Raw genomic sequence first — 53,894 nt, forward strand, 5'->3', positions numbered from 1 at the left:
CGCCCTGTCGAGGGTTGGCTCGGGTTCGCTCTAGCGGAGTACTGGGTTGAACAAGCACGTGAGTCTGTCGCTCTGTTCGCCTCTATGCCCGACATGGACGTGCCCAATGAGTTCGTTCCGCTTCACATGCGGTTCGACATGAAGCTTCTCAGCGAGCAAACCAAAGTGGTGCGCGAGGCCTACGAACGATTCAACGCCGACGCGGAGCGCTCGGGTGAACCGGTATACCCCTCCGCGTCCTAAGCCTCAGCTCATAGTGCGCGGTAAGGCCCTAGTCGAGATCAACGGCAAGGAGCGGCCAGCGATCATCGTACGCATCTTCAAAGATGAGGAGCGCGCTCTGGTCGTCTGTGGGACTGGCACTCCACGCACTGAGTACGTGGCAATCGAAGTGCGTGAGAACTCGGCAGCAGGAAAGGCCCTGAGGCTCGATAAACCAACTTGGTTCTACGCAACCGCACTCAGGAGCGTGAAACTCAGTCACCTTAAGGCGATTGAGGGAATCTGCTTGCCAGAACTCTTCTTGCAGGTGCGTTTACTCGTCGAAGGTGCACTTGCCGCGCTTCCAAGCGGCGAGTTGACGAAGGATCTCTCCTCCGACGCTGTGCCCACCACCAAGACACAAGACAACACGACCTCCTGATATACGAACACATTTAGGGCGCGGCGTGCTGCATCCGCTCTCGAAGGAGCGCTCGGACAAGTCCGAGGCCCATTGAAGCCGCTGAATCGGAAGTAAGCTGCGCCGGATGAACATCTCCGGCGCAACCGATTGGAAGGAAACCGTGGCCCCCGATGAGACGGAGCGCTTCGAGCGCTACGCCTCCGAGCTACGGGCCCTGCAGAAGAAGAACGCGCGAGGGGGCCCTCCCTCGCGCGCCCTGCACGCCAAGGGACACGTCGGAGCCCAGGGTGAGCTCCTCGTCCCCGCCGGCCTGCCCGAGCCGCTCCGCGTCGCCTTCTTCGCCGAGCCGCGCTCCTGGCCCGTCTACGTGCGCTTCTCCAACGGCTCGGGCCGCCACCAGCACGACCGCACTCCGGACGTGCGCGGCATGGCCCTGAAGCTCGTGGGCGTCCCGGGCCGCAAGCTCATCCCCGGCCTCGAGGACAAGCGCACCCAGGACTTCCTCTTCATCCACACCCCTTCCACGCCCTTCCGCGACCCCGACGAGTTCGTCTCCTTCGTGCGCGCCAACACCACGGGGCCCGCGCTGCTGTTGCCGCGCCTCCTCGGGACCTTCGGGCCCGGCCGCACCCTGCGGCTGCTCAAGCGTCTGGCCTCGATGCCCAAGCCCACGTCCCTGGCCACCGGGCCCTTCTACACGGCGCTGCCCCTGCGCTTGGGCGCCACGGCGGCGAAGCTCGCGCTCGTTCCCGTGGGTCCCTCGGGTGCGGTGACGGGGAGCGCGAGCTCGCTGCGTGAGGACCTTGTCGCGCGCCTGCGCTCCGGCCCCCTCTCGTGGAGCCTCCGCGCCCAGCTCTTCGTGGACGAGCGCACCACCCCCATCGAGGACGCCTCGGTGCTCTGGCCCGAGGACCGCGCGCCCTTCCACGAGCTCGCCCGGCTCGTGCTGCCCCAGCAGGACCTCACGTCGGCGAGCGGCGTGAAGCTGGAGGAGCAGGTGGAGCGGATGTCGTTCGACCCGTGGCACGCGGTGGAGGAGCTGCGCCCGCTCGGCGCGATGATGCGGGCGCGGGCGATTGCCTACCGCGAGAGTGTCCTCGAGCGGCAGGCCGCCCCCGAGCCCGAGGACGTGGTGAAGCTCGCCGCCGGGTAGCCGTCAGGCCGAGCCGGTGGCCTTGCGCCACGCGCCGAGCAGGTGCTCAACGACAGCCTGCAGGCCCACGCCCTTCGTCACCTGGGTGAAGACGAAGGGCCCCTCGCCGCGCATCTTCTTCGCGTCGCGCTCCATCACCGACAGGTCCGCGCCCACGTGCGGCGCCAGGTCCGTCTTGTTGATGATGAGCAGGTCCGACTGGGTGATGCCGGGGCCACCCTTGCGCGGCACCTTGTCCCCGCCCGCCACGTCGATGACGTACACGGTGTAGTCCGCCAGCTCGCGGCTGTACTGCGCCGCCAGGTTGTCGCCGCCGCTCTCCACGATGAGCAGCTCGGGCTTGAGCTCCTCCATCAGCTCCTCGAGCGCCAGCAGGTTGTGGCTGATGTCCTCGCGGATGGCCGCGTGCGGGCAGCCGCCCGTCTCCACCGCCTTGATGCGCTCGGGCGAGAGCGCCTTGTTGCGCACGAGGAACTCGGCATCCTCCTTGGTGAAGATGTCGTTGGTCACCACGCCCAGCCGGTAGTTGTCCCGGAGCGCCCGGCACAGCGCGAGCACCAGCGCCGTCTTCCCGCTGCCCACCGGACCGCCGATGCCGATGGTGAACGAGCGGTCGGAGAAGTCGCGCCGCTTGGGCTCCTCGCGCTCGTGGTAGTGCCCCGGGTGGTCCCAGTCCTCGTGCGTGTGGTCGTGGTCGTCGTCGTGGCCATGGCCACGGTGGTCGTCGTGCATGGTGTCACCTCAGGAGAGAAAGAGCCGCGAGTAGAGCCGGTCGTGGGTGGAGCCCAGCAGGTCCATCAGGGGCGAGGTCTGCGCCAGCGACTCCACGCCCAGCCCGGCGCAGGCCTCGAGCACCGCGTCCAGCAGCGGCGCGCACTGGTGCTGCAACTGGTGGGATTCGTGCGTGCCCACAATCCCCATCCGCACCGCCGCGGACAGCGCGCCCCGCAGGGTGAGGGACAGGTGGAGCTGCTGCGCGTCGGACAGCGCCACGTCCAGCGCGCGCAGCACCGCCCCGAAGAGCGGCGCGTGGTGGTAGCGCAGCCCCGCCGCCCGGGCGGACTGGCGCAGAGGCCCCACGGGCCCGGGGAAGATGCGCGCGCACGTGTCCAGGAAGGCCCGCCCCTGCGTGCGGCTCGCCCGGTTGGCCACGTGGTTGGTGAGGAATGCCTCGGCCCGCGCGTCCAGCGTCTCCAGCGAGCCGGGCTCGCGCCAGGCCTCGCTCAGCAGCGGCAGCGCCCCGTGCCCCGCCTGCCAGAGCAGCTCGCGCACGAAGCGCTCGAGGCCCTCGAGGCCGCGCACCTCGCCCTGCTGGACGGCCGCCTCCAGCCCCCCCGAGTGCGCGAAGCCCCCGGTGGGGAAGCCCGAGTCGGCCAGTTGCAGCACCCTCCACGGGTAGCCCATGGCCGTCCCTCAGAACAGCGAGTAGCGCTGCGCCAGCGGCAGGCGGACGGCGGGCTCGCACACGAGCAGCTCGCCATCCGCGCGCACCTCGTACGTCTCCGGGTCCACCGTCAGTCTGGGCAGCGCGTCGTTGAGCTTCATGTCGCGCTTGCCGAGCCCCCGGCACCGCCGCACCGCGGACAGTTGCTTCGTCAGTCCGAGCGACCGCACCATGCCATCCGCCAGCGCGCGTCCCGAGACGAAGGCGATGCTCGTGGCCCCCAGCGCCCGCCCGCGCGCGCCGAACTGCGGCCGCATGTAATAGGGCTGCGGCGTGGGAATGGACGCGCCCGGGTCTCCCATCTGCGCCCAGGCGATGAAGCCGCCCTTCACCACCAGCTCCGGACGCAGCCCGAAGAAGGCCGGCCGCCACAGCACCAGGTCCGCCAGCTTCCCCACCTCCACCGAGCCCACCTCGTGCGAGAGGCCGTGGGCGATGGCCGGGTTGATGGTGTACTTGGCCACGTAGCGGCGGATGCGCTGGTTGTCGTTGTCGCCGCGCTCCTCGCGCAGCCGCCCGCGCTGCTCGCGCAGCTTGTGTGCCGTCTGCCACGTGCGGGTGATGACCTCGCCCACCCGGCCCATCGCCTGGCTGTCCGACGAAATCATGCTGATGGCGCCCAGGTCGTGCAGCACGTCCTCGGCGGCGATGGTGCTCCCGCGGATGCGGCTCTCGGCGAAGGCCACGTCCTCGGGAATCTCGCGGTCCAGGTGGTGACACACCATGAGCATGTCCAGGTGCTCATCCAGCGTGTTCACCGTGTACGGCCGCGTGGGGTTCGTCGAGCTGGGCAGCACGTTGGGCTCGCCGCACACGCGGATGATGTCCGGAGCGTGCCCGCCTCCCGCGCCCTCCGAGTGGTACGTGTGGATGGTGCGGCCCTTGAACGCGGCAATCGAGTCATCCACGAAGCCCGACTCGTTGAGCGTGTCCGTGTGGATGGTGATTTGAACGTCCTCGCCCTCGGCCACGGAGAGACACGTGTCGATGGCGGCCGGCGTGGTGCCCCAGTCCTCGTGCAGCTTCAGGCCGATGGCTCCGGCCGCTATCTGCTCCAGCAGGCCCTCGGGGCGCGAGCTGTTGCCCTTGCCGGTGAGGCCGATGTTGAGCGGCAGCGAGTCCGTGGCCTCCAACATGCGCCGCAGGTTCCACGCGCCGGGCGTGCAGGTGGTGGCGTTGGTGCCCGTGGCCGGCCCCGTGCCGCCGCCCACCCAGGTGGTGATGCCGCTGGCGATGGCCTCGTCCGCCTGCTGCGGGCAGATGAAGTGGATGTGCGAGTCGATGCCGCCCGCCGTGACGATGAGCCCCTCGCCCGCGATGGCCTCGGTGGTGACGCCCACCACCATGCCCGGCGTCACTCCCGCCATCACGTCCGGGTTGCCCGCCTTGCCGATGCCCGCGATGCGCCCGCCCTTGATGCCGATGTCCGCCTTGTAGATGCCCGTCCAGTCGACGATGAGCGCGTTGGTGATGACGCAGTCGAGCGCCTCGGCGTCGGTCGCTCCCGACTTCTGGCCCATGCCGTCGCGCAGCACCTTGCCGCCGCCGAACTTGCACTCGTCGCCGTAGACGGTGAAGTCCTTCTCCACCTGCGCCAACAGCCCCGTGTCCCCGAGCCGCACCCGGTCCCCCGTGGTGGGGCCGAACATGTCCGCGTAGTGACGGCGATCCATCTTCCGGCTCATGCGCCCTCCTCGTGACCGAAGCCCTGGCGGGACACCTCGGCCAGGGCTCGCTCCTGGTTCTCGGGCGTCACCGGCCCCGAGCCCAGCGCGTTCCCGCCCCGCACCACGCGCTCGCCCGCGATGGACACCAGCGACACCGTCTTCTTCTCCCCGGGCTCGAAGCGCACCGCCGTGCCCGCGGGGATGTCGAGCCGCCGCCCGTACGCCTTCGCCCGGTCGAACACGAGCGCGCGGTTCGTCTCGAAGAAGGGGTAGTGGCTGCCCACCTGCACGGGACGGTCTCCCCGGTTGGTCACCTCCACGGTGACGGCGTCGCGGCCCTCGTTGAGCACCAGCTCGCCCGGCTGCACGAGCACCTCACCCGGCCGCACCTCGTCGTGAGGCGCCCGCGTGAAGCGCTCCAGCGGCGGCACGGGAAGGAAGCTGCCGTAGAGCGCCAGCGACAGGTCCCCGTGCTCGGCCTCGATGGGGTGGTGCACCGTCACCAGCTTCGAGCCGTCCGGGAAGGTGCCCTCCACCTGCACCTCGGCCACCATCTCCGGCACGCCCTCCATCACCTGCGAGCGCCCGAGCAGCTTGCGCCCCAGGTCCATCAGCTCGGCCACGCCGCGGCCGTCACGGATGAGTTCCAGGAGCTGGGTGGCGATGAGGGCCACCGCCTCGGGGTAGTTGAGCCGGACTCCTCGCGCCAGGCGCTTCTGGGCGAGGAAGCCCGCGCCGTGCAGCATCAGCTTGTCGATTTCCCGCGGCGACAGGTGCATGCGTCCCTCCGGGTGCGAGGGGAGCACCCTAGCGCCACGCGTCATCCCCCGCCAGGAATGTCAGACGTCACGCGCGGCGCACCCAGGGGTCATCCCCGAGCAGCGAGGGCACGAAGGACAGCCACTCGCGAGCGGTGCGCAGCAGGGCCTCGGCGGAGGAAGCCGCGGCCCGGAGCACCAGGCCATCGGCCCCGAGGGGACTGGCGGAGCAGACGAGTCCGGCGCGCGGGGTGACGGGCAGGGCGCCGATGCGTGCCGCGAGCGCCTCGCGGGCGGAGTCCAGGGCGGGCCCCACGAGGAGCACGGTGCCGAGCGCATCGAAGCGGCCCAGGCGCTCGGGGAGCGAGCCGTGGGCGGGGTCGAGCAACCAGCGCTCGTCGATGAGGGCCCGGCCCTCGCGGTGGACACGGAGCGTGGAGGCGTAATGCGTGAAGGCCCAACGTTCGCCATTGGCACTACGGCCGGCGGTGACGAGGTCCATGAGGACGAGCGAGGCGCCCGGGGCGAGCTGGACGTCCTGGCGCTGCACGTACCGGGCGCCGGTGAAGCACATGGTCGGGTCCGGCGCGAGCACGAGCAGCGCGCCCTCGGCCACGCGGGCGGACAGCTCACTGCGACAGCCACGAGGCGAGCGGTAGACGCGGGTGGAGCCCTGGCTCGACAGGAGTGCGGAGGCGCCCGGGGCCACCTCGAGGTCCACGGTGAGGTGGTCGCCGTCCACCAGTCCCCCTCCGAGCGAGCTGGTGTAGACCCAGGCGGCGTGCCCGTGGTTGCGAGGCGTGAGCAGCCGCAGCGGGCTGTGCGCGAGCGCCGTGCGCACCACGGTGCGAGTGCCCACGCGCTCGAAGGCGAGCCGTGCGTCTCCCGCTCGGCCGCTCCGGCGCGTTCCGGGTGAAGGAGTGGGCTCGCTCTGAATCATGGGAGCGCAAGATGCCATGCAAAGCTTTCCAATAGGAAACGCTCAGGGGCGCGCGCGGCTGGCCCCATGACGGCTCCGGCTCGTTACATTACCGGGGTGCCCACCCCCGCGAACGCATCCATCCTCGCCATCGACCTCGGGACCTCGGCCGTCAAGCTGGCGGTCATCACCACCCGGGGGAAGATTCTCGGCAAAGATGTCGAGCCGATCCCGCTCGATCTACTGCCCGACGGCGGCGCCGAGCAGGACCCCGAGTCCTGGTGGGCCGCCATCATCCGCGGCACCCGCCGCATGCTCGAGCAGGGCACCGTCTCCGCCGACGACATCATCGGCGTCAACGTCAGCTCGCAGTGGTCCGGCACCGTCGCCGTCGACGAGCGCGGCAAGCCCCTGCGCCCCGCCATCATCTGGATGGACTCGCGCGGCGCGCCCCATGTCCGGCGCGTGGCCCATGGCTTCATGCCCATCGAGGGCTACGGCGCCGCCCGCCTGCTCACCTGGGTGCGGCTGACCGGCGGCGCGCCCAGCCTCTCGGGGAAGGACCCGCTCGGCCACATCCTCTACCTCCAGAGCGAGCACCCCGACGTCTACCGCGCCACCCACAAGTTCCTCGAGCCCAAGGACTGGCTCAACCTGCGTCTGAGCGGCCGCCTCGCGTCCTCCTATGACTCCATCACCCTGCACTGGGTGACGGACAACCGGAACCTCCAGCGCATCAACTACGACGAGCGCCTCCTCCAGATGACGGGCCTGCCTCGCGAGAAGCTGCCCGACCTGGTGCCCGCCGCCACCGTGCTCGGCCCCCTGCAGCCCGAGGCCGCCCGGGCGCTCGGCCTGAGCGAGAAGGTGCAAGTGGTCACCGGCGCGCCGGACATCCTCGCGGCCGCCGTGGGCTCGGGCGCGGTGCGCGACCACGAGACGCACCTGTGCATCGGCACGTCCTCCTGGATCAGCTGCCACGTGCCCTACAAGAAGACGGACGTGCTCCACCAGATGGGTACCCTGCCCTCGGCGCTGCCCGGCCGCTACCTGCTCACCAACGAGCAGGAGTCCGCCGGCATCTGTCTGTCCTTCCTCAAGGACAACATCCTCTTCGGCCACGAGGAGCTCGCCCGCGACGGCAATCCCCACGATGACCACGGCCAGGCGTCCGCGGACCTCTACAAGGTGCTCGAGAAGGAGGCCGAGCGCGTCCCCGCCGGGAGCGACCGGCTCATCTTCATGCCCTGGCTCAACGGCGAGCGCAGCCCCGTGGACGACCAGCGGCTGCGCGGCGGCTTCTTCAACCAATCCCTCAAGACGACGCGCGGGCACATGGTGCGCGCCGTGCTCGAGGGCGTGGCCTACAACTCGCGCTGGCTCTTCACCTACGTGGAGAAGTTCGTCAACCGCAAGCTGGAGCCCATCCGCATCATCGGCGGAGGGGCGCGCTCGAAGCTGTGGTGTCAGATCATCGCGGACGTGCTGGACCGGCGCATCCAACAGGTGGACGAGCCCGTGCTCGCCAACGCGCGCGGCGCGGCGTTCCAGGCGGCGGTGGCGCTCGGGCACCTCACCGTGGACGAGATTCCCTCGCTCGTCCCCATCGCGAACACCTTCGAGCCCAACCCGAAGAACCGCGTGCTCTACGACGAGCTCTTCCGCGAGTTCGTCAACCTCTACAAGAACAACAAGGCCATCTTCGCGCGGCTCAACCGGGCCCGGAGCGCCTGAGAAACGGAAAGCACACCATGGACCTGCCCGAGCTCGGAGCGAGCCTCCTCAACCGCGTCCCGTCCCGGCTGCTGTCGACGGCGGAGCGCTACCTCAAGAAAGTCCCCCTGCTGCGCGACCGGCTCGAGAAGGAGACGGGCTCGATGCTGGCCGAGCTGGAGGGAGACCTGAAGCCCTACCGCGGCAAGCTGCCCACCTACGACAAGCTCCCGGCCAAGGGGCTCTCGCCCGAGGAGGTGCTGCGCGAGATGGGCCAGATGGAGGAGAAGGAGCAGTCGCGCTGGAAGGAGGGCTTCGTGTCGGGCGCCGTGTACCACGGGGACCCCGGGCACATCGACTTCCTCAACCGCGTGTACGCGCTCAACTCGCAGAGCAACCCGCTGCACGCGGACCTCTGGCCGAGCGCCACCAAGTTCGAGGCCGAGGTGGTGGCCATGACGGCGGACATGCTCGGGGCTGCCGAGGCCAACGTGGGCCGCGCGCCGGAGGAGCACATCTGCGGCTCCATGTCCTCGGGCGGTACCGAGAGCATCATGCTCGCGATGAAGACGTACCGGGATTGGGCGCGCGAGACGAAGGGCATCACCCATCCCGAGATGGTGGCGCCCTCCACCGCGCACCCCGCCTTCGACAAGGCCGCGCACTACTTCGGCATCAAGATGGTGCACGTGCCGGTGGGCGAGGACTTCCGCGCCGACGTGAAGGCCACACGCAAGGCCATCAACCGCAACACCATCGTGCTCATCGGCTCGGCGCCGTCGTTCCCGCACGGGACCATCGACCCCATCGAGGAGCTGTCGGAGCTGGCGCGCAAGCGGGGCATCGGCTTCCACACCGATGGGTGCCTCGGCGGCTTCGTGCTGCCCTGGGCGCGCAAGCTCGGCTACCCCGTGCCGGCCTTCGACTTCCGGCTGCCCGGTGTCACCTCCATGTCCGCGGACACGCACAAGTTCGGCTACGCGGCCAAGGGCTCCTCCGTGGTGCTCTACCGCGGCACCGCGCTGCGCTCGCACCAGTACTTCACCGCCACCGAGTGGCCCGGTGGCATCTACTTCTCGCCCACCTTCGCGGGCAGCCGGGCCGGCGCGCTCATCGCGGAGGCGTGGGCCTCGCTCGTGGCCACGGGTGAGGAGGGCTACCTGGACGCCACCCGGCGCATCCTTGAGACGGCGGACATCATCAAGCGAGGCATCCGCGCCACCCCCGGCCTGCACGTGCTCGGCGAGCCGCTCTTCGTCATCGCCTTCGGCTCGACGGACGTGGACATCTACAAGGTCATGGAGCAGATGAGCGCGAAGGGCTGGAGCCTCAATGGCCTGCACAAGCCCGCGGCGGTGCACCTGTGCGTCACCCAGCGGCACACGCAGCCTGGAGTGGCCGAGCGCTTCCTCGAGGACCTGAAGGCCTCCGTCGAGCACGTGCGCGCCAACCCGGGCGAGAAGGGCACCATGGCGCCCGTCTACGGCATGGCCGGCACGGTCCCCTTCCGCGGGCTGATCAGCGATCTGCTCAAGAAGTACATGGACCTGCTCTACAAGGTCTGAGGGGGCTCTCGTGCGACGGCCAGTGGGTGTTCGAATCGCGCGGTGAGTGGATTACCTGAGCGGCGCGGCGGCTCGGTGTCAGCTTGTCACGAAAGTGTCACAAGCTGGCGCGGCCGGTGCCCTACAGTCCGCGCATGCCGCACATCCTGATCGTCGACGACGAGCCGGATCTCGCGGGGCTGCTGGCGTACAACCTCGGAAGGGCCGGCTTCACCACGACGCAGGTCCACACCGGCCAGGAAGCCCTGGCGCGAGTGCGTGAGGCGCCGCCGGACCTCGTCCTGTTGGACCTGATGCTGCCCGACATGGACGGCGCCGAGTTGTACCGCCTGCTCCGGGCGGACCCCGCCACGAGCCATCTGCGCGTCCTGGTCCTCTCGGCCCGTCCGGACGCCTCCTCCCGGGTGAGCGGGGTGGAGGTCCTCCTCAAGCCCTTCAAGGTGCAGCAGGTGGTGGAGCGGGTGAAGGCGCTGCTGCAGTCCCCCTGAGTGTCCCGGCCCATGTTTCCTGCTGGAACTTATTCACAGGTGTTGTACTCACGCACCGGTAACGGACGGGTCACACCCGGTCCAGGAGAAGAAGCGCGATGCTCGAGAAGCTGATGCCCAAGTCGGACGAGTTCTTCGACGACTTCGATGCCCAGTGCGCCGTCACCGTGGAGGGCGCGCGCATGCTGCACGCCCTGCTCAGTGACTACCGGGACGTGGCCGCCCGGGTGCAGGCCCTCAAGGACGTGGAGCACAAGGGCGACGAGGTGACGCATACCGCCTTCAACCGGCTGCACAAGCAGTTCATCACCCCGTTCGACCGGACGCAGATCCACTCGCTGCTCTCGCGCATCGACGACGTGCTGGACCTGACCAACGCGGCGGCGGCCCGGCTGCACTACTACGAAATCGAGTCGAGCCTCCCGGATGCCACCGAGCTGGCTCGGCTGCTGGTGCTGAGCGCGGAGAAGGTGCGCGAGGTGGTGGCGAACCTGCGGACCATCAAGAAGCCGGAGCAGATTCTCGCGGGCTGCAAGGACATCAAGCGCCTGGAGACGCAGGCGGACGAGGCGCTGCGCTCGGGGCTGGGCAAGCTCTTCAAGAGTGGCGCGGATCCGCTCACGGTCATCAAGTGGAAGGAGATCTACGACTTCATCGAGACGGCCACGGACAAGTGCAACGACGTGGCCAACGTGATTGAAGGCGTGGTCCTGGAGCACTCCTGATGCTGCTCGCCGCTGTCATCCTCATCGTCGCGGTCGCGCTCGTCTTCGACTTCATCAACGGCTTCCACGACGCGGCCAACTCCATCGCCACCGTGGTGGGCACGCGAGTGCTGTCGCCCAACCTGGCGGTGGCGTGGGCGGCCTTCTTCAACTTCATCGCGGCGTTCGGCGGTGGGGTGAAGGTGGCCAACACCATGGGCAAGGGCATCATCAACTTCGAGATGCTGCGCGCCCAGGGCCCCGAGGCCGTGCTGCTGGTCATCTTCTCGGCGCTCATGGGCGCCATCGCCTGGAACCTGCTGACGTGGTGGTGGGGCCTGCCCTCCTCGTCCTCGCACGCGCTGGCGGGGGGCATGATTGGAGCGACGCTGCCGATGCTCGGGGTCGCCGGACTGGAGAGCGCGGGCATCCTGAAGATCGCCGCCTTCATCGTGATCTCCCCTGTCATTGGCATGGTGCTCGGCACGCTGGTGATGCTGGCGAGCACGTGGGCGGTGCACAAGCAGACGCCGCTGAAGGTGGACACGTGGTTCCGGCGCCTGCAGCTGGTGTCGTCGGGCATCTTCTCCTACAGCCACGGCACCAACGACGCGCAGAAGGTGATGGGCATCATCGCGGTGGTGCTCTTCGGCACCATCTGGAGGGACCGCGAGTTCCACATCGACTGGTGGATGATCATCTCGTGCCACGCGGCGATCGGCCTGGGGACGTTCTTCGGGGGCTGGCGCATCGTGAAGACGATGGGACACAGCCTCACGAAGCTGGCGCCGATTGGTGGCTTCAGCGCGGAGACGGGCGGAGGCGTGACCATCATCGCGCTGGCGAAGCTGGGGATTCCCGTGTCCACCACGCACACCATCACGGGCGCCATCGTGGGCGTGGGCTCGACGAGGGGCTGGCGCGCGGTGAAGTGGGGCGTGGCCGGCCGCATCATCTGGGCCTGGGTGTTCACCATCCCCGCCGCCGCGCTGATGTCCGTGCTCGTCTACGGCCTGTCCCGGCTGGTGATGATGGCCGTGCGGTGAGCAGTGCCGTCGCGAGGGCGTGCGTTTCCACCCCTCGCGTAGTGTAGAAACGGGCGGCCCCTCCCGCGCCGGGAGCCGGGCCGGAGAGGAAAAGGACCATGAACCGACTCGCGCTCGTGCTGGGACTCGTGCTGCTCGCCGGCTGCACCACCGTGAAGAGCAGCCGCGTCCGCCCCGACTACGAGACCGTCGACAAGACCCAGGTCAAGCGGCTCGCGGTCGTCACCCAGCCCCTCCCCGACGGCAAGAAGGAGGTCGGCGAGCTGTGGAGCCTCGTCGCCCGCCGCTACGTCAACCAGAACCGCGACTTCATCGCCAAGGCCAACGTCGCCCTCGACGGCAACCCCGAGGATCCCGCCTTCAAGGGGCTGTGCGTCGAGAACCTCGAGGGCATCCTCTGGCTCTCCCCCGACGTGAAGCGCACTGGCAACGGCGTGGAGGCCTCCGTGAAGGCCCAGTTGCTGCGCTGCCGCGATGGCCAGGAGGTCTGGGCCGCCCAGGCCGCCGGGAGCTGGCCCTCCGAGGATGAGCGCTACAAGGAGCTCACCGCCCAGTACACCAGCGAGCTCGGCCCCGAGGTCTCCCCCTACGTCGCCCCCACCTTCCGCCTGCTGAGCGCCACGCTCGACACCCTGCCCCGCCCCCAGCTCAACGACGAGGAAGTCACCGAGAAGATCGAGCTGGGAGAGTAGGCGCGCATGATGGACGAGAGCACCGCCCTCCTCCGGCTCCTCATCGCCTTCGGGCTCGGGTTCGCGCTCGGCTTCGAGCGCGAGCTGCGCGGCCAGGACGCGGGCCTGCGCACCCATATCCTCGTCTGCCTCGGCTCCTGCCTCTTCACCCTGTGCAGCCTGCTCGTCGAGCAGCCGCTCGCGGCCGGCGTGGGCGTGCCCCAGGAGGTCCGCGCCGATGTCACCCGCATCGCCAGCCAGGTCGTGGTGGGCATCGGCTTCCTCGGCGGAGGCGCCATCCTGCGCCACGGCGCCTCCATCAAGGGCCTCACCACCGCCGCCAACCTCTGGCTCACCGCCTCCGTGGGGCTCGCCGTTGGCATCGGCTTTCCCAGGCTCGCCACCGCCGCGGCGGGGCTCGCCCTGGTGGCGCTCGTCGGCCTGCGCTTCGTCGAGCGCGCCATCCGCCGCTTCCGCAAGAGGCACGGGCTCGCCGCAGAGGAGAACCTGGCGACCCGGCCGGCCACGGAGGAGGGTGGGAAGATCGTGAAGCCGGAGGGGTAGACTCCGCGCGACCGCTGGGGCCGACCCAGGCCCGAGCCACACGCCCCCGAGGCCCATCGTGACCCTTCCCGTCTCGCGAGACGACATCCGCGCCGCCCACGAACGCATCCGCCCACACATCCGCCGCACGCCCGTCTGCTTCCTGCCGGACGGGGCCTTCGGGCATGACGGCCCGGTGAGCCTGAAGCTCGAGTTCCTCCAGCACGCGGGCTCGTTCAAACCGCGCGGCGCCTTCAACACGTTGCTCACGCAGCCGGTGCCCAAGGTGGGCGTGGCCGCCGCGTCGGGCGGCAATCACGGTGCGGCCGTGGCCTACGCGGCGAAGCAGCTGGGCATCCCCGCCCGCATCTTCGTGCCGGAGATCTCCAGCCCCGCGAAGGTCGAGGCCATCCGCCGCTTCGGCGCCGAGGTCGTCATCGGCGGCCAGCGCTATGCCGACGCGCTCGCCGCCTGCAACACGTACGTCGCCGGGACAGGCGCGCTCTCCATCCATGCGTATGACTCGCTTCCCACCATCCAGGGCCAGGGCACCGTCGCCCTCGAATGGGAGGAGGACGCGCAGGGGCTCGACACGGTGCTGGTGGCCGTTGGTGGCGGGGGGCTCATCTCCGGCATCGCGAGCGCGTGGGCGGGGCGGGGCATCAAGGTCATTGGCGTCGAGCCGGAGGGCTCTCGCGCGCTGCATGCCTCGCTCGAGGCGGGCCGTCCGGTGGATGTGACGGTCGAGTCGGTCGCGGCGGATTCGCTCGGGGCGCGCAACACGGGCGAGCTCGTCTTCTCCATCGCCCGGGCCGCGGTCGACCACGTGGCGCTGGTGAAGGACGCGGCGATCCGCGAAGCCCAGCGGACGCTCTGGCGAGACTGGCGCATCGCCTCCGAGCCCGGGGGCGCGACGGCCCTCGCCGCGCTGCTCTCCCAGGCCTACCGGCCCCAGAAGGGCGAGCGCGTCGGCGTACTCCTGTGCGGCGCCAATGTGGAGCTGAGCAAGCTCGCGGAGATCGTCTAGCCGAGGCCCCGGCCCTCTCTCCGAGGAAAGAGGGCCGGCGGGGGCTCACACCAAGTCGACCAGACGCTTGTCCATCTCCGCGCGGATGAAGCGCTCGATCTCCTCCGCCGTCGTCAGCTCCATCGCCTGCGTGAGCAACTGCTGCGCCTCCGCCCGGCTCGTCTGGCGGATGATGGTCTTCACCGTCGGAATCTGCCCCGCCGTCATCGACAGCTCGTCGAAGCCCAGCGCCAGCAGCACCAGCGCGTAGATGGCGTCTCCCGCCATCTCCCCGCACATGGCCACGGGAATCCCCGCGTCCTTCGCCGCCGTCACGATGTTCTTCAGCGAGCGCAACACCGACAGGTGCAGCGGCTTGTACAGGTACGCCACGTCCCGGTTCTGCCGGTCGATGGCCAGCGAGTACTGGATGAGGTCGTTCGTCCCCACCGAGAAGAAGTCCGCCTCCTGGGCCAGCCGGTCCGCGATGAGCGCCGCGCTCGGCGTCTCCACCATGATGCCCACCGGGAAGCGCTTGCCGAGCGGCATTCCCGCGCGCCCCAGCTCCGTGCGGCACGCCTCCAGCTCGCTCCGGGCCTCGCGCAGCTCGCTCATCCCGCAGATGAGCGGGAACATCAGCCGCATGTGCCCGTGCATGCTCGCGCGCAGCAGCGCCCTCAGCTGCACCCGGAAGAGCTCCCGGTTGGCCAGGCAGTAGCGGATGGCGCGCAACCCCATGGCCGGGTTGGGCTCCTTCTCGTGCTTGCCCTTGCCCGGCACCTTGTCACCGCCCAGGTCCAGCGTGCGGATGGTGACGGGCCGGTTGCCCATCGCCTCCAGCACCTGCCGGTACGCCCGGTACTGCTCCTCCTCGGTGGGCGGGCTCTGGCGGTCGAGGAACATGAACTCGGTGCGGTACAGGCCGATGCCCTCCGCCCCGTGTGCCAGCAGCGACTGAATCTCCTCCGGGAACTCGATGTTGCCCACCAGGCGCAGGCGGTACCCGTCCGAGCTCTGCGCCGGCAGGTCCTTGGCCTCCAGGGCCCGGGCCTCCAGCTCCTGGTGCCGGCGCATCGTCTCGTGGAAGAGCGCCAACTGGTCCTCCGTGGGGTTGACCAGGACGATGCCCCGCGTCCCGTCCATGGCCACCAGGTCCCCTGGCGAAATCTGCTCGCTGGCCCTCCCCGCGCCCACCACCGCCGGCGTCGAGCGGGCGCGCGCGACAATGGCCGTGTGGCTCGTCTGGCCGCCCAGGTCGGTGACGAAGCCCGCCACCCGCCCGCTGCGCGCCATCAGCGCCGCGTCCGCCGGCGACAGGTCGTGCGACACCACCACCGCGTGCTCCGGCAGCGTGACTTCCTCGTCCACCACCTGCCCCAGCAGGTTGCGCACCACCCGGTCCGCCACGTACTCCACGTCCGAGCGCCGCTCGCGGAAGTACTCGTCCGGGATGTTGTCGAACAGGTGCTTGAGCTTGCGCGCCACCCGCCGCACCGCCCACTCGGCGTTGATGCGGTCCTCGACGATGAGCCGGTTCACCTCGTCCACGAACATGGGGTCGTGGAGCATGAGCCGGTGGGCCTCGAGGATGAGGGCGTGCTCGGGGCCCTCGGTGCGCGAAATCTGCTCCTTCAATTCGGAGAGCTGGCGGTCGGACAGGTCCAACGCCGTCTTCATCCGCATGCGCTCGGGGTCGACCTCGGCCTCGGCCAGCCGCAGCTTGGGGGTACGCACCCGCTTGCGGTCCAGGATGAAGGCGTGGCCCACCGCCACGCCGGGAGAGGCGCCGATACCCTTGAGACTCAACGTGGGGGTGGCCTGGCTGCTCACGGTCCCTTCTTCGTCTGCGGCCGCTGGCCGCGCGCTTGGCTTCACTTCGACTCGCCAAACCGATTGGCGATGAGCTTCTGGATGTCCTGCAGACACGCCTGGGCGTCCTCGCCCTTGCACGTCACCGTCACCTGCATGCCCTGCGCCGCCGCCAGCATGAGCACGCCCATGATGGACTTGGCATTGGCTTTCTGGCCCTCGCACACGAGCGTCACCTCGCTCTTGTAGCGGTTGGCGACCTGGACCAGCTGCGCCGCCGCCCGGGCATGCAGCCCGAGCGCGTTGATGATCTCGAATGTCCCTTCGGCCACGCTCGACATTGCCAGTCCCTGTTCTCCCCTCTTCTACAAGAAGGCCCCCGCCGCACAGGCCAGTCCCGCGGCGAGATAGAGCACCACGTAGTTCGGAACCCGACGGGCGACCAGGAGGTAGGACACCACCCCCATGCCCAGACAACCCACGGACAGCAGGGGCGCGAAGCGGCCGCCCGCGGTGGCCCCGAAGGAAGCGGCCAGCCAGGCCGCCAGTCCGCCCGCGCACGCCGCCGCCACCGCCCGCAGCTTCGCTCCCCGGGTGGGGAGGTTGGCCCGCGCCACCGCCTCCACCAACCTGTCCCCCAACGACAGCCCCATCAAGTACAGCCGGGCCCGGAGCGTCAGGTGCACGAGGTTGTAGAGGAAGAGGAAGAGCACCGCGGCCCAGGCGGCCAGGAGGGGCACCAGGGCCGCGCACACCGCGCCGGTGGCCGGCTTGAGGGACAGCCAGAAGAAGCCATCGCCGAGCGCCGCCAGCGGGCCCATCAGGGCCGCCTTGAAGGCCACCACCCGGTCCGGCGGCTCCTCGCCCCGGGCAATGCGCTGCTCGTGGTAGAGGACGCCGCCCACGATGGCCGCGGCCACGTAGGGGTGGGTGTTGAAGAAGACGAGGTGCCGGCGCACCGCCGCCTCCAGCGCCTGGCGCTCCGGGTAGAGCTTCTCCAGCGCGGGGTAGAGGGCGTAGGCCAGCCCGAGGTTCTGCATGCCCTGGGGATTCCACGAGGCCTGCAGGAAGAGCGAGCGCAGGAAGACGCGCAGCAGCACTCCGCGGGTGAGGGGCGGGCCGTAGACGCTCACAGCCGCTCCCTCAGGGCGAGGAGCACCACGGCCACGATGACGGTCGCGGCGCCCAGGCACGCGTAGACGGGAGCGCGCCGGGCATGGCTGCCCCGCGCGGCGAGGGAGGCCGCCACCGAGGCCATGGCCGGGAAGGCCCACGCCAGGCCGCGCAGCAGCGGCAGGGGCATGCGCTCCAGCAGCGGCCCGAGGAAGAAGCCCACCAGCGCGCACGCGGCGGTGATGGAGCCGAAGAGGGCGAAGTGCGGCCACATGCCCCAGAGGTTCTGCTGCATGGCCCGGGTGAGCTGCCCCTTCTCGGCCGAGGCCAGCGCCTTCTTCGCCAGCCGCGCCGGGTAGCGCTCCAGGGCCCGGTCCACGAGCTGGCCCACGTACCCCAGGCCCACGAAGAGCAGCACCGCGAGCGACCAGAGGGCCGGCGTGGAGCCCGCGCCCGTGGCCGCCGCCATGGTGGCCGCCGCGGCCGAGGTGCCCGTGGCCGACAGCGTGTCGTTGTCCGGCAGCGAGGCACCGAGGTTGGCGGTGCCCAGGTGGAAGAGCTCCAGCAGCATGCCCACGAAGAGCCCCGAGGGCACGTCGTTGAGCAGCAGGCCCATGGCCGTGGCCGCCACCAGCGGCCGGGAGAACATGGCCTGGAGGAAGGCCTTGCGCTCCACCGCGACGAGGCCGCCCCAGACGCCGGCGAGAGCCACCTGGGTCCAGCCCACGTTCACAGGCTCAGCTCCCCTTTCCCCAGCGCTCTTGCAGCTCCGCCAGCTCCACCGGCTTCTCCGCCGGTACCGCGCGCGCTTCCACCCGCACCCCCTCGCCCGCCAGGCGCTGCAGCGACTGCATCTCCGCCTCGGCGAGGAAGACGGAGGGCGACACCTGCCGCCGGCCCGTCCCGAAGTGCACGTTGCCCAGGTTGAGGTGCTCCACCTTCAGCCCGTGCGCCTTGGCGAAAGGCACCCCCTCCACGTCCCGCAGCAGCACCAGCGTCTTCACGGCGTCCTTGGAGACGCCGGCGAAGTCCACCTGCGCGAGGGGGAAGATTTGAACCTCGATGGCGCTCTGCACCGCCAGGGCCATGGCGGCGCGCACCAGCGGGCTCGAGGCGGCCTCATCGTCGGCGACGACGACGCGGGAAACCTTGAGATGCGGCAGCCAGGCCTCGACGACCTGTCCATGGATGAGGCGGTTGTCGACGCGGACCAGGGTGATCACGGCAGTCTCGAATCGCCCACACTCAGGGGGCCGTCAAGTTCGCGGCACGGCCTGCTGACGCTGCTGGGCCTCGCGCAACAGGGCCGATGCACAGGTGATGTTGCGCTGACCATAGGACGCCAGCTGGCTGGCCATCTCCGCCAGCGGCATCTCCTCGGAGCGCAGCGAGTTGGCCTTCAGGAGCATGGGCAGGTTCACGCCCGCGAGCACCTCCAGCTTGCCCGACTGACAGCGCTCCGAACAGAGCATCAGCGACTCCTTGCAGGGAGTGCCACCAAAGAGGTCGGCCATGACGATGACCCCCTCGCCCTGATCCACGGCCGCCACGGCCTGCTTCATCTTCGCCCGGAGATCCTCGACGGAGGTTCCAGGCTCGATGTTGCAGGTGGCCACCGAGGGCAGCTTGCCCACGATCTGCTCAGCGGTCGCTACCAGCTCGTCCGCCAGACGTCCGTGCGATGCCACTACGAGGCCGACCATGTTCACCTCTCACCAGCCCCCCAGGGCTGCCTCCTACGCCTGAATGGTGCGATGCGCAACCCCCACCAAAAGTTTCCGCTGGCACCCAAGCTCGCTCCCTACCCTCGCCCACCTTGCCTTCCTGAAGGAAGGTAAGTCAGGTCCTGCCTCCCCGCCCGCAATTTCACCGACCAATGGACGAAAGGCTGTCGGCTGCCCGACGAGGAAGCATCTTGCCACTCATCCAGAGGGAGTCGCGAGGGGGCGGGTGTGAGGAGGGAGGCGCACAACCCTCACCCTTCGAGCGGGAGCGTGGGCGCTACTCCTTCTCGATGTCGCGGTCCCACAGCTGCACGCGCGGGTGGTCTCCGGCGAGCCGCTCGCGCAGCTCCTCGGCGATGGCCACCGAGCGGTGCTTGCCGCCGGTGCACCCCAGCGCCACCGTGAGGTACGCCTTCCCCTCCTTCTGGTAGCGCGGGAAGAGGAAGCGGCAGAGGTCCTCCACCTTCGCCACGAACTGCTGCGTCTCCTCGCGGTCCAGCACGTACGCCGACACCCGCGGGTCCTTCCCCGTCAGCCCCTTCAAGTCCGGGACGAAGTACGGGTTGGGCAGGAAGCGCACGTCGAACACCAGGTCCGCCTGCGGCGGCACCCCGTGCCGGAAGCCGAAGGACATCACCGACAGCGACGGGCCACTCGCCGGCTCCGGGCTGAAGCGCGCCTGCACCATGCGCTTGAGGTCGTGCACGTTGAGCACCGACGAGTCGATGACCTGGTCGGCCATCTCCCGCAGGTCCTTGAGGGCCACGCGCTCGGCCTGGAGGCCCTCGGCCACGCTGCCCGTGGGCGCCAGCGGGTGGCGGCGGCGTGTCTCGCTGAAGCGGCGGAGGAGGCTCTCGTCGCTGGCGTCCAGGAAGAGCACCTCCACGTGGTGCCCCGCCCGGCGCACCTCGTCGAGCACCCGCGGCGCCTCGTGCAGGAAGATGCCCTCGCGCGCGTCCACCACCAGCGCCAGGTGCTCGAACTGGCCGCCACCGGCCAGCTCCGTCAGCTTGGTCAGCAGCAGCACCGGCAGGTTGTCGATGCAGAAGAAGCCGACATCCTCCAACGCACGGATGGCGGTGGACTTGCCCGAGCCGGACATGCCCGTGATGACGACGAGGTGCTTGGCCGGGGCGGTGCTCACTCGACTTCCTCACCCATGGAGCGGCGCATCGCCCCTTGGGCGATGGCACGGTTGAGCTGCTCGGCGAACTCCCTCGCCGAGTGGTGGCCCTGCTGCTTGAGCAGCTGGTTGCGCGCGGCCACCTCGATGATGGTGGTCATATTACGTCCCGGGCGCACTGGCACCACCGACAGGGGGATGTCCACCCCCACGATGTTCATGAACTTGTCTTCCACGCCCAGCCGGTCGTACTCCTGCTGCGGATCCCACTCGTGCAGTTCAATCACGAGCTCTATCTTCTTGCGCTCGCGCACCGCGGCCACGCCGAACAGGTCCTTGATGTTGATGATGCCCAGGCCGCGAATCTCCATGTGGTGACGGATGACGGGGTTGCCCGCGCCGTACACCACCCCCTGCCGCCGCCGCGTCACGTCCACGATGTCGTCGGCCACCAGCCGGTGCCCGCGCATCACCAGGTCCAGGGCGATTTCACTCTTGCCGATGCCGCTCTTGCCCAGCAGCAGGATGCCCACGCCGAACACGTCCATGAGCACGCCGTGCAGGCTGCTCGACTCGGTGAGCGCCTCCTCGAGGAAGGCCTGCACCTGCTGGATGAACTGGCTGGAGAGCAGCGGGGTGCGCATGAGGGCCAGCCCGGACTTCTCGCACGCCTCGAGCAGCACGGGCGGCGGCGGCAGGTCCTTGGTCACCACCACGCACGCCAGCTCCTCCTGGAAGAGCGAGTCCAGCACCTCGTGCTGCCGCTCGACGGGGAGCGTGAGCAGGTAGGAGATTTCCGTGTTGCCGAACACCTGGACGCGGTGCGGATGCAGGTGCTCGGTGAAGCCCGTGAGCGCCAGCCCCGGCTTCTGGATGCGCGAGGAGTTGATGCGGCGTTGCAGCCCCCGCTCGCCTGCCACCAGGGTGAGCCGGAGGTCGTACTCGCGGTCTTCGAGGAGCTGGGATACGCGGATAGAGTTCATCGGCAAGGGTGTGGAATATCACCCGCCGGGCTTTTTGCGTGGTGAACCCTCATGTCCGCCTCCCCCCCCACCGCCGAAGCACCCACCGAGCGGCTCCTCGCCCGAGCCGTCCTCGTGCTGATTCTGGGGGTGGGAGCCACACTCCGGGTGTGGCTGGCGCTCACCGATGACGGCATCTACTGGCCGGACGAGGTCTACCAGAGCCTGGAGCCCGCGCACCGGCTCGTCTTCGGCTACGGGATGCGGGCCTGGGAGTTCATCGAGGGCGCGCGCAACTGGGCCCTGCCGGCGCTCGTGGCCGCGCTCTTCAAGCTGTCGGCGTGGGTGGGACTGGACGGGCCGCGCGGTTACCTCGGCGTGACGCGGAGCGTCTTCGGGCTGCTGGGGGCGGCGAGCGCCTGGGGGAGCTGGCGGCTGGCGCGGGCCCATGGGGCCTCGGCGCTGGCGGCCGGGGCGGGGGCCTCGCTCTTCGCGCTCGCCGCCGTGCCCCTCTACTTCGCCCCCCGGGCCATGAGCGAGAACGCCTCCGCGCCCGCGGTGGTGCTGGGACTGGCACTCGCGCTCGCGCCAGGGGCCTCGCGCCGGGCGGTGCTGGCCGGGGCCTCGCTGCTGGGGCTCTCCGTGCTGCTGCGCCTGCAGAATGGCGTCTTCTGCGTGGGCCTCGTCGGCGTGCTGGCGGCCCGGCGCGACTGGCGGGCCGCGCGCGAGGCCCTGCTCGTGCTCGCCGGGTGGGCCCTGGTGTTCGGGCTGCTCGACAAGCTCACCTGGGGCCGTTGGTTCCACTCGGCCCGCGTGTACCTGGACTTCAACCTCGTGCAGGGCAAGGCCGCCGCCTGGGGCACCGCGCCCTTCGCGTACTACGGCCAGGTGCTGCTGCGCTCCATGGGCGCCGTCACCCTCGTGGCCCTGGGGCTGTCGCTGCTCGCGGCCCGGCGGGCTACGGGACTCTTCGCCCTGGCCGCCGCCTTCTTCGTGCTCCACGCGCTGCAGCCCCACAAGGAGCTGCGCTTCCTCGTGCCCGTGCTGCCCCTGTTCGCCGCGCTCGCCGGCGTGGGGTTGGACTCGGTGCTGCGCGCCCTGCCGCCCTCGCCCGTGCGGCTCGCCCTCCCCCTGGCGCTGGTGGCCATGGCGGGCTTCTCCGGCCTGCGCGTGGGGCTGCTCACCTTCGGGGACGTGGGGCAGTACGAGGACGTGAAGCCCCGAGCGAGCGCCTGGGACGACTTCGGCCCCGTCAACCGGCTGCTCATCGCCGCGGGGCGGCTGCCGGACGTGTGCGGCCTGAAAGTGGAAGCGGCACACCTGGCCTGGACGGGCGGCTACAGCTACTTCCACCGCGACGTGCCCCTCTACGCGCACAACGGGCCGGGGCGCGAGTCCGGCCTCTTCAGCCACGTGCTCACCGTGCCCGGCGCCGTGGGCGGCGGCGAGGTCGTGGCCTCCGAGGGCCCCTTCGTCCTCGTGCGGCTGCCGTACGCACGCTGCGCTCCGGATCCCGCCTGGTCCTCGCGCCTTCCGTGAGCCAACTTTTGGCCCAGGAGACCATTTCCCAAGGCGCACGGCGCTGCTAAGCCGGGGCGCCTATGTCCGATTGCATCTTCTGCAAGATTCGCGACGGCCACATCCCCGCCAAGGTCGTCCACCGCGATGAGCACTGCTTCGCCATCGAGGACATCAACCCCCAGGCCCCCACGCACCTGCTCGTCATCCCCACCGAGCACATCCCCACGGTGAACGACCTGACCGTGGACCACCGCGAGGCGGTGGGGCACCTGTACCTCTCCGCCGCGAAGCTGGCCCGCCAGCGCGGCATCGCCGACAGCGGCTACCGGCTGGTGATGAACACCCACCGCGACGCGGGGCAGACGGTGTTCCACATCCACCTGCACGTGCTCGGCGGGCGCCCCATGGAGTGGCCGCCGGGATAGGCCCGCCCGCCCGGGGTTCAGGCGAGCGAGACCTCGGGTGAGAACGGCGCCCGGCGCCTGCTGGGAGCCCCGCGCGGAAGTGGGGGAAGTGGTACACCCCTCTCAACGCCTCCGTCAGGAGTTGCCCGGCGCCATGCCCTTCAGCGCAGCGACACCGCGTCGCAGCCGCCTCGCCTATTCCACGCTCGCCCTGCTGCTGGCAGGGGCGGCTGGGACGGTGAACGCCACCAGTTTCTTCGCCTTCGGCTTTCACATCACCCACATGACGGGGCACGTCTCCGAGGTGGGCGAGGCGCTCGTGAGCGGGCGGTGGGACGGGGCGCTCGTCGCCGGACGGATGGTGTTCGCCTTCCTCGTGGGCGCGATTACCGCCGCGGCGCTGCTGGATGCCTCGCGCCACCGGCAGCGCGGGCGCCACACCCCGGCCCTGTTCGTGGAGACGGTGACGCTCGGCGCGGTGGGGCTGTGGGCCCACGAGCACCCCAACGCCAACGAGCCCACGCTCCTGTGGGGACTGGCCTTCGCCATGGGCCTGCAGAACGCGCTCGTCACGCGCGTGTCCGGCGCCGTGGTGCGCACCACGCACCTCACCGGCGTGCTCACGGACATCGGCATCCAGCTGGTGCGCATGGTCGTCTGGGTGCGCGACGGCGGCCGCGAGCGGGGCCTGCGAGGCCTGTGGAACAAGGTGTTGGACCTGCCCTCCGCCGAGCAGTTCGAGCGCACGCGGCTGCACCTGGGCCTCGCGTTCGCCTTCCTGGCGGGCAGCATGCTCGGCACAGTGCTCTTCCTGCACTACGGCGCGCCCGCCATGGCCATGCCGTGCGTGGTGCTGATGCTGGTCATCGCGCTCGACGTCAGCCCCGCGGGCAGCCACGCCCCCGCCGTGGGGCACTGACGCGCGAGTTGCGCACGGTGCCGCGCCGGGAACTCACGTGTCCGGGTCGCACGTCCAGGCGTACTCCGCGGAGTAGCGGTAGCACTTGTAATGGGGGCCGCAGGCCTTGGGCACGGCCGGGTCGCAGGACTTGCGGCAAGCCCCTATATCGCAGACGAACCCCTCGGGACAGGAAGTGGGATTCGCCTCGTCACAGTAGATGAGACACGTGCCCCAGACCTCGTGCGGGTGATGGGGGAAATCCCGGATGACACACTCCTGCCCGCCAGGGCAGGGCGTGCGCTGGCAGTTCTGGCCATACACCTGCGCGCAGATGGACACGCCCTCCTCCAGCCGGATGCACTCCTGTCCCTCGGGACACGCGCGGCCCTCGCAGGTGGGCACACAGGACGGGCCGTTGGGCCCCTCCTGGCAGAAGAAACCCTCGGGACAGCTTCCGGGCTCGTCCATCCGGCACCGCCGCCCACACCGGTCGCCCTGGCACAAGAGTTCCCGCTCACATGCCGTCTCACGAGACACAGGCAGGTCGAAGCAGGTGTCGCCCTCCTTCTGCCCTCCCACGATCGTGCAGTAACGGATGGCGGGACCGTCCCCCAGCGTCCTCAGCGTGCGGCACGCCATGTCTTCCGAGCATTGCTGATCCGTCATGCACTTGCTGTCCGTGCAGTACGCCCCCATGACCCGCGCATTGACCAGGCACCCCAGTGGAGGCTGGCACTCCCTGGCTCCCCCGCAGGGACGCTCGTAGGTCATCAGGCTCCGGCGCTCCTCGACCGACAACATCGGCGCCACATTCGATGCAGGGGATGGACGCAATCCTCTGAACAGAGCCACATGGAGGGCCCAGGCCAGGGGCAGGACCAGGAGGAGGCTCAGCACGACGAGCAGGGGCGTGCGCCAGCGCATCATTCGGCGACCCTGAACTGACACTGGTGCGGGCACCCATTTCGCTCCCACTGAGCAGGAATCCTACAGGCCGCTTTCCACTGTTCTTCGCTCAGGTAGCAGTTGTGCCGGTGCAGTTCCTCCTCGATGTCCTTCTCCATCGCCCGGTCGAGGGTGCCGCCCTCCCTCCAGGTCTCCGGGCACGCCGTCCCCACCACCATCAGCCACGTGAACGCGAACACCTGTCGCCAGCGCATGTGTGCTCCCCGTGAAAGCGGCACCCTCCAACGAGCCGCCCGCATCATACGCCCGCGCTTCACCCCTCCGGCTAACGCGGAATCTCCGTCGGGGAGAAGGCGGGCTCGGCTCGGGGCTTGAGCAGCTCGCCTCGCAGGAAGCGCTCGAGCCCCGCTCGCGTCACCACCCCCACCTGTCCGTCCCCCTGCACCGGCAGCGCATCCACGAGCTGCGTGTCCATTGTCGCGAGCGCCTCGCCCACCGGCGTATCCGGAGACACCGGCCGCACCAGGTCCACCAGCGCCGCCACCCCGGACTCGCCCTCCGCCTGCCGCCAGCGCTCGCCCAGCGTGCTCGCCGTCACCACCCCCAGCAATTGCCCGTCCGCGCCTCGCACCGGCAACGCCGCCACCGGCGCGGTGAGCAACCGCTCGCGCAACGCCGGGGCCGGCAAATCGGGCCCCACCGGCTCCATCCACGCCACCAGCGAGCGCACCGGCATCCGCCTCAACGCGTGCGGATCAATTCCCGCCCGCCGCTCCACCAACGCATGGCACAGCGCCGACGCCAGTGTGCACGTCACCATCAGCGGCAGGATGATGGCGTAGTTGCCACTCAGCTCGTACACCATCATCAGCCCCGTGAGCGGCCCGCGCGTGAGCGCCGCCACCGCCCCGCCCATGCCCACCATCGCGTAGGCACCGCTCGGCGCGGTGATTCCGGGCGCGAGCGCGTGCAGCACCTCCCCGAACGCTCCTCCCGCCAGCGCCCCCATCACCGTCATCGGGAAGAACGTCCCTCCCGAGCCCCCGGAGCCCAGCGTCAGCGACGTGCCCACCAGCTTCAGCACGCACCCCGTGGCCAGCAGCGTCAGCGAGAGCTCCCGCACCGCCGCTTCGTTGATGTACTCGTGCCCCGTGCCCCACACCACCGGGTGCACCAGCGCCATGCACCCCACCAGCAGGCCTCCCAACGCCGCCCGCAGCGGCAGCGGCCGCCGTCCCAGCCAGGCACTCACCCGCCCCGGCTTCTTCCCGTGGAAGAGCTCCTCGAGGCCGTGCATCAGCCGGATGAACGCGTACGCCAGCAGCCCCGTCACCAACCCCAGCAACCCGTAGAAGACGATCTCCCAGCCGCTCACCATGCTGTAGGTGACGCGCCGGATCATCGCCGCGTCCCCCATCACGCCCCGGCCCACCATGGTGGCCGTCACACTCGCGAGGATGATGGGCGAGAAGACGCGCAGCTGGAACTCGCGCAGGATGATCTCCATCGCGAAGAGCGCTCCGGCGATGGGCGCGTTGAAGGAGGCGGCGATGCCCGCTCCCGCGCCGCTCGCCAGCAGGATGGCCAGCTCGCGCCGCGTGAAGCCCAGCGTGCGCCCCACCTCCGAGCCGAACGCCGCGCCTCCGAACACGATGGGCCCCTCGCGCCCCGCCGAGCCTCCCGTGCCGATGGTGATGGCGCTCGCCACCAGCTTGAGCAGCCCGTCCCTCCCCGACAGCCGGCCCTCGCGCTCCACCGCCTTCACCACCTCGGGAACACCGTGGCCGTGCGTCTCGGGGTGCTTGTACAGCACGCGGCCCACCACCAGGCCTCCCACCATGGGCAGCAGCGGCAACAGCCAGGGCTGCACGCGCTGGATGCTCCGGCCCACGTCCTCGTGCTGGCCCAGCACCGCGTTCACCACCGTCATCGCCACCAGCGGGTAGTAGAGCGACAGCGCCCCCAGCACCAGCAGCCCCAGCACCTCCAAGCGGCGCTTCACCTCGTCGCGCGGGCCTCCGGGCAGGATGATGCGCGCGAGCACCAGCGCTCCCAGCCCCAGCGTCCCGCCGACGATGAGGTACTCGGAGTGCCAGCGCGCCTCGGAGAAGGCCCGGGTCAGCGCCTCGCGCCCATCCATCAGCCGCGGGAAGCCCAGCACCAGCCCGCTCACGAGCGCGATGAGGTTGGCGAAGAGCCCCGCGGCCAGCCCGCTGTAGAGCCCCACCACCGCGCCCGCCACCGGCAGCACCGAGGGCCCCGGCAACCGCAGGCGGTTGGTGACCGCCAGCAGCTTCAGCGCCCACCGCTCCAACCGAAGCACCTGACGGCGTATCCGCCCGCCCTCCTGCGAAGAGGTGTCCATACGCTCGCTCGAGGTTGAAGCCGCGAGCCTCTCACGCGCCCCCCGCCGCGCCACCCTCGCGTCACGCGGAGTTCCACCGCCGGACAGTCGGGCCATGGCCCTGGACAGCCAGCCGGGCGGGCGCTCCTTCCCGGCGTGGTCGCCCTCCTCGCCATCCCTACCTTCAAGGGACGAACGAGCACGCATTTCCGCCAGGAGAGAGACGATGAAGCGCTGGTTGGGATGGACGTTGGTTCTGGGACTGGGCGGGGCGCTCGCCACGGGTTGCGTCTCCCGGCAGACCGAGGACGCGCAACAGGTGGGCAGGCCCTACACGCCCATTCAACAGAAGTACAAGCCCCCCTCCGCCTCCGAGGCCCAGAGTGGCCTCGAGTCCCAGGGCGGACAGGGAGGCTCGGGGCTCACCATGCCCGAGCGCTGGCAGGGGCACCCGGACACCGCGCGCCGGGAGAGCGAGGGCGCGGGGCCCTATCAGCTCAGCCAGCCGCAGCCGGTTCCCCGCGAGCGCAGACCCGCTCCGCTCGGCGTGGGCGCGGGCCCGGACAACGCCCGCAAGCTGGCCATGGACCAACTGAAGCACTGAGGACGCGTCAGCGCCCCCCGGCCGTCCACCGCGCACGCGGGGCGAACAGGCGCGCTCCCGAGGGGGCGCTCGCCATCTCCATGGGCACGCCATAGAGGGCCTCGAGCCGCTCGCGCTGGAGCACGTCCGCCGTGGGGCCCTGTGCCAGCACGCGCCCGTCGCGCATGAGCAGCACGTGCGTGGCGAAGGCCGCCGCGAGGTTGACGTCGTGGAGCACCGCCACCGCGCCCAGCCCCGCGTCCACCCGCGCGCGCACCCGCTCCAGCGCCCCCACCTGGTGGGCCACGTCGAGGAACGCGGTGGGCTCGTCCAGCAGCAGCAGCTTCGGCTGCTGCACCAGCCCGCGCGCCAACAGCAACATCCGGCGCTCGCCTCCGGACATGGCCTCGCAGGGACGCTCGGCCAGGTACGCCACCTCCAGCTCCTCCAGCACCCGCCGCGCCAGCACCTCGTCGCTCGCCGAGGTGAGGCCCCACAGGCCCAGGTGCGGGCTGCGCCCCATCAGCACCAGCTCCAGCCCGCTGAAACCCTCGGCGGGCTCGAAGCCCTGCGGCACCCACGCCACGTTCCGGGCGAGCTCCCGCGCCTCCCACCCGCTCCGCTCCCGCCCCAACAACCGGATGACTCCGCGCGTCCACGGCATTGTCCCGAGCACACCGCGCAACAGCGTGCTCTTGCCCGTGCCGTTGGGCCCGAGCACCACCCACAGCTCCCCGGTGCGCACCGCGCAGTCCACGTCCCGCAGCACCGGCGAGGGCCCGTAACCGGCGCTCAGTCCCTGGATGTCGAGCAAGGTCTCCACGGCGCGTTGGCGGCGAGGGCCCGGCTCAGGAGCCGCCCTTCCTCTTCTGGAGCTCGCGGTACAGCGCTTTCACCTTGCCGAGCAGCTGGGCGTTCTCGACGTCTCCCATGCCCACCACCTCGGCCTCGAGGTCCTGGTAGCGGCTGCACAGGAAGTCGAGGTTCTCGCACGCGTACACGCGGGTGAGCGCCTTGTAGGCGCCGCGCGTCTTGGCCCACTCCTTCTGGAGCGTCGACGAGGTGCGCGCGGAGCGCTTGCGTGGCGGCACCCGCTTGCTGGGAGCCGGTGCCCGGGTGCTGGACGGAGGCGCGAGCGGGGCGAGCAGGGACTCCCCCGAAGCGGACTCGGCCGGAGCGGAGCCCGTGTCCGGAGCCGGAGCCGTCTCGGGCGCCGGAGCCGTCTCGGGCGCCGCGGCGAGCGCCTCCGACGGAGTGGGAGCGGGCGGCTGCGTCCCTCCCCGCGCGGAGTCGCCCGCGGCGGCGGTGGACCGCGCTTCGGCCGAGGCAGCGGGCGCGGCGGACGGCGGCGGGGCCTCGGCGAGCTTCCCGGCCTGCACGGACGGAGCGGACGGCGGCGGCTCGGGGGCCTTCTGGGCCTGGGCAGGCGGAGTGGAAGGAGACGGAGCCTGTGCCCCCTTCTTGCCCGGTGGAGTCAGACGACGCGCGGGCGGGGGCTCCACGTGCTCCTCATCGGAGTGCTGCATGAGGAAGGCGACGGCGCCCAGGCCACCGCCCACCACCAGCAGCGTGAGCCCCACCGCGGCCCACAGCAGGGGACGCCCCGGCCGGGCCGGCATGGCCGTGCGGCGGGTGATCTCCTGCGCCACGGGCGGCGGCGCCTCGTCGTTCGCCGCGCCTTGTGCAGTGCCCCGAGCGGTGCTGCTGCCCACCTCCCGCATGGAGGAGGACGTCGGACGCGGGGCGGCCACGGGGATGCCCGTCGACGTCACGCGGCGGCGAGGAATCTTCCGGCCCCCCTGCGAGACCTCTTCCTCCTCGGGCGCGTTGTCGCGGCGCAGCTGCGGATCAACCACCGCTCGAGGCTGCGTGTCCTCGTGATAGACGTCCCGCGACGGACGCGGCATCTGGATGCGCGGGTGCGTGTCTTCCAGGCGCACGTCCACCGCGCCCTCGTCCAGCGCGGTACCGAGGACGCGCGACTCGTCGGGCTGCTGCGTCTCGAAGGGCAGCGAGGCGGGATCCGGCTCCTCCGCGGACGGCTCCTCCGCGGGCGCGAGGGCGTGCGAGTCCTCATCCGCGTGGAGCGGCTCGGACCACATCGGGGTGTCCTCGATGGCCACCACTTCCGGAGGCGTGTGCAGCGGCATGGGCACGGCGGGCAGCGAGGCCGGTGAAGGAATGGGCCCGGCGGACACCTGCACTTCGCGCGTCGGCGTTACCAGGCCGGGCGGAGCCGCCACGGGGGCGGCGCGCGGCGCGGGGGGAGCCGGCACACCCGGCGGCGCGGAAGCCCGGAGCATGGCGGCGGAGACCTGCACCTCGCGCGTCGGAGTGTTCGAACCGGGCGGCGTACCCGACGGCGCACCCGGGAACCGTCCCGCCCCCGAGCCCGGCTCCGCCGACATCACCGGAGGCGCGGCGGGCGCACGTGGAGCGCTCGGAGCAGCGGGAGCCCTGGGCGTGGCGGGCGCCGTGAGCCCCGACACATCCACCGTGGGCGAGCCTCCCGGCGGCGACGAGCGCTCGCGCCTCGGCTCCTCGCGCCTGGACTCCTCGATGGCTTCCACGTCCACGGCGGGCCGCGTGGGCTCGTCCACCACCACGGCCGGCCGCGTCTCACCGTCGTCTCGCGCGGGGCCACCCTCTCGCGTGCGCGGCGTGGGCTTGAAGGAGAGCGCCTCGACGGCGCCGTCCAGGCGGATCGTCTTCGCCGGCAGCGTCGCCGCGGGCCTCGGCGGTGCCCCCTCCGGCATGCCGATCACCACCGGCTCCGGCTCGGGCGCGCGTCCCACCTCGCGCAGGCTCGAGAGCAGCCGCCGCTCGGCCTGGTACTCCGAGCCGAACAGCTCGTGCATGTACCGGCTCACGCTCTCCGGGCCCGAGGCCGGGTCCAACTCCAGCAGGCACGCGTTGAGCCTCGCGCGCAGCTCCTCCGCCGTCTGGAAGCGCTGCGCCGGCTCCACCGCCAGCGCCTTCATCACCAGCTGCGCCACCGTGGACGGCACCGACGGCACCCACTGCGTCAGGGGCGGGATGTCCGGCTGCGCCACCGCCGACATCAGCTCGCCCGGAGGCAGCACGTCGAACGGGTTCTTTCCGGAGATGAGCTCGTAGAGACACAGGCCCACCGCGTACAAATCACTGCGCCGGTCCACCGGCTGGTGCCGGGCCTGCTCCGGCGACATGTAGAGGAACTTGCCGAGGATGATGCTCGGGTTCGTCTTCGCCGCGCTCAGCCGGCTCTTGGCCAGGCCGAAGTCGATGACCTTCACCTCCCCTTCGTAGGAGATGAGGATGTTCTGCGGCGAGATGTCCCGGTGGACGAGGTTCAGCTCGCCCTCGTCATCGCCCTTCTTGCGGTGCGCGTAGGCGAGCGCGTCCAGCACCCGGCCCATCACGAACAGGACGAACGTCACCGGCAGCGGCTTCTGCCTGTCTCGCGCGCGCCCGGCCACCTTGCGCAGGTCCTTGCCGTCCACGTACTCGAGGGCCATGTACGCCTCGCCCTCGTGCAGCCCCATGTCCAGCACCTGCGCGATGGAGCCGTGCGACAGCTTCACCAGCGTGCGCGCCTCGCCCACGAAGCGCTCGACGAACTCGGGGTCCGCCGCCAGCTGCGGCAATATCTTCTTGATGACGCACAGCTTCTCGAAGCCCTGCGTGCCCTCGAGCCGGGCGAGGAAGATTTCGCCCATGCCGCCCGTGGCCAGCTGGGTCAGCAGCGTGTAGCGGCCGAAAGGCACCGGCCGGAACGGACGCAGTCGCGCATTCGAGGACGACGGGTTCACGGGTGCTGGGCGCTCATGCTCGCGGGGGGGAGGTGCATGCTCGCATGGAGGCGGCTTCCAGTGCGAGTCTCAATCCAACCTCCCCCTACCTGGACGCACCTCAACGCACACCCGGGTTGGTGAGCTGGGGGACGTCCTCGTCCATGACCTCGAAGGCGGCGACCTTGTCGCGAGGGGCGCGGATGAGGCGCTCGCCGAGGGGGACGACGTCGAAGCGGGCACCGATGACGGCGAGCGTCTTGCCGGTGATGAGCACCTGGCCGGGCATGGCGGTGGCGGCGAGCCACGAGGCCACGTTCACGCCCTCGCCCACGGCGGAGTACGCGGGGCGCGACTCGAGGCCCACCAGGCCCACCAGGGCGCGGGTGGTGTTGATGCCGAAGCGCAGCTCGCAGCGCTCGTCCATGGGGCGGCGGGCCATGTAGCGCTCCCAGTCGGAGCGCAGGGCGAGCGCGGCGCGCACGGCGCGCACGGCGTCGTCGGGATTGGGGTAGGGGGCGCCGAAGACGGCCCGCAGGGACTCGCCGAGGAAGCCCTCCAGGGTGCCCTCGAAGCTGAAGACGATGCCGACCAGGTGCGAGTGGAAGTCGTTGAGCAGCACGCTGGCGCGGGCGGCGCCGATGCGGGTGCACAGCGCGCCGAAGCCCACGAGCTCGGCGTGGACGAGGGTGACGTTGCGCTCCTCCAGCCCGGGCAGCTTGCCGCCGGAGCCCTGGAGCTCGGAGGCGCGGCGCTCGGCCAGCTCGGGCGCGAGGAAGCGCTCCAGGTTCTGGCGCAGGGCCTGCCCGGCCGGAGCAGCGGAGAACTTCTGCACGCCGGTGGCCACCAGGTGCGCCACGGCGGTGCACGCATCCAGCATCACCTCCAGCTCGGTGTCGTTCTTCGCCGAGGTGTTGACGTAGAGCACGCCGGAGAAGGGCGCCTCGAGCCCGATGGGGATGCACAGCACCCGGTCCACGCCATAGAGGATGACGCTCTCGCGGCCGGCGAAGCGGCGATCATCGCGCACGTCGCCCACGAGGAGCGCGCTGCCCTGGCGCAGGGCCGAGTCGATGATGGCATCGGACACGGGCACCTCGCCCTTGGCGAGCTTGCCGCGGTGACGCACGGCGGCGGGCACGAGCACGCCGGTGGGGTGGCGCAGCAGCACCACGGCGGTGGTGGCTTCAATCCGCTCGAGCACCCGGTCCATGGTGGCCTCGAGGAAGGCCGTGAGGCTGGTGGCGGTGGCGAGCGCCTCGGCGGTGTGGAAGAGGAGGACGAGCGTCTCGTAGGCGCCGCGGGGAGCGGACGGCACCGGCGCGACGGGGGCGGCGGTGGCGGGCGGGGCATCGAAGGGGCTGGAGAAGTTGTCGAGCGCCCGCAGCAGGTCCACGTTCTTGATGTTCTTGGAGAGGATGACGGAGGGCCCCACGTCGTCGCCGTGGCCGAAGCGGCGCACGCCTCCGGCGCCCAGGTCCACCATCTCCGTGGCGGCGTTCTCCACCTGGTGGGGCTGGCGCACCGAGAGGGTGTTCTCGCCCAGGGAGATGGTGTCGCCGGGCTGCAGGTCGATGGTGCCCTGCAGGGGCGAGCCGTTGACGCGGCTGCCGTTGCGGCTGCCGAGGTCCTCGATGCGCAGGCTGTCGCCCGCCACCACGAGGCGCGCATGGCGCCGCGAGACGAGGTCGCCGCCGAGGACGATGTCGTTCTCATCCGCGCGGCCGAGGTGCGTGATGCCCTCTGGCAGCTCGTAGGCAGTGTCGAAGTAACCCGGGCCGTTGATGATGATCTGCCACATCGCGGCGGGGAGATTACACGACCCGGCCCCACAGTCGCGCAGGGCCGGACACGAGAGACTCCAAGAAGGCCCGCGAGGGCCCCTCCTTGACACGCGGAGTCAAATCCAGCTGGGACTCGGGAGCCCCCGGGCCGCGCCGAGCCGTCAGCGTGGCCGGTGGAGCCAGAGCGAGTCCCCCACCCGCCCCACCGGGAAGGCGTGTAACGGACGGGTGGCGGGGCCGCGCAGCACCCGGCCATCCTCGCCGAAGCGCGAGCCGTGGCAGGGGCACTCCAGGAGCGCCTCGCCGGGCACGTAGGAGACGGAGCAGTCGCCGTGCGTGCAGATGTGCCAGACGGCGGCGAAGCAGCCCGACGCGGTGTGCATCACCACCACGTCGAGCAGCGCCTCCGGCAGCCGCACCACCACCGAGCCCCCCGGCTCGCGCAACGCCGGGTGCTCGGAGAGCTTCACCTCCACCCAGCCCTCCCCGGGAGAACCGGGCGTGACGCCGCAGGCCCCGGCATCCGTGGACGGGGGAAGCACGGTGGCCTCGCGCCAGTCGGGACCGCAACCGGCGCAGAAGGCGGCGAGGGCACAGGTGCCGTGCAGCAGCGAGCCGAGCACGGCCCGCCGCTCGAGCCTGGAGCCGTCCGCCCCGGAGCTCATTTCCACTCGCAGATGGGAGAGCCGTTCACCACCGCGAGGGCATCCAGGTCGAAGCCGCCCGAGGTGAATCCGTACGAATTCTCTCCGGTGTCCTGGATGCGGACGAAGCGCGCCCGGGCCACGCCGAGGGTGGCCAGGTCGAAGCCATCACCCCCCGCCACGGACGGGTCCGTGGGGCTGATGCCGTTGTCCGGCGAGGAGAAGACGGACTTCACGCCCGCGCACCCGGGAGAGCCGTTGGCCCAATCCGTGGCGTTGCAGGGGAACGTGTGCCACGACTGGCCGTCCTCGCTCACCGCGACGATGCCCGTCTCCATGAAGTTGCCGAAGGGGTTCTCGAAGACGAGCAGGTCCACGCCGGGCCCGTCCACCACGCCGATATCGGTGAGCTCGAGAACGATTTCCCCGCCCCGTCCGAGCGAGAGCACGTCCAGCGAGCCCATGCCGGAGCCTCCACCGTGGGGAGGCCCGAGCACGACGTCCGGGTAGCCATCCTGGCCGAAGCCGGCGGACTCGCCGGGCGTGAAGGACACCACCTTGTCGGCGAACGGGTTGTTCTCGCTCGCGCAGACCACGGGCGCCGGGGGGTCCTCCTTCTGCTCCTCGGAGGGACCCCCACAGGCGGTGGCGAGCAGGGACGCGGCGAGACAGGCGCTCCAGCGCGCCAGGGTGCCGTGCGTCTTCATGGCTATGGCAGCTTCTGGAGGCGGACGAGCCGGCTGCCGTTCTTGTCGCTCACGCCCACGAGCAGATCCGCGCCCATGGAGGTCATGGCCACCACGTCGGTGCAGGTGTTCTGGGTGGTGAGCACGGACTCGAGCGCGCCAGGGGTGACGACCTTCGGGTCGATGCCGCCCACCGCCAGCTCGACGCGCGACACGTCATGCGTGTGACTCGCGAACGACGCATCGAAGTAGCCCCGGTGGATCGCCACGCCATCGCCGAAGCCCGCGGTGGAGAAGATGTCCGTGCCCACGTAGATCTCCGGCGCGTTGGAGGTGGTGAGGGCCAGCGTCGTCCCGGCGGAGAGCGCGGGCGAGTACGTCGCGGGAGCCACCGCCAGCAGGTGGTTGATGTAGGGATTGAACGGGCCGGCCGGGTCCGGGAGGCTGTAGCCGAACACGGCGACGTCATTGCTCGCGAGCGCCACGTTACCGCTGGCGGGAGCCTCCGCCGGGAAGGTGGCCAGCTTGAAGGCCGTGTAGGGCGTGGCGTCCGTCTTCAGCGCGTAGACGGCATTGCCACTGTCGGCCGAGCCCTCGAGGCCCCCGCCGTTGATGAAGAAGGCCCCGGGGAGGCCCACGGCGGTGAAGTTGCCGGGCGCGGAGCGCCAGGTGCTGTTGGCCGGGGTGGCCGTGTCATGGACGAGCACCTTGCCGGGGAAGCCCGCGCCGCTCTTCGTATAACCGGCGAGCAGCCGGGTCCCATCGTTGGCCAGGAAGCCGCTCAGGAATGTCGTCTGGGTGCGATCCTCCTCCGCGATGACGGACTGGAGGGCCGAGTCGCCGAGCGCGACGGCCGGCCAGGTGCCGAGCGCATAGAGGCTCTTGTCCGCACCCTTCAGGCCGTACAGCTTGAACTCGGAGCCGCTCTTGACGGCCGTGACCGAGTCGATGCCCGCGGGGAGCGTGGCGGACTCGGCGGCGGAGTAGCCCGCCTGGAGTTGCAGCGTGCCGAGCTTCGCGTCATGAGGAAGATCCGCGCAGGAGACGCCCGCGTCGGTGCCCGCATCCGTGCCCGCGTCCGTTCCGGCATCGGTGCCCGTGTTCGTGCCCGCGTCGGTACCGGCATCCGTGCCCGGGCTGGTGACGTCGCGCGCCACGCAGCTGTTGGACTCGCACACCCACCGCTGCCCCTCGGGGGCCGCGCCCTTCTTGTTGTTGCAGTCGTACGGGTCGACGCACTCGTCCGCGCACCCGGTGAACAGCAGCCCCATCGCCAAGGCGCCCAGCGCCACCTTCATCGCCGTCTTCATCGCGTCCTGCTCCTCGCCCCCTCGGGCGGAATGCCTGCGAGGGATAGCGGCAGCGGGATGCACGAGCGGGCACGCCTCGACAGAGGACGCGCACGGCGGCGCACCCGCTGCCTCCCCTCGGAGGCCTCGGTGTCGTTCCGTGCCACCGGCACGGGTCCTCGGCAGGTTTTCGGACTCATGGGCACCGTGGCCTCGCACCGAGGCCACCTGTCCTACTGGCCGTCGCTTCCCAGCCCTCGGGGGAGGACCAGTGCGTCGTGACGGCGTTCGTTCCCATTCACCGCTGCGGGGCAGTCCCGGACTCTCACCGGGTTCCCTCGGGCCTCCACGACCGTGTGGAGGAACCGAAGACGGGGCGCGGGATATGGCGATGGGGCGGCTTTGTCAAATGCTCCTTCCACCTCGCACAGACAGTACGCCCGGCTGTGGAGCGAAGTGCTAAGTCTCCCGCACCCCAAGGGAGACAACCATGAACCTCTACGACATCACCGTGCCGCAGCTCCTCCGTACCCTCGGCCAGATCCACCGCTGGCTCGACAAGGCGCAGGCGCACGCCGACCAGAAGAAGTTCGACGTCAACGTGCTCCTGACCGCGCGACTCTCGCCCGATCAGTTCCACCTGACCCGGCAGATCCAGGTCATCTCCGACAACGCCAAGAGCCTCGCCGCGCGCCTCGCCGGCGTTCAGCCTCCGGCGTTCGAGGACACCGAGAAGACCGTCGAGGAGCTGCGCGCTCGCGTCGACAAGACGGTTGCCTTCCTGAAGACGCTCAAGCCCGAGCAGTTCCAGGGCGCGGCCGAGCGGACCATCACCCTGCCCTTCATGCCGGGCAAGGGCCTGAAGGCGGCCGACTACCTCATCACCTTCGCCCTGCCGAACTTCTACTTCCACGCCGCGACGGCCTACTCGATCCTCCGTCACAACGGCGTCGACGTGGGCAAGGGCGATTTCCTCGGCGAGCTGCCGTTCTTCGACATCGCGAAGTAGCGCGGGACGTCTTCTCCGGGCCGTGCGTGCTAAGCACACGCGCATGGCCCGCACTCCTTCCAAGCCCACGAAGCGTCCCGCCGCGAAGAAGACGGCGGTGAAGAAGTCCGCCGCGAAGAAGACTGTCGCGAAGAAGGCCGCCCCCCGCGGCACCGCGAAGACCGCCGAGGCGCAGCCGGCCCGGCCCGCTCCGAGCACCAAACCGCTGGGACAGAAGATGCTCCTCAAGGCCGGCATGGAGGCGGTGGTGCTCGGCGCTCCCGGGGACGCGGCCACGCTGCTGGGTGAGTTGCCCACGGGCGCTCGCGTGCGGACGAAGCTCGGAGCCGGAGCCCCCTTCATCCTCGCCTTCGTGCACAACCGCGCCGAGCTCGCGCGGCGCATGGCGGAGCTCGGCCCGGTGCTCACGCCCACCACGGTGCTCTGGGTGGCCTACCCGAAACAGTCCGCGAAGGTGGAGACGGACCTCAACCGGGACCGCGGTTGGGAGTCCGCCGAGAAGCTCGGCTTGCAGACCGTGGCCCAGGTGGCCGTGGACGCCACGTGGGCCGCGAGCCGGCTCCGTCCCTCGGCGGGCTGAAGCCCGTGAAGAGCGGTCGGCGGGAGTCGAACCCGCGTACACCTGAGTGGCGCTCAGGGGCCTCTGCCTCTCGGCCACGACCGCATGTTGTTGGAGTGCCGCGGGCGGGAGTCGAACCCGCAACCCCTGCGTTCTGAACGCAGTGCCTCTACCAGGTTGGGCTACCGCGGCATGTGCTTCGACTGCGGGACTGCCAGGAGCGCTCCTGCAGGGAATCGAACCCAGTTCACACGGTAGACGGCCGTGCTGCGATCCAATCGCATCCAGGAGCTTGTGTGTTGCGAGTACCTCGTACGGGAGTCGAACCCGTCTTTCCGCAGTGAGAGTGCGGTGTCCTTCGCCGATAGACGAACGAGGCAGGAGAGCCGGTGCTGAACTGCGTAGAGCGGTCGGCGGGAGTCGAACCCGCGTAACACCTGAGTGGCGCTCAGGGGCCTCTGCCTCTCGGCCACGACCGCATGTTGTTGGAGTACCGCGGGCGGGATTCGAACCCGCAACCTCTGCGTTCTGAGCGCAGCACCTCTACCAGGTTGGGCTACCGCGGCAGGTGTTTCGACTGCGAGTGCCGGAGGCGGGAGTCGAACCCGCCACCACCAGACTCTCGATCTGGGGCCTCTACCGAGTTGGGCTACTCCGGCATGGGGAAAAGCAGGACCCGGAAAAGCAAAGGGCCGGGTCCCTTCTGGGAGCCCGGCCCCTGAGTCCCGTGCCTCGCCGTGAAGACGAGGACGCGGAAGGTTCAGGGTCCGGGCGGTCGGCCACCCAGCGACTCGAGTCCGCCGAGCAGCAGGTCCAGAGCGGATTCCAGACCGGTACGCGAGAGCGCGTCGATGCCAGTGTCAGTATCGTTCAGGGACTCGAGGTTCATCGGGCTCTGCTTCGTCACCGTGGTCATGGTCACCGCTCCTTTCATCCAGAAAAGACGCGGCGGAATTTCGTTCCTGACAACGGCTGCACGCCCGTGCCTCCACCCAACTACGACCAGCGCCGCGACTCTCCGGCGCACGCATCGGGCGGCGGTGGCTGTGGTAAGTACCCGCGCCGCCCGCCCATGGTTCTCCCGCCCTCCTCGCGCAAAATCCTCCTCATCCTGCTGGCGCTGCTCGCCCTGGGCATGAGCCTGCGTTTGAACCGCTACGCCGGGCCCAACCTCTACGGCATGCAGGCGCAAGCCTGGTTGGAAGGCCGGCTGGATGTGCCGGGCCCGGTGGAGGACCTGAGCCTGTATGCGGGCCGCTACTACGTCGCCTTTCCCCCGTTCCCCTCCCTGGTGCTCCTGCCGGTGGTGGCGCTCACCGGCCATGAGCGCGCCCCCTACCGCACCGTGGCGTTGGTCCTGGCCGGACTGGCGGCATGGCTGGCCTGGCGGGTGCTGCGGCGGCTGGACATCCCCGAGCCGGATCGCCCCTGGCTGGTGGCGGCGCTCCTGGCGGGGACGGCCTTCTGGTACTGCGTGGTGCAGAGCGAGGCCGTCTGGTTCCTCGCGCACGTGGTGTCGGTGACGTGCTCGCTGCTGGCCTTGGACGAGGCCCTGGGCTCCGCGCGAGGCGCGAGGGCGGGACTGTGGGCGGGGCTGGCCTTCCTGTCCCGTCAGCTCTGCGTCTATCTCATCCCCTTCATCGTCCTGGTGGTGTGGTGGCGCCACACGGAGGCGGGCCGCCGCCGGCAGGTGCGCGAGGGCGTGCTGGCACTCACGCTCGCGGGCGTTTGTGGTGGGGTGTATCTGCTGCTCAATGCCTTGCGCTTCGGCAACCCCTTCAACACGGGCTACGCGGGCATGCCCCTGACGGATTTCCTGGCCGAGCGCGTGGCGCGCTACGGGCTGTTCCATCCCGCCTACGTCCCCTTCAATTTCTTCCACATGTTCCTGGAAGGGCCGCACTTCCTGTTCGGTGGGCCCCGGAACCTGGCACTCCAGGGAATGGATGGCATGGGCACGTCGCTCACCCTGGCCAGTCCCTTCCTGTTCGTGGCCCTGGCGTCGCGGCCGGAGCGGCCCTTGCGATGGGCGGCCTGGGGAATGGTCGGCGTCTCGCTCGTCCACATGCTGCACTACTACAACAACGGTTGGGTGCAGCTGAACGCGCAGCGCTTCAGTCTGGATTTCCTGCCCGTGCTGTGGGTGCTCATGGCGTTGGGCACCCGGCACGTGGAAGCACGTTGGTGGAAGGGATTGGTGGCCTGGTCCATCGGGCTCAACGTGCTCGTCTTGTCGCTGCTGCCCGAGCTCATCCACGCCTGGCGGAGGTTGTGAGCCGGCGCCCGCCTCTCAACCCACCGTGAGCCGGCCCTGCCGGTACAGGAGCAGCAGGAACAGCGGCCCGCCGAGCACCACCGTCACCGCGCCCACGGCCAGCCCGCCGCCGAACAGCGGAGACACCACTCGCGCCAGCAGGTCCGCGAGCATGAGGAACACCGCGCCCCCGAGCGCCGACAGCGGCACCAGCAACCGCTGGTCCGGCCCGAAGGCGAGCCGCAGCAGGTGGGGCACCATGAGTCCCACGAAGCCCACGAGCCCGGAGAGCGACACGGCCCCGGCCACGCTGGCGCTCGCCGCGAGCAGCAACCACACCCGCGTCCGGGCCACGGGCACTCCGAGCGAGGCCGCGTCCTCGTCTCCCAGCGTGAGCAGGTTGAGCTGCCCCGAGAGCGCCATCATCACGCCAATGGCCGCCGCCTGCAGGAGCGCGGACAGGGCGAGCGTGCTCAGGTCCTCGATGCCGAGCGTCCCGACGAGCCAGTTGAGGATCTCCCCCAGCCGGTACGGGCCGGAGAGCGTCTTGATGACGGTGATGGCGGCGGAGGCGAAGGCGTTGAAGACGACGCCGGTGAGGAGCGCGGCATAGGGGGCTCGGCCACCGTGGCCCCGGCTCGTGACGAGCACGAAGGCCATGGCCCCTCCAGCCCCCAGGAAGGCGAACAGCGCCGGAGCGGAGAGGCGCGCCAGCCCGCCCCAGAGGCCTGGAGTCACCGCGTCCACGGTGGCCAGGCCCAGCGCCAGGGCGATGGTGGCTCCGAGCGCCGCGCCTCCGGACACACCAAGCACGAACGGATCCGCCAGCGGATTGCGCAGCACTCCCTGCAGGGTGGAACCGGAGGCGGCGAGCCCCGCGCCGACGATGGCCGCCAGCAGCACTCGCGGCAGGCGCACCGCCCAGAAGATGACGGCGTCCGCGTTTTCCGGGGAGGGCGTCCCGAAGAAGCCCCTGCGCAGCGAGATGGCTTCGTCGCCAAAGCAGGTGGCCATGACGAATGCCACGGCCAGCAGGACGAGGAACACCCCGCACAGCCCGAGCGCCCGTGCCGGGGTGAATCCCGCGCTGCCTCTCGCCCACGCGCGCATGGTCAGCGCACGGTCCCGGTGCCGGGCTTCGCGGACGGGTGCAACAGCTGGAACAGCTCCTCCAGCCCGCGTCCCAGCGAGGGCCCCGGCTGCAGCAGCGCCAGCGACGGCACCTCCACCCAGCGCGACCGGGAGAGAATCGCGGTGAGCTTGTCCTTGCCCACGTCCACGTCCGCCGCATCCACCACCACGTCCGGTGCGGCCATCACCGCGTGCTCGACGGAGTAGACGGGGTACTCCGAGCCCGCGTCCGCCGCCACGTTGAGGGCTCCCGCGTCGCGCATCAGCTCGTCCGCGAAGGAGCCGGGCCCGGCGACGACGAGCGGCTCGAAGCCATAGGCGAACAGGACGCGGGGAGGCTTCAGTCCCTTGGCGGCCTCGCGGATGCGGGCACGGGTGGACTCGATGCGCTGCACGAGCGTCTCGGCCTCCTTGTCCTTCCCGAGCGCCTTGCCCACCGCGCGCAGGGCGGCCAGCGTATCGGCCACGGTGTGCAGCGGCAGCAGCAGCACGGGCACACCGAGCTCGGCCAGCTTCTCCACCGGCCGCTGGTTGCCCGGGCTCGGCTGCACGAGCAGGAGGTCCGGCCGGAGCCCGATGATCGCCTCGACGGAGGGGTCCACGAAGCCGCCCACGCGGCGCAGGCCGGCCACCTCCTTCGCCTCATCGAAACGGGACACGCCCACGAGCGTGCTCCCCGCCCCCAGTGCCAGCACCGTCTCCGTGAGCGACGGAGCGAGCGTCACCACGCGCTTCACCTTCTCGGGAGGCTTGGGGCCCAGGAAGCGGGGGCCGCCCTGGGGAGCAGCGGCGCGCGCGGCGGTGACGAGGCACAACGCGGCGAGCAGGACGAAGGGAACGAGACGGGTCTTCATGGGGGGCTCAGGGAATCGCGACGACGTCACCGACGAGGGAGGGGCCATTGCTCCGAGGGCAGGCGAGGATGGGCGGCTCGGCACCGGGCCCCAGGCCGCGCCGCTCGACGAGCGAGTCCCCCACCACCTCGAGGACGAAGACGCGGCCCGCGTTGTTGTCGCCCACGTAGGCGCGGTTGCCCACCAGGGAGAAGCGGCCCGCGGAGGGCAGCGCGCACGAGGTCCCCTCCGCGCACCGCAGCGCGAGCGAGGCCACCACCTGGTCCCCGGCATCGAGCAGCACCAGCCCGGTTCCTCGCACGTCGATGAGGTTGAAGTCGCGGTCATAGGCCGCCGCGCCGCTGCAGCTCACCAGCAGCCGCTCGCCCACGGGCGCGACCCAGAAGGGATTGAGGCAGCCCTCGCCGAGCTCGAGCAGGTCCACCGCTCGGGTGACCGGGTTGATGCGGGCGAGGAACCCGGGCCCTCCCACGGAGAAGTCCCCAGGGTCCAGATTGCCGAGCGCGGCGTACACCCGGCCCCCACGCGAGGCGATGCCCGCGGGTGCCGGCGCGGTGGTGTGGCCCTCGAAGGGTTTGAGGGCCTCGCCCGTGGGCAGCTCGAAGGTGTCCGTGATGGCCGGCGCGCTGGGAGTGGCCACCGAGACGCGGACCACCTTGCCGCCCGCGGACGGCGCCGTCTGCAGGTTGCCCAGCAGCGTGACGTACGCATCCGCGCCCTCCAGCGTGAAGCCATACGGGTTGGTGTTCGCGCCGAAGTTCACGCTGCCCACGTTGGTGAGCGTGATGCCGTCGGGGAAGCGCGGGCCGGGGCCGGGAGCGGGCTCCTCGTCGCGCCGGAGCACCTGCAGCGTGTTGCTCGTGGAGTTGAGGATGAAGACGTACGGGTCGCGCACGAGCAGGTGGTTGGGCACCAGGCCCGTGGTGTTGCGCTCGGGCAGCTCGCCATAATCGGAGAGCCGGGCCTGGAGCAGCCGCATGGACGCATCCAGCACCAGCAGCTCGTCCTGGAGGCGCGCGACGGTCTGGGGACTCGTGCCCACCGCCACCGAGGGCCCCTTCACGTCCGGTCCCGCCTGGAGGCCCACCACCTGCCCCGTGTTGAAGCACGTGGCGACGACGTCATAGGTGCAGATGCCACCGCGGCAGCTCCGCGAGTCCGCGCACACGTTGCCGCAGGCGCCGCAGTTGAAGGCGTCCGTGCTCAGGTCCACGCACGAGCGGTCGCAGCGCTCGGAGGACGCCAGCGTACAGGCGGCCTTGCACTGTCCCCGCTCGCAGACCTGGCCGGCGGCGCAGGCCGTGCCTCCCGCTCCCGCACAGCCGCCGCAGTGAGCGGGGTCCGACGCGGTGACGACGCACTGGCCACCGCACACCATGGCGCCCGAGCGGCAACGGCACGCGCCCTCGACACAGGCCTCCGTGGCGGCGCAGGCCACGCCACAGGCGCCGCAATCGGACGAGGTGCTGGAGAGGTCCACGCACGTCCCACCGCAGCGCGACTGGCCCTCGGAGCACAGCGGGCCCTCGTCGGGGCACCCCGCGAGCAGGAGACACAGCGCCACCAGGAAAAGAACCGCGCGAATCATGGTGCGTCACCTGGCCCGAAATTCCCCGCCACCGACAGGTACACGCCGCGGCTCGGGAGGGGGTATCCCACGAAGTCCTCGGCTCGCGCATCGAAGAGGTTCTTCACCTCGCAGGACACGGTGAGCTCCGGGCGCGAGCCCCAGGTGCTCGACACGCCCGCGTGGACGAAGGCGCGCCCGGGCAGCGACATCGCCCCGTCCCGCGAGAGGGCGTGCGCCGACTGCCCCACCAGCTCCACCCGCCCCGTGAGCCACTTCGGCCCGCCCAGGACTCGCGCCGCGAGCTTGTGCCTCGGCCGGTAGGGCAGCTCGCGCAGGTAGAAGCGGCTGTCTCGCTGCAGGTCGCTCGACACCGTGAGCGTGTAGCTCAAGGCTCCCGAGAGCCATGGATGCGGATGCCACTCGCCCTCGGCCTCGAGCCCCATCACGCGCGCGTTGGCGAAGTTGTAGGGCCGCGCCGCGCCGGGTGGATAGGCCTCGTAGGAGATGAGGTCCTCGTAGAGGCTCGCGAAGCCGCCCACCGACACCAGCGACACCTCCGAGCGGTGCACCACCGCCGCATCCGCGTACAGCGCGCTCTCGGGGCGCAGGTCCGGGTTGGGCAGCAGCGTGCCCTGGCGCACGTACAGCTCCAGGAAGGAGGGCGCCCGGTGCGAGCGGCCCGCGTTGGCGCGCAGCTCGAAGCCCGAGGGCAGCAGCACCGTGGCCCCCACCTTCGGGGACAGCAGCGTGTACGGGCCCGCCCGCTCCACCCGCACCGAGGGCGCCACGGTGAGCTGCCCGTCCCATAGCAGCACCTCGTCCATCGCCATCACGCTGGCGCGCAGCCACGAGGGCTCTCCGTTGGAGGCCTCGCTCGTCACCGCCGCCGTCACGGACTCGCCGCCCACGCCCACCTGCGCGGACACCGAGTGCCACCCGCCCAGCAGCACCTGCCCCTCCCACTCCACCCCGCCCACCTGCTGCACCTGCGGGCTCGTCTGGCTCCACGGCCCACCCGACAGCGCCAGCCCGTCCCGCCGGTAGTACGCGCGCGCGTCCGTCCGCACTCCGCCCGGCAACGTGCCCGACACCCGCACGCTCGCCGAGCCACGGGCTCCCGACTGCCGCGCGTCCTCGCTCGGATTCTGCGCCGTGCCCGCCAGCCCCCGCTCGTCGAAGGAGAGCTCGCCCAGCACGTCCGCGGAGAAGCCACCGCCCAGCGCGTGCCGCAGCCGCAGCAGGCCTCCCGCGCCTCGCGCGTCGTTGTTGATGCGCCGCCGCTCGAGGAGCGCGTCCCCGGGCAGCGTGGGGCTCGGGTCGAAGAGGTACGGGAAGCGTCCGCCCGAGGTGCCCCCATGCACGAGCAACAACGCCTCACCGCCCGCGAGCGGCCCCTCCGCCGACAGCCACCCCGTCGCCGTGTCCCAGCTGCCGTAGGTGAGCTCTCCCGCCAGGCGAGCCTTCGCGCCGGGACGCCGGGTGATGATGTTGATGGCCCCGCCCAGCCCTCCCGAGCCGTAGCGCGCGCCCGCCCCGCCGCGCAGCACCACGAAGCGCTCGGCCAGGGCCACGGGCACGCGCGACAGGTCCGCGATGCCTCCCGCCCCGTTGAGCGGAATGCCGTCGAGCAGCACCAGCGTGCCGTTGGCGGACGCGCCCCGCACCACCACGCTCTTGCTCTGCCCGTAGCCGCCGAGGTCCTGCACCGTCACGCCGGGCGCGGTGGTCAGCAGCTCCGCGGTGTCCCGGGCCGCCGCGCCGAACTCCTCCACGCGGATGACGGTGAGCGCGCCGCTCGGGTCCCTCCGCGCCGCCGAGTCCGGAGGCTCGGGCGCCAGCGGCTTCTCCTCCACCTCGACGGTGGGAATGCGCAAGGGCTCGCCAGCGGGGGCGTCCGAGGCCGAAGGGTCCTGGGGAGAGGCCTGTTGGGCCCGCGCGAATCCGCTCGTGCTGAGCGCCAGGCAGAGCAACCGCCCGGCGAGGTGCAACCACCGCATGGACCCGCCTTCCGCTCTCTCCGTCGAAGAGAGAAGGCAAACGCGGGCGCATCACGCCCACACCCCTGGGCAGGTCTCCTGACTCCCGGGCTGGCTGCCCGGTCACAGTGGCGGGACCGCGCCGGACTTACACCGGCTTCCCTCTTGAAGGCCCGGCATGGGCACCCAAGGGCAGGCCCTTCCTAGGGGCTCAACCCCCGCGCGTCAAGCCACCCTCGCCGAGGGAGACGCGCGGGCCCCGGGAATGGCGCGCCAGCCAGTCGAGGATGAACTGATTGAAGGCGGAGAACTGAAGGAAGGTGGCCAGCATGTCCCCGAAGCGCAGCGAGGCCCGATCGAAGAGCGGCGTGGGCCGTCCGGGAATGAGCAGCGTGCCGTTGTGCCAGGTGCCGTTGTGGCTGCCGTCGTCGGTGACGTACCAGACGCCCGTCTGCTTCTCCTCGCTGAAGGTGGCGTGCACCCGGGACACCGTGGGGTCCTCGACGATGACATCGTTGTCGGGCGTACGTCCCAGGGTGATTCCCGTGGTGAGCGAGGTGGAACCGAAGCTCTTGCGCACCTCGAGCACGAGCGGCTCGGCGACCGTGGGCCGGCGCACCGACAAGCCCGTCATCGTGCTGCGGGTGAACAGGGGGCGCACTCCTGTCGGAGGCGCCTCCCACACCAGCACCGGCCAGCACACCGCGCGCCGCACGGAATGGGGATCTTCCAGGAATTGTGAGGCGAGCACGGAGAACTTCAGGTGCACGGAACTACCCTCCAGCACACTCGGGGGTGACGGACACGGTGTGCATGGAGGGCGATCTGGGCCAGTCCCCCCTGGGGCGGTGAGCGCGGGGAGGACAGACGCGGCACAGGTGCTCAGTGGGAGGAAGCAAGCACCTGAAAGGGGATGCGCAGCGTGGTGAACGTCTCACCGGTGCTCGCGTCCACCAACCGGGCCTCGAGCGTGACCTGGCGCTCATCGGCGCCGAGGCTCTCGAAGTAGAGGAAGCCCGTCCACGAGGACTCGTTCTTCAGCACGCCCTCGGGGAAGGCCTGGCGCAGCATGTCCACCGTGGGCAGCCCCGTGTTTCCACAGGAGTAGCAGATGACCTCGGGATCCCGGGTGAAGCGGCCCTGCGGGTTGTAGCTGGGAGGCGCCGTCGGCCCCCGGAGGGTGGTGCCAGGCCGGGCCAGCGTGTTGGGCTGGAGCGCGGCGTAGTGCGCCCCGCCCACGAGCGTGAAGCCCTCGTACTGGATGCGCAGGATACGGCCGCTGGTGTTCTCCAGGGCGAGCTCCACCGGCGTGAGGGTGCTCGGGAGATCCGAGGGGTCCCCCTTCCAGGTGTCCGCGCTCGCCACGAGCCGCACCCCCTTGTCCTCGGCGGCGGCGATGCGCCCGTCCTTCGAGACGACGACCTGAGCGGCCGGCGAGGGACGCATCCGCGCCGGGGTGGAACAACCCGTCAGCAGCCACAACACCACGACACCCAGAATGCGGGAGCGCATGAACGTGCTCTTCCTTGTCGGTGAGACTCCGGCCCCGCCGCGCATCTTCCGCGTGGGAGCGGGTGCTCGCCAGCCCTTTCCACCGCCGGCTGTCACCTGGAACGCGGACGGGCGGGGAAGGTTGCCGGGAGGACCCACGCCGTCCCGTGCCCGGGACGAACCGCGCGCGGCCGTACGCCCCGCACGCGTGGCCTCCGAGGGAAACCCTCCTGGCACGGCGCCTGCTCAGGGAGCGGCCACCGCGCCATGGAGGCGCGCAGGAGAAGGACAAAGGTGGTCGAGATGCTGACGGCGGGAAAGCGGTTGGCGGTGTTCTCCATCCGCGAGGGCAAGGGCGGGAGCATCTGGGTGCGTGCGGGGAGCGCCTTCGTGAACAAGGACGGCTCGCTCAACGTGCTGCTGGATGTGCTGCCGCTGGACGGGAAGCTGCACGTGCGCGAGGCGGGGGACAAGAAGGACACGGTGCAGGCGGGCGGTGGCGGGCGCTACGGGCTCGAGGGCGGACTGGACTCGCTGCCCGTGGGAGGCCACTCGTGAGCGCGCGGGTGATGGGGACGGTGGTGGCCGCGGTGCTGGGGCTGGTGCTGCTCGGCACCGGGAGCGCGGAGGCGGCAAGCGGGAGGACGCGGACGCGCTACACGGGGGTGGTGAACCTCAACGAGGCGACGGTGGCGCAGCTGGACGTGCTGCCGGGTGTGGGGGCGAAGGCCGCGCAACGCATCGTCGCCTGCAGGCAGAAGCGGGCCTTCAAGCGCATCGAGGAGCTGGTGCGGGTGAAGGGCTTCGGCAAGAAGCAGTTCCTCAAGCTCAAGCCGCACCTGACGCTGGAGGGGCCGACGACGCTGAAGGCGGAGAAGGTGCCGGTGGAGCTGCCCGCGGTCCACCTCACCGCCGCCGCGGCTCCGGCTGCGGCTCCGGCGGCGAAGCCCTGAGCACCCGGGAGGGAGGAGGCCGCGAGCCCCGGGCCTCCTCTCCTTCTCTCGCACCCACGGGCCCGGCTCAGCGGCGGGCGGCGCGGGGCGGCAGCTCGAGCACGTCGGCGTGCTCGGTGAGGGCCATGTCGGGCGTGAGCTGGAGGGGCTGCACGGGCAGGGCGGCCTGGGTCGTGGCCTGACGCAGGGCATCGATCAACTGCTGCCGGCCGTGGGGATAGGGCGCCTCGTCTCCCGTGAGCGCCATGAGCTGCCCTTGGAGCACCTCGCCCGAGGGCGTGCGCCGCTCCGGGTCGTGCACGAGCAGACCCATGACGATGGCGTCGAGCGCGGGCGAGATGCCAGCCACGAAGTGGGAGGGAGGCAGCAGCTCCTGCTGGGTGGAGGCGACCATCAGCTCCCGCTCGGTCTCGCCCTGCAGGGCGCGCTGGCCGGTGAGGGCCTCGTGCAGGGTGAGGCCAAGGGCGAAGAGGTCCGCCCGGCCATCCAGGGGCTTGCCGAAGGCCTGCTCCGGCGCCATGTAACCCGCCTTGCCGCGCACCGTCTGCGCCTGGGTGAGGGCGAGCCGGTTGGCCGCGCGCGCGATGCCGAAGTCCGACACCTTCACCTCACCGATGCGCGAGAGCAGGACGTTGGGCGGGTTGAGGTCGCGGTGCACCAGGCCCAGCAGCTCGCCCCGGGAGTCCGTACGGCCGTGCATGTACGCGAGCGCCGCGGCCACCTCCGCGCCCACGTAGGCCACCGCCGCCGAGGGCAGCCGCCGCACCCCGAGACGCAGCAACAGCGAGCTGAGCGGCATGCCCTCCACGAACTCCATGGCGAGGAAGACGGTGCCCTGGTGCCGCCCCAGGTCGAGCACCTGCACGATGTTGGGGTGGATGAGGAGCGAGCCCAGCTCGGCCTCGCGGCGGAACATGGCGAGGAACTCCTCGTTGTCCGCGTAGGCCGGGAGGATGCGCTTGACGGCCACCTGCTTCTCGAAGCCGCCCTCGGGGCTATAGGTGGCGCGGAACACCTCGGCCATGCCACCCGCGCCCAGCCGCTCGTGGAGGAAGTACTTCCCCATCACGTCCTTCTCGCGGATGGCGCGCAGCGCCTGCTCGGCCTTGGCCACGATGACGCTGGCGAGCGTGGCCGTCAGGGGCCCGTAGGAGAAGAGGAACACGCAGCGCAGCAGCACCATGGGGAAGGAGAGGGTGCTCAGCGAGTCGGGCGGGAGCCGGGGCTGCGCCACGAAGAGGTAGAGCGCCAGGTACTCGAGCGCGGCGAGCGCCGCCGCCCCATACGCCAGCTTCTTGCCGGCCCGGAGCGCGCACACGACGATGAGCGCGCCCCAGGCGACCAACGGCGGCGCGGTGAGCGCGTACGCGGGCCCGTGGAAGTACACGTCCATGGTGAACACCACCGCCGGGATGGACACGGTGAGGGCGCTGTCCACCCACTGCATCGCCGGGTGGAAGCCGCCCTGCTGGAGCGTGCGCAGGATGAGGGCGTAGTAGACGCACAGCCCGCCCGTCAGCCCCGCGATGCACAGCGCCAGGCCCCAGCCAATCATTCCCGCGAGCAGCAGCGCGGCCACGCAACTGAGCAGCGTCATCCCCCGCATGAAGCGGGCGATGGCCATCTCGCGCGGGACGACGTCCTGGTCCAGGTACTCCTGCAACAGCCGGGCGGAGTGCGGCACTCGGGGGGCGGCGGCTTCCATGGCGGGCCAGTCTATCCGACTCCCCGGTCCGCCATCGATGCACCCCCCTGGCAGAGGTGCCCCCGCGCGAGCGGGCTCAGCCGAACGTCACGTTCATCAACTTCACGATGGGCTCGTCCCCGTAGAAGTCGATGATGTTCACCGCCGCGTACCCCTGCTCCAACCGGAACAGGTTCTCGTCCGGCATGCCCAGCGCCTCGGCCAGCAGCGTCCGGTTCACCCCGCCGTGCGACACCAGCACGAACGTCTCTCCGGCATGCCGCGTGCGCAGCGCATGGCCCGCCAACCTCACCCGCTCGCGCATCTCCCGGTAGCTCTCGCCCTGGGGAAATTGCACTCGCGTCGGGTGGGCCATCCACTCCGCGTAAATCTCCGGGTAGCGCTTCTCCGCCTCCTCGTACGTGAGGCCCTCGAAGAGACCGAAATCAATCTCCCGGAACGCCTCCTCCGTATCCACCGCCATCCCCTTGAGCTCCGCCAGCGGCGCCGCGCTCTCCAGCGCCCTCTGCCTCGGGCTGGCGTAGATGCGCAGCAGGGGCGCCTCGGAGAGGAAGCGCGCGGCGCGCTCGGCCTGCATCCGGCCCGTGGCGGACAACCCCACGTCCAGCCGCCCGTAGCACCGGCCCCGCGTCTCCTCCACCGGCTGACCGTGACGCACCAGCACCATGCGCGTCACGCCCTTCGGAAGTCGCCAGTCCATCATCGCCTACCCCTCCCCCAGCCCGAGCAGCACCACGAACACCCGCGTTTCACAGACTTCCGTGTTCGCTCCCATCGTGTCTCCCGTAATCCCCCCAATCCTTTGCACGCACCACGCACCTTGGATCGCGGTCAGCGCCGTCACCCCCGCGAATACCATGCCCCCGCGCCATCCCCCCGCCAGCCCCACCGCCAACAGCGTCGCACCCAACAGTTCCATCCACCCGAGAGGGTCCGTGATGGCGGACCCCAACCCGCCCGAGCGGCGCGCAGACGGCAACGTCGCGCGGCCCACGTCCGCCGCGTCGAACGTGGCCGCCCCGGGCACGGGGATGCGGCTGGGGAATGCGATGCCAGCGGACAGGCGCCTCATGGGAGGGCGCCTCTTGCCATGTTTTCGCGCGGATGAACACCCGCACCTGACTTCAGCGGTCGGCCCGGCCCGCCAACGTGGCCCGCACGGAATCCGCAATCCGAGACAGGGCCGCATCTACCGCCGCCCAGGGCACCATCCGCCCCACCAGCAGCCCCAGGATGAACGTCAGCACCCACATGCGGCGCCCCGGCCCACGTCGCCCCCGGGCCTTCGGAGACGGGCTCCCCGGCTGCGCCCCTTGCACCAGCGCCAGCGCCTCCTCGTCCAGCACGAGCACCCGGACCTTGATGCCGCCCGACATCAGCGCCTGCACCAGGTCCTCCAGGAAGCGCTCGTAGTGCTCCGGCGCGAGGTCCAGCTCCATTCCATGGTGGGACTCGTAGCGGCGGGCCACCGACTCGTAGCCGCGCAGCTGCGCCTCCTCCTTCGAGGCATCCACCCAGCCGCACACCACCGAGGGCGCCGAGCCCTCCCGCGCCACGAGCGAGATGGACTGCCGCGCCAGGCGCCCTCCCGCGGTGCTGGGCCCCTCGGGCTCGTCCACGCGGAGCACGCGGTACGGCGCGCGGCCGAAGAAGCGCCGGGAGAAGGTGTCGCGCAGCAGGTCGGCGATCAGCACCGCCCGCGTGGAGAACGCCGTGCGCAGGGGCTCCTCCTCCACGGGCACGGGCGGAGGCGCCGCCTTCAGCCGCGTCGTGTTGTCCTCGAGCGGAGCCGCGCGCGTGTCGCCGTCCAGCTCGAGGGGCGGCACGCTCCAGGGAGGGCTCGTCGCCTCCTGGTCCAGCGCGGAGAAGTCGAGCTCCACCCTGCGCCCGAGGTTCTTCTTCTGGTCCGCCATGTGCCGCTCCCTCCCAGGCCCCTGGAGCCCGGGCGCGGCACGATAAGGGGTGAGACGCCCAGGCCCCAACCCCCCCACGCGCCGCGCGGGAGGCGTCCGCTATAACGGACGAATGGATTGACAAACGGATGACGCCCGGGCACCTTGGCTCCCGTTCCCAATGCCCATCCCCACGCCCCCAGTGCTCTGTTGCTGTCGGTCCCCCGGGGTGGGCGCTCGCGCACCGCAAGCCTGAGAGCCGAGGCCGCGCGGAACACGAAGCCCACCCCCCGCGAGGGAACGGTGGGCTTTCGAGTACCTGGAGTCCTCGAATCCCCTCGGAGCGCTCGCGGGCCGATTTCCCCCAAACGAGGTAGCACCTTGGACGAGTCGAGCTGGACGAAGCAGTCATCGAAGTCTCCCCGCCGTGGAGCGCTGCCGCGCGCGGTGCTGGCCACGGCCTGGCTGGCCCTGCCCGGAGCCGCGGCAGCGCAGCAGACCCCGGCGGGAGCGCCGCAGACGCCGCCGGACGCGACGGTGGAGACGCCGAAGCCGGAGAACCCGAAGGCGGAGACGCCGCCGCCCGCCCCCGAGGCGAAGCCGCCCGCTCCGGCCGCTCCGCCGGTCGTCAGCGCGGGGCCGGAGGGCTTCACGCTCGCGTCGGCGGACAAGCAGTTCCAGCTCAAGCTGCGCGGCTACGTGCAGGCGGACGGCCGCTACTTCGCGAGCGAGAAGGACCGGCCCGCGGTCAACACCTTCCTCGTGCGGCGGGCGCGCCCCATCCTCGATGGCACGCTCTTCGGCCTGGTGGACTTCCGCATCATGCCGGACTTCGGCAGCGGCACGACGACGCTCCAGGACGCGTACGTGGACCTGCGCCCCCGGCCCGAGCTGCGGCTGCGCGTGGGCAAGTACAAGCCGCCCTCCATGGGGCTCGAGCAGCTCCAGTCCGACAGCAACATCGTCTTCGTCGAGCGCAACCTGCCCTCCAACCTCGTGCCCAACCGCGACGAGGGCATCCAGCTGCACGGGGAAATCGCCGGGGGCGTGCTGACGTACGCCGTCGGGGCCTTCAACGGCACGCCCGATGACGCCAGCGTGGACGCCAACCTCGACGACAACGTGGACCTCGCCGCGCGCGTCTTCTCGCACCCGTTCCGGCGCACCGAGTGGACGCCCCTGAAGGGGCTCGGGCTGGGAATCGCCGGCAGCAGCGGCAGCCAGCACGGCACCCCGTCCGCCACGGGCCTGGCGCCCTACCGCACCGTGGGGCAGCAGGTCTTCTTCAGCTACCTGTCGAGCACCACCGCGGCGGACACCGTCGTCGCCGATGGCGCGCACCTGCGCCTGTCGCCCCAGGCCTACTACTACTACGGCGGCCTGGGGCTGCTCGCCGAGTACGTCACCTCCACCCAGGAGCTGCGGCGCGGCACCGACGAGCGCGTCCGGGTGCGCAACGACACGTGGCAGGTGCAGGCCTCCTACGTGCTCTTCGGGGGCACCCCGGGCTTCGAGGGCGTGCGTCCCACCCACCCGCTGCGGCCCTCCGAGGGAAGCTGGGGCGCCGTGGAGCTCGCCGCCCGCTACGCCGAGCTGCACGTCGACCCCGACGCCTTCCCGCGCTTCGCCGACCCCAACCGCTCCGCGCGCGTGGCGAAGGGCTGGGGCGCCGCCGCCAACTGGTACATCGGTGGCAACAACCGCATCGGCCTCGACCTGGAGCACACCACCTTCGAGGGCGGCGCCGCCAACGGCGCGGACAAGCCCTCGGAGCTCGTCCTGTTCGGCCGCTTCCAGGCCAGCTTCTGATCCCCAGGTGCCCGGGGGAGGCCGTCCGTTATAGCGGATGAACCGCTTGACAAACGGACGCCCCCCGGGCACTTTGTGTCCTGTTCATGCACGTCCCCGGCCCCCAGAACCTATCGTGTTGTCCTGGGAGACCGGGGTGGGCGCCCGCCCGCCGGAGGCCTGAGGGCTGACGGCTGCGTGCTCTGGAGAGCCCACCACTCACCCGCGAGGGGACGGTGGGCTTTCGAGCTTCATGGGCCTCGAACCCACCGAGACCTCGCCGCCACCCTTCCGTTTCGAGGTATCTCAATGAAGCCGCTGTTCTCGCAGAAGCTCGCCGCTCCCCTGTTGTCCCTGCTGCTCGCCGCCGTGCCCGCGCTGGAGGGCTGCTCGAAGCCGGGCGCCGCGCAGGGCGAGCCCATCACCCTGCTCAACGTCTCGTACGACCCGACGCGCGAGCTCTACACGGACGTCAACGCCGCCTTCGCCAAGCAGTGGGAGGCGAAGAACGGGACGAAGCTCGTGGTGAAGCAGTCGCACGGCGGCTCGGGCAAGCAGGCGCGCGCCGTCATCGACGGGCTGGACGCGGACGTGGTGACGCTCGCGCTCGCGTACGACGTGGACATGCTGCACGACAAGGGCAACCTGCTGCCGGACAACTGGCAGTCGCGGCTGCCCAACAACAGCTCGCCCTACACGTCCACCATCGTCTTCGTGGTGCGCAAGGGCAACCCCAAGGCCATCCACGACTGGGAAGACCTCCTCAAGCCCGGCGTGGCCGTCATCACCCCCAACCCGAAGACGTCCGGCGGCGCGCGGTGGAACTACCTGGCCGCCTGGGGCTACG

Annotated in this window: 54 protein-coding genes, 6 tRNA genes and 2 riboswitches (1 of these 62 running past the window's edge); of the genes, 22 read left to right on the forward strand and 38 right to left on the reverse strand. The window is 70.7% G+C overall.

The annotated features are described in order from the left end of the window. The 3 genes from ACJ8AN_RS28085 to ACJ8AN_RS28095 form a co-directional block, all read left to right on the forward strand. On the forward strand, nucleotides 1-243 hold a 243-nt coding region (locus tag ACJ8AN_RS28085; protein ID WP_407758572.1), incomplete at its 5' end, for a hypothetical protein. Further along, nucleotides 215-643 carry a hypothetical protein gene (locus ACJ8AN_RS28090; RefSeq protein ID WP_407758573.1) on the forward strand — a complete coding sequence of 143 codons (429 nt, stop codon included), beginning with the start codon at nucleotides 215-217 and terminating at the stop codon, nucleotides 641-643. The genes ACJ8AN_RS28085 and ACJ8AN_RS28090, both read left to right, overlap by 29 nt. A gap of 142 nt (nucleotides 644-785) precedes the next feature. Beyond that, nucleotides 786-1,778 (forward strand): catalase, encoded by a 993-nt coding sequence (locus tag ACJ8AN_RS28095; RefSeq protein WP_407758574.1) that lies wholly within the window; start codon nucleotides 786-788, stop codon nucleotides 1,776-1,778. A gap of 3 nt (nucleotides 1,779-1,781) precedes the next feature. Here ACJ8AN_RS28095 and ureG read toward each other — a convergent pair whose 3' ends face one another. From ureG to ACJ8AN_RS28120, 5 genes are all read right to left on the reverse strand, one after another. Continuing rightward, nucleotides 1,782-2,510 (reverse strand): urease accessory protein UreG, encoded by a 729-nt coding sequence (gene ureG / locus ACJ8AN_RS28100; protein WP_407758575.1) that lies wholly within the window; start codon nucleotides 2,508-2,510, stop codon nucleotides 1,782-1,784. A 9-nt stretch (nucleotides 2,511-2,519) separates the two neighbouring features. Then, nucleotides 2,520-3,182, reverse strand: coding sequence for an urease accessory protein UreF (locus ACJ8AN_RS28105; RefSeq protein WP_407758576.1), 663 nt, complete (start codon nucleotides 3,180-3,182; stop codon nucleotides 2,520-2,522). Between the two features lie 9 nt (nucleotides 3,183-3,191). Continuing rightward, a complete protein-coding gene (ureC, locus tag ACJ8AN_RS28110) occupies nucleotides 3,192-4,907 on the reverse strand; it encodes an urease subunit alpha (protein ID WP_407758577.1) in 1,716 nt (571 codons plus the stop codon). Next, nucleotides 4,904-5,668 carry an urease subunit gamma gene (gene ureA / locus ACJ8AN_RS28115; protein WP_407758578.1) on the reverse strand — a complete coding sequence of 255 codons (765 nt, stop codon included), beginning with the start codon at nucleotides 5,666-5,668 and terminating at the stop codon, nucleotides 4,904-4,906. Before ureA ends, ureC begins: the two co-directional genes overlap by 4 nt. A gap of 67 nt (nucleotides 5,669-5,735) precedes the next feature. Then, nucleotides 5,736-6,587 (reverse strand): urease accessory protein UreD, encoded by an 852-nt coding sequence (locus ACJ8AN_RS28120; RefSeq protein ID WP_407758579.1) that lies wholly within the window; start codon nucleotides 6,585-6,587, stop codon nucleotides 5,736-5,738. 66 nt (nucleotides 6,588-6,653) lie between these two features. Here ACJ8AN_RS28120 and ACJ8AN_RS28125 point away from each other — a divergent pair, with 66 nt between their 5' ends. The 8 genes from ACJ8AN_RS28125 to ACJ8AN_RS28160 all read left to right on the forward strand — a co-directional run bounded on the left by ACJ8AN_RS28125 (nucleotide 6,654) and on the right by ACJ8AN_RS28160 (nucleotide 14,323). After that, a complete protein-coding gene (locus ACJ8AN_RS28125; RefSeq protein WP_407758580.1) occupies nucleotides 6,654-8,300 on the forward strand; it encodes an FGGY-family carbohydrate kinase in 1,647 nt (548 codons plus the stop codon). A gap of 17 nt (nucleotides 8,301-8,317) precedes the next feature. Beyond that, on the forward strand, nucleotides 8,318-9,844 hold the full coding sequence (locus ACJ8AN_RS28130; protein ID WP_407758581.1) for an aminotransferase class V-fold PLP-dependent enzyme: 1,527 nt from the start codon (nucleotides 8,318-8,320) through the stop codon (nucleotides 9,842-9,844). 134 nt (nucleotides 9,845-9,978) lie between these two features. After that, nucleotides 9,979-10,332: a response regulator transcription factor gene (locus ACJ8AN_RS28135; RefSeq protein WP_407758582.1), complete on the forward strand. Its 354-nt coding sequence runs from the start codon at nucleotides 9,979-9,981 to the stop codon at nucleotides 10,330-10,332. Nucleotides 10,333-10,430: 98 nt separating this feature from the next. Continuing rightward, nucleotides 10,431-11,057 (forward strand): DUF47 domain-containing protein, encoded by a 627-nt coding sequence (locus ACJ8AN_RS28140; protein WP_407758583.1) that lies wholly within the window; start codon nucleotides 10,431-10,433, stop codon nucleotides 11,055-11,057. Continuing rightward, the gene (locus ACJ8AN_RS28145) at nucleotides 11,057-12,082 is read left to right on the forward strand and encodes an anion permease (RefSeq protein ID WP_407758584.1); all 1,026 of its coding nucleotides are present in this window, start codon (nucleotides 11,057-11,059) and stop codon (nucleotides 12,080-12,082) included. The genes ACJ8AN_RS28140 and ACJ8AN_RS28145 overlap by 1 nt, the downstream gene beginning before the upstream one ends. Nucleotides 12,083-12,180: 98 nt before the next feature. Then, complete coding sequence (locus ACJ8AN_RS28150; RefSeq protein WP_407758585.1) at nucleotides 12,181-12,774, forward strand: MXAN_6521/LA_1396 family lipoprotein; 594 nt, start codon at nucleotides 12,181-12,183, stop codon at nucleotides 12,772-12,774. Between the two features lie 6 nt (nucleotides 12,775-12,780). Beyond that, on the forward strand, nucleotides 12,781-13,317 hold the full coding sequence (locus ACJ8AN_RS28155) for an MgtC/SapB family protein (RefSeq protein ID WP_407758586.1): 537 nt from the start codon (nucleotides 12,781-12,783) through the stop codon (nucleotides 13,315-13,317). A 58-nt stretch (nucleotides 13,318-13,375) separates the two neighbouring features. Continuing rightward, nucleotides 13,376-14,323 (forward strand): threonine/serine dehydratase, encoded by a 948-nt coding sequence (locus ACJ8AN_RS28160; RefSeq protein ID WP_407758587.1) that lies wholly within the window; start codon nucleotides 13,376-13,378, stop codon nucleotides 14,321-14,323. Between the two features lie 45 nt (nucleotides 14,324-14,368). On the opposite strand, the gene ptsP is transcribed toward ACJ8AN_RS28160, so the two are convergent. The 8 genes from ptsP to hprK all read right to left on the reverse strand — a co-directional run bounded on the left by ptsP (nucleotide 14,369) and on the right by hprK (nucleotide 21,054). Further along, entirely contained in the window at nucleotides 14,369-16,132 is a 1,764-nt protein-coding gene (gene ptsP / locus ACJ8AN_RS28165; protein ID WP_407758588.1) for a phosphoenolpyruvate--protein phosphotransferase, read from the reverse strand. Between the two features lie 41 nt (nucleotides 16,133-16,173). After that, nucleotides 16,174-16,452 (reverse strand): HPr family phosphocarrier protein, encoded by a 279-nt coding sequence (locus ACJ8AN_RS28170; RefSeq protein WP_407758589.1) that lies wholly within the window; start codon nucleotides 16,450-16,452, stop codon nucleotides 16,174-16,176. A 24-nt stretch (nucleotides 16,453-16,476) separates the two neighbouring features. Next, nucleotides 16,477-17,244 (reverse strand): PTS system mannose/fructose/sorbose family transporter subunit IID, encoded by a 768-nt coding sequence (locus ACJ8AN_RS28175; RefSeq protein ID WP_407758590.1) that lies wholly within the window; start codon nucleotides 17,242-17,244, stop codon nucleotides 16,477-16,479. Next, complete coding sequence (locus ACJ8AN_RS28180; RefSeq protein WP_407758591.1) at nucleotides 17,241-17,957, reverse strand: PTS sugar transporter subunit IIC; 717 nt, start codon at nucleotides 17,955-17,957, stop codon at nucleotides 17,241-17,243. The genes ACJ8AN_RS28175 and ACJ8AN_RS28180 overlap by 4 nt, the downstream gene beginning before the upstream one ends. A gap of 4 nt (nucleotides 17,958-17,961) precedes the next feature. Further along, a complete protein-coding gene (locus tag ACJ8AN_RS28185) occupies nucleotides 17,962-18,447 on the reverse strand; it encodes a PTS system mannose/fructose/N-acetylgalactosamine-transporter subunit IIB (RefSeq protein WP_407758592.1) in 486 nt (161 codons plus the stop codon). A 33-nt stretch (nucleotides 18,448-18,480) separates the two neighbouring features. Beyond that, complete coding sequence (locus ACJ8AN_RS28190) at nucleotides 18,481-18,927, reverse strand: PTS sugar transporter subunit IIA (protein ID WP_407758593.1); 447 nt, start codon at nucleotides 18,925-18,927, stop codon at nucleotides 18,481-18,483. Between the two features lie 298 nt (nucleotides 18,928-19,225). Continuing rightward, the gene (gene rapZ, locus ACJ8AN_RS28195; RefSeq protein WP_407758594.1) at nucleotides 19,226-20,092 is read right to left on the reverse strand and encodes an RNase adapter RapZ; all 867 of its coding nucleotides are present in this window, start codon (nucleotides 20,090-20,092) and stop codon (nucleotides 19,226-19,228) included. Next, complete coding sequence (hprK, locus tag ACJ8AN_RS28200; protein WP_407758640.1) at nucleotides 20,089-21,054, reverse strand: HPr(Ser) kinase/phosphatase; 966 nt, start codon at nucleotides 21,052-21,054, stop codon at nucleotides 20,089-20,091. The genes rapZ and hprK overlap by 4 nt, the downstream gene beginning before the upstream one ends. Nucleotides 21,055-21,105: 51 nt before the next feature. Here hprK and ACJ8AN_RS28205 point away from each other — a divergent pair, with 51 nt between their 5' ends. The 3 genes from ACJ8AN_RS28205 (at nucleotide 21,106) to ACJ8AN_RS28215 (ending at nucleotide 23,877) form a co-directional block, all read left to right on the forward strand. Continuing rightward, a complete protein-coding gene (locus tag ACJ8AN_RS28205) occupies nucleotides 21,106-22,572 on the forward strand; it encodes a hypothetical protein (RefSeq protein WP_407758595.1) in 1,467 nt (488 codons plus the stop codon). A 62-nt stretch (nucleotides 22,573-22,634) separates the two neighbouring features. Continuing rightward, on the forward strand, nucleotides 22,635-22,979 hold the full coding sequence (locus ACJ8AN_RS28210; RefSeq protein ID WP_407758596.1) for a histidine triad nucleotide-binding protein: 345 nt from the start codon (nucleotides 22,635-22,637) through the stop codon (nucleotides 22,977-22,979). 133 nt (nucleotides 22,980-23,112) lie between these two features. Continuing rightward, nucleotides 23,113-23,877, forward strand: a complete 765-nt coding sequence (locus tag ACJ8AN_RS28215) for a YoaK family protein (RefSeq protein WP_407758597.1) — start codon at nucleotides 23,113-23,115, stop codon at nucleotides 23,875-23,877. Between the two features lie 905 nt (nucleotides 23,878-24,782). Here ACJ8AN_RS28215 and ACJ8AN_RS28220 read toward each other — a convergent pair. Together ACJ8AN_RS28220 and ACJ8AN_RS28225 are read right to left on the reverse strand one after the other, a co-directional pair. Then, nucleotides 24,783-25,019: a hypothetical protein gene (locus tag ACJ8AN_RS28220; RefSeq protein WP_407758598.1), complete on the reverse strand. Its 237-nt coding sequence runs from the start codon at nucleotides 25,017-25,019 to the stop codon at nucleotides 24,783-24,785. 71 nt (nucleotides 25,020-25,090) lie between these two features. Further along, nucleotides 25,091-27,130, reverse strand: a complete 2,040-nt coding sequence (locus tag ACJ8AN_RS28225; protein WP_407758599.1) for a chloride channel protein — start codon at nucleotides 27,128-27,130, stop codon at nucleotides 25,091-25,093. A 205-nt stretch (nucleotides 27,131-27,335) separates the two neighbouring features. On the opposite strand from ACJ8AN_RS28225, the gene ACJ8AN_RS28230 reads away from it, so the two are divergent. Beyond that, nucleotides 27,336-27,713 carry a hypothetical protein gene (locus ACJ8AN_RS28230; protein WP_407758600.1) on the forward strand — a complete coding sequence of 126 codons (378 nt, stop codon included), beginning with the start codon at nucleotides 27,336-27,338 and terminating at the stop codon, nucleotides 27,711-27,713. Nucleotides 27,714-27,720: 7 nt separating this feature from the next. Here the strand turns inward: ACJ8AN_RS28230 and ACJ8AN_RS28235 are convergent, their stop codons facing one another. The 6 genes from ACJ8AN_RS28235 to ACJ8AN_RS28260 form a co-directional block, all read right to left on the reverse strand. Then, entirely contained in the window at nucleotides 27,721-28,515 is a 795-nt protein-coding gene (locus ACJ8AN_RS28235; protein WP_407758601.1) for an ABC transporter ATP-binding protein, read from the reverse strand. A 25-nt stretch (nucleotides 28,516-28,540) separates the two neighbouring features. Further along, nucleotides 28,541-31,390, reverse strand: coding sequence for a protein kinase domain-containing protein (locus ACJ8AN_RS28240; protein ID WP_407758641.1), 2,850 nt, complete (start codon nucleotides 31,388-31,390; stop codon nucleotides 28,541-28,543). A 193-nt stretch (nucleotides 31,391-31,583) separates the two neighbouring features. Continuing rightward, on the reverse strand, nucleotides 31,584-33,263 hold the full coding sequence (locus tag ACJ8AN_RS28245) for an FHA domain-containing protein (protein WP_407758602.1): 1,680 nt from the start codon (nucleotides 33,261-33,263) through the stop codon (nucleotides 31,584-31,586). A gap of 144 nt (nucleotides 33,264-33,407) precedes the next feature. Beyond that, nucleotides 33,408-33,911: a ubiquinol-cytochrome c reductase iron-sulfur subunit gene (locus ACJ8AN_RS28250; RefSeq protein WP_407758603.1), complete on the reverse strand. Its 504-nt coding sequence runs from the start codon at nucleotides 33,909-33,911 to the stop codon at nucleotides 33,408-33,410. Continuing rightward, nucleotides 33,908-34,597 (reverse strand): cell surface protein, encoded by a 690-nt coding sequence (locus ACJ8AN_RS28255; RefSeq protein ID WP_407758604.1) that lies wholly within the window; start codon nucleotides 34,595-34,597, stop codon nucleotides 33,908-33,910. The genes ACJ8AN_RS28250 and ACJ8AN_RS28255 overlap by 4 nt, the downstream gene beginning before the upstream one ends. 2 nt (nucleotides 34,598-34,599) lie before the next feature. Next, nucleotides 34,600-35,886: a hypothetical protein gene (locus tag ACJ8AN_RS28260; RefSeq protein WP_407758605.1), complete on the reverse strand. Its 1,287-nt coding sequence runs from the start codon at nucleotides 35,884-35,886 to the stop codon at nucleotides 34,600-34,602. A 142-nt stretch (nucleotides 35,887-36,028) separates the two neighbouring features. Continuing rightward, nucleotides 36,029-36,250, reverse strand: a riboswitch (cobalamin riboswitch). Between the two features lie 105 nt (nucleotides 36,251-36,355). Between ACJ8AN_RS28260 and ACJ8AN_RS28265 the strand changes: the two genes are divergently transcribed. Next, nucleotides 36,356-36,874 carry a DUF1993 family protein gene (locus tag ACJ8AN_RS28265; protein ID WP_407758606.1) on the forward strand — a complete coding sequence of 173 codons (519 nt, stop codon included), beginning with the start codon at nucleotides 36,356-36,358 and terminating at the stop codon, nucleotides 36,872-36,874. Nucleotides 36,875-36,917: 43 nt separating this feature from the next. Beyond that, a complete protein-coding gene (locus tag ACJ8AN_RS28270) occupies nucleotides 36,918-37,454 on the forward strand; it encodes a hypothetical protein (RefSeq protein WP_407758607.1) in 537 nt (178 codons plus the stop codon). Nucleotides 37,455-37,465: 11 nt separating this feature from the next. Here ACJ8AN_RS28270 and ACJ8AN_RS28275 read toward each other — a convergent pair. The 7 genes from ACJ8AN_RS28275 to ACJ8AN_RS28305 form a co-directional block, all read right to left on the reverse strand. After that, nucleotides 37,466-37,538 (reverse strand) — tRNA-Gly (locus ACJ8AN_RS28275). Nucleotides 37,539-37,550: 12 nt separating this feature from the next. After that, nucleotides 37,551-37,625, reverse strand: a tRNA-Leu gene (locus ACJ8AN_RS28280). Nucleotides 37,626-37,739: 114 nt separating this feature from the next. Further along, nucleotides 37,740-37,812: transfer RNA gene (locus ACJ8AN_RS28285), tRNA-Glu, on the reverse strand. Between the two features lie 26 nt (nucleotides 37,813-37,838). Beyond that, nucleotides 37,839-37,912 (reverse strand) — tRNA-Gly (locus ACJ8AN_RS28290). A gap of 12 nt (nucleotides 37,913-37,924) precedes the next feature. Then, a tRNA-Leu gene (locus tag ACJ8AN_RS28295) sits at nucleotides 37,925-37,999 on the reverse strand. 18 nt (nucleotides 38,000-38,017) lie between these two features. Next, nucleotides 38,018-38,092 (reverse strand) — tRNA-Leu (locus tag ACJ8AN_RS28300). A gap of 101 nt (nucleotides 38,093-38,193) precedes the next feature. After that, nucleotides 38,194-38,349 carry a hypothetical protein gene (locus ACJ8AN_RS28305; RefSeq protein ID WP_407758608.1) on the reverse strand — a complete coding sequence of 52 codons (156 nt, stop codon included), beginning with the start codon at nucleotides 38,347-38,349 and terminating at the stop codon, nucleotides 38,194-38,196. 156 nt (nucleotides 38,350-38,505) lie between these two features. Here ACJ8AN_RS28305 and ACJ8AN_RS28310 point away from each other — a divergent pair, with 156 nt between their 5' ends. After that, nucleotides 38,506-39,708, forward strand: a complete 1,203-nt coding sequence (locus ACJ8AN_RS28310; RefSeq protein ID WP_407758609.1) for an ArnT family glycosyltransferase — start codon at nucleotides 38,506-38,508, stop codon at nucleotides 39,706-39,708. Nucleotides 39,709-39,723: 15 nt separating this feature from the next. Here the strand turns inward: ACJ8AN_RS28310 and ACJ8AN_RS28315 are convergent, their stop codons facing one another. The 6 genes from ACJ8AN_RS28315 to ACJ8AN_RS28340 all read right to left on the reverse strand — a co-directional run bounded on the left by ACJ8AN_RS28315 (nucleotide 39,724) and on the right by ACJ8AN_RS28340 (nucleotide 46,730). Further along, the gene (locus tag ACJ8AN_RS28315) at nucleotides 39,724-40,797 is read right to left on the reverse strand and encodes a FecCD family ABC transporter permease (RefSeq protein WP_407758610.1); all 1,074 of its coding nucleotides are present in this window, start codon (nucleotides 40,795-40,797) and stop codon (nucleotides 39,724-39,726) included. Between the two features lie 2 nt (nucleotides 40,798-40,799). Beyond that, nucleotides 40,800-41,672 (reverse strand): ABC transporter substrate-binding protein, encoded by an 873-nt coding sequence (locus ACJ8AN_RS28320; protein ID WP_407758611.1) that lies wholly within the window; start codon nucleotides 41,670-41,672, stop codon nucleotides 40,800-40,802. Nucleotides 41,673-41,679: 7 nt separating this feature from the next. Then, nucleotides 41,680-43,260 carry an MXAN_6577-like cysteine-rich protein gene (locus ACJ8AN_RS28325; RefSeq protein ID WP_407758612.1) on the reverse strand — a complete coding sequence of 527 codons (1,581 nt, stop codon included), beginning with the start codon at nucleotides 43,258-43,260 and terminating at the stop codon, nucleotides 41,680-41,682. Next, on the reverse strand, nucleotides 43,257-45,239 hold the full coding sequence (locus ACJ8AN_RS28330) for a TonB-dependent receptor plug domain-containing protein (protein ID WP_407758613.1): 1,983 nt from the start codon (nucleotides 45,237-45,239) through the stop codon (nucleotides 43,257-43,259). The genes ACJ8AN_RS28325 and ACJ8AN_RS28330 overlap by 4 nt, the downstream gene beginning before the upstream one ends. 50 nt (nucleotides 45,240-45,289) lie before the next feature. Then, a riboswitch (cobalamin riboswitch) is annotated at nucleotides 45,290-45,423 on the reverse strand. Nucleotides 45,424-45,429: 6 nt separating this feature from the next. Continuing rightward, complete coding sequence (locus ACJ8AN_RS28335) at nucleotides 45,430-45,987, reverse strand: FHA domain-containing protein (protein WP_407758614.1); 558 nt, start codon at nucleotides 45,985-45,987, stop codon at nucleotides 45,430-45,432. 113 nt (nucleotides 45,988-46,100) lie between these two features. Beyond that, nucleotides 46,101-46,730: a hypothetical protein gene (locus ACJ8AN_RS28340; protein ID WP_407758615.1), complete on the reverse strand. Its 630-nt coding sequence runs from the start codon at nucleotides 46,728-46,730 to the stop codon at nucleotides 46,101-46,103. Nucleotides 46,731-47,012: 282 nt separating this feature from the next. Between ACJ8AN_RS28340 and ACJ8AN_RS28345 the strand changes: the two genes are divergently transcribed. After that, nucleotides 47,013-47,267, forward strand: a complete 255-nt coding sequence (locus ACJ8AN_RS28345; protein ID WP_407758642.1) for a hypothetical protein — start codon at nucleotides 47,013-47,015, stop codon at nucleotides 47,265-47,267. Then, complete coding sequence (locus ACJ8AN_RS28350) at nucleotides 47,264-47,662, forward strand: ComEA family DNA-binding protein (protein ID WP_407758616.1); 399 nt, start codon at nucleotides 47,264-47,266, stop codon at nucleotides 47,660-47,662. The genes ACJ8AN_RS28345 and ACJ8AN_RS28350 overlap by 4 nt, the downstream gene beginning before the upstream one ends. Nucleotides 47,663-47,729: 67 nt before the next feature. On the opposite strand, the gene ACJ8AN_RS28355 is transcribed toward ACJ8AN_RS28350, so the two are convergent. The 4 genes from ACJ8AN_RS28355 to ACJ8AN_RS28370 form a co-directional block, all read right to left on the reverse strand. Further along, the gene (locus tag ACJ8AN_RS28355; protein WP_407758617.1) at nucleotides 47,730-49,367 is read right to left on the reverse strand and encodes a serine/threonine-protein kinase; all 1,638 of its coding nucleotides are present in this window, start codon (nucleotides 49,365-49,367) and stop codon (nucleotides 47,730-47,732) included. A 76-nt stretch (nucleotides 49,368-49,443) separates the two neighbouring features. Next, nucleotides 49,444-50,070, reverse strand: a complete 627-nt coding sequence (locus ACJ8AN_RS28360) for a histidine phosphatase family protein (RefSeq protein ID WP_407758618.1) — start codon at nucleotides 50,068-50,070, stop codon at nucleotides 49,444-49,446. Nucleotides 50,071-50,073: 3 nt separating this feature from the next. After that, a complete protein-coding gene (locus ACJ8AN_RS28365) occupies nucleotides 50,074-50,556 on the reverse strand; it encodes an adenosylcobinamide-GDP ribazoletransferase (RefSeq protein WP_407758619.1) in 483 nt (160 codons plus the stop codon). After that, nucleotides 50,492-51,280, reverse strand: a complete 789-nt coding sequence (locus ACJ8AN_RS28370; protein ID WP_407758620.1) for a hypothetical protein — start codon at nucleotides 51,278-51,280, stop codon at nucleotides 50,492-50,494. Before ACJ8AN_RS28370 ends, ACJ8AN_RS28365 begins: the two co-directional genes overlap by 65 nt. Before the next feature lie 360 nt (nucleotides 51,281-51,640). On the opposite strand from ACJ8AN_RS28370, the gene ACJ8AN_RS28375 reads away from it, so the two are divergent. Together ACJ8AN_RS28375 and ACJ8AN_RS28380 are read left to right on the forward strand one after the other, a co-directional pair. After that, the gene (locus tag ACJ8AN_RS28375) at nucleotides 51,641-53,068 is read left to right on the forward strand and encodes an OprO/OprP family phosphate-selective porin (protein WP_407758621.1); all 1,428 of its coding nucleotides are present in this window, start codon (nucleotides 51,641-51,643) and stop codon (nucleotides 53,066-53,068) included. A gap of 288 nt (nucleotides 53,069-53,356) precedes the next feature. Next, nucleotides 53,357-53,894: the 5' portion of a sulfate ABC transporter substrate-binding protein gene (locus tag ACJ8AN_RS28380; RefSeq protein WP_407758622.1), read on the forward strand. 512 nt of this gene lie beyond the right edge of the window; 538 of the gene's 1,050 nt are visible here — the first part of the coding sequence; its start codon is at nucleotides 53,357-53,359; the stop codon falls past the right edge of the window.

It is taken from the genome of Archangium sp. (assembly GCF_045802675.1).
Classification (GTDB): domain Bacteria; phylum Myxococcota; class Myxococcia; order Myxococcales; family Myxococcaceae; genus Archangium.

What these genes read in the sequence shown, in the direction of transcription:
- ACJ8AN_RS28230 (WP_407758600.1), top strand. Translation starts at nt 27,336, where the DNA reads ATGAAGCGCTGGTTGGGATGGACGTTGGTTCTGGGACTGGGCGGGGCG.
- ACJ8AN_RS28365 (WP_407758619.1), bottom strand. Translation starts at nt 50,556, where the DNA reads ATGCGGCCCTGTCTCGGATTGCGGATTCCGTGCGGGCCACGTTGGCGG.
- ACJ8AN_RS28225 (WP_407758599.1), bottom strand. Translation starts at nt 27,130, where the DNA reads ATGGACACCTCTTCGCAGGAGGGCGGGCGGATACGCCGTCAGGTGCTT.
- ACJ8AN_RS28345 (WP_407758642.1), top strand. Translation starts at nt 47,013, where the DNA reads ATGCTGACGGCGGGAAAGCGGTTGGCGGTGTTCTCCATCCGCGAGGGC.
- ACJ8AN_RS28260 (WP_407758605.1), bottom strand. Translation starts at nt 35,886, where the DNA reads ATGAAGACGGCGATGAAGGTGGCGCTGGGCGCCTTGGCGATGGGGCTG.
- ACJ8AN_RS28145 (WP_407758584.1), top strand. Translation starts at nt 11,057, where the DNA reads ATGCTGCTCGCCGCTGTCATCCTCATCGTCGCGGTCGCGCTCGTCTTC.
- ACJ8AN_RS28330 (WP_407758613.1), bottom strand. Translation starts at nt 45,239, where the DNA reads ATGCGGTGGTTGCACCTCGCCGGGCGGTTGCTCTGCCTGGCGCTCAGC.
- ureA (WP_407758578.1), bottom strand. Translation starts at nt 5,668, where the DNA reads ATGCACCTGTCGCCGCGGGAAATCGACAAGCTGATGCTGCACGGCGCG.
- ACJ8AN_RS28150 (WP_407758585.1), top strand. Translation starts at nt 12,181, where the DNA reads ATGAACCGACTCGCGCTCGTGCTGGGACTCGTGCTGCTCGCCGGCTGC.
- ACJ8AN_RS28360 (WP_407758618.1), bottom strand. Translation starts at nt 50,070, where the DNA reads ATGATGGACTGGCGACTTCCGAAGGGCGTGACGCGCATGGTGCTGGTG.
- ACJ8AN_RS28105 (WP_407758576.1), bottom strand. Translation starts at nt 3,182, where the DNA reads ATGGGCTACCCGTGGAGGGTGCTGCAACTGGCCGACTCGGGCTTCCCC.
- ACJ8AN_RS28315 (WP_407758610.1), bottom strand. Translation starts at nt 40,797, where the DNA reads ATGCGCGCGTGGGCGAGAGGCAGCGCGGGATTCACCCCGGCACGGGCG.
- ACJ8AN_RS28310 (WP_407758609.1), top strand. Translation starts at nt 38,506, where the DNA reads ATGGTTCTCCCGCCCTCCTCGCGCAAAATCCTCCTCATCCTGCTGGCG.
- ACJ8AN_RS28190 (WP_407758593.1), bottom strand. Translation starts at nt 18,927, where the DNA reads ATGGTCGGCCTCGTAGTGGCATCGCACGGACGTCTGGCGGACGAGCTG.
- ACJ8AN_RS28340 (WP_407758615.1), bottom strand. Translation starts at nt 46,730, where the DNA reads ATGCGCTCCCGCATTCTGGGTGTCGTGGTGTTGTGGCTGCTGACGGGT.
- ACJ8AN_RS28245 (WP_407758602.1), bottom strand. Translation starts at nt 33,263, where the DNA reads ATGTGGCAGATCATCATCAACGGCCCGGGTTACTTCGACACTGCCTAC.
- ACJ8AN_RS28135 (WP_407758582.1), top strand. Translation starts at nt 9,979, where the DNA reads ATGCCGCACATCCTGATCGTCGACGACGAGCCGGATCTCGCGGGGCTG.
- ACJ8AN_RS28220 (WP_407758598.1), bottom strand. Translation starts at nt 25,019, where the DNA reads ATGCGCTGGCGACAGGTGTTCGCGTTCACGTGGCTGATGGTGGTGGGG.
- ACJ8AN_RS28325 (WP_407758612.1), bottom strand. Translation starts at nt 43,260, where the DNA reads ATGATTCGCGCGGTTCTTTTCCTGGTGGCGCTGTGTCTCCTGCTCGCG.
- ACJ8AN_RS28370 (WP_407758620.1), bottom strand. Translation starts at nt 51,280, where the DNA reads ATGGCGGACCAGAAGAAGAACCTCGGGCGCAGGGTGGAGCTCGACTTC.
- ACJ8AN_RS28305 (WP_407758608.1), bottom strand. Translation starts at nt 38,349, where the DNA reads ATGACCACGGTGACGAAGCAGAGCCCGATGAACCTCGAGTCCCTGAAC.
- ACJ8AN_RS28265 (WP_407758606.1), top strand. Translation starts at nt 36,356, where the DNA reads ATGAACCTCTACGACATCACCGTGCCGCAGCTCCTCCGTACCCTCGGC.
- ACJ8AN_RS28130 (WP_407758581.1), top strand. Translation starts at nt 8,318, where the DNA reads ATGGACCTGCCCGAGCTCGGAGCGAGCCTCCTCAACCGCGTCCCGTCC.
- ACJ8AN_RS28320 (WP_407758611.1), bottom strand. Translation starts at nt 41,672, where the DNA reads ATGAAGACCCGTCTCGTTCCCTTCGTCCTGCTCGCCGCGTTGTGCCTC.
- ACJ8AN_RS28255 (WP_407758604.1), bottom strand. Translation starts at nt 34,597, where the DNA reads ATGAAGACGCACGGCACCCTGGCGCGCTGGAGCGCCTGTCTCGCCGCG.
- hprK (WP_407758640.1), bottom strand. Translation starts at nt 21,054, where the DNA reads ATGAACTCTATCCGCGTATCCCAGCTCCTCGAAGACCGCGAGTACGAC.
- ACJ8AN_RS28355 (WP_407758617.1), bottom strand. Translation starts at nt 49,367, where the DNA reads ATGGAAGCCGCCGCCCCCCGAGTGCCGCACTCCGCCCGGCTGTTGCAG.
- ACJ8AN_RS28240 (WP_407758641.1), bottom strand. Translation starts at nt 31,390, where the DNA reads ATGGGCGAAATCTTCCTCGCCCGGCTCGAGGGCACGCAGGGCTTCGAG.
- ACJ8AN_RS28205 (WP_407758595.1), top strand. Translation starts at nt 21,106, where the DNA reads ATGTCCGCCTCCCCCCCCACCGCCGAAGCACCCACCGAGCGGCTCCTC.
- ACJ8AN_RS28120 (WP_407758579.1), bottom strand. Translation starts at nt 6,587, where the DNA reads ATGATTCAGAGCGAGCCCACTCCTTCACCCGGAACGCGCCGGAGCGGC.
- ACJ8AN_RS28210 (WP_407758596.1), top strand. Translation starts at nt 22,635, where the DNA reads ATGTCCGATTGCATCTTCTGCAAGATTCGCGACGGCCACATCCCCGCC.
- ACJ8AN_RS28270 (WP_407758607.1), top strand. Translation starts at nt 36,918, where the DNA reads ATGGCCCGCACTCCTTCCAAGCCCACGAAGCGTCCCGCCGCGAAGAAG.
- ureG (WP_407758575.1), bottom strand. Translation starts at nt 2,510, where the DNA reads ATGCACGACGACCACCGTGGCCATGGCCACGACGACGACCACGACCAC.
- ACJ8AN_RS28215 (WP_407758597.1), top strand. Translation starts at nt 23,113, where the DNA reads ATGCCCTTCAGCGCAGCGACACCGCGTCGCAGCCGCCTCGCCTATTCC.
- ACJ8AN_RS28170 (WP_407758589.1), bottom strand. Translation starts at nt 16,452, where the DNA reads ATGTCGAGCGTGGCCGAAGGGACATTCGAGATCATCAACGCGCTCGGG.
- ACJ8AN_RS28250 (WP_407758603.1), bottom strand. Translation starts at nt 33,911, where the DNA reads ATGAGCTCCGGGGCGGACGGCTCCAGGCTCGAGCGGCGGGCCGTGCTC.
- ACJ8AN_RS28140 (WP_407758583.1), top strand. Translation starts at nt 10,431, where the DNA reads ATGCTCGAGAAGCTGATGCCCAAGTCGGACGAGTTCTTCGACGACTTC.
- ACJ8AN_RS28125 (WP_407758580.1), top strand. Translation starts at nt 6,654, where the DNA reads ATGACGGCTCCGGCTCGTTACATTACCGGGGTGCCCACCCCCGCGAAC.
- ACJ8AN_RS28155 (WP_407758586.1), top strand. Translation starts at nt 12,781, where the DNA reads ATGATGGACGAGAGCACCGCCCTCCTCCGGCTCCTCATCGCCTTCGGG.
- ureC (WP_407758577.1), bottom strand. Translation starts at nt 4,907, where the DNA reads ATGAGCCGGAAGATGGATCGCCGTCACTACGCGGACATGTTCGGCCCC.